The sequence below is a fragment of the Nocardioides daejeonensis genome, assembly GCF_003194585.1.
Classification (GTDB): domain Bacteria; phylum Actinomycetota; class Actinomycetes; order Propionibacteriales; family Nocardioidaceae; genus Nocardioides; species Nocardioides daejeonensis.
In genome coordinates, this window is the sequence record NZ_QHKZ01000002.1 from 1 (window position 1) to 55988 (window position 55988).

Annotated in this window: 57 protein-coding genes (1 of these 57 running past the window's edge); 16 read left to right on the forward strand and 41 right to left on the reverse strand. The window is 69.8% G+C overall.

All coding sequences use genetic code 11. The annotated features are described in order from the left end of the window. Positions 1-343: 343 nt before the first annotated feature. Genes tyrS through argC form a run of 10 tightly spaced genes read right to left on the reverse strand, consistent with a single transcriptional unit; the run spans position 344 to position 9915 of the window. Positions 344-1615 carry a tyrosine--tRNA ligase gene (tyrS, locus tag DNK54_RS04710; protein ID WP_110205826.1) on the reverse strand — a complete coding sequence of 424 codons (1272 nt, stop codon included), beginning with the start codon at positions 1613-1615 and terminating at the stop codon, positions 344-346. A gap of 51 nt (positions 1616-1666) precedes the next feature. Further along, positions 1667-2287: a DNA-3-methyladenine glycosylase gene (locus tag DNK54_RS04715; RefSeq protein ID WP_110205827.1), complete on the reverse strand. Its 621-nt coding sequence runs from the start codon at positions 2285-2287 to the stop codon at positions 1667-1669. Continuing rightward, on the reverse strand, positions 2271-3695 hold the full coding sequence (gene argH / locus DNK54_RS04720) for an argininosuccinate lyase (RefSeq protein WP_110205828.1): 1425 nt from the start codon (positions 3693-3695) through the stop codon (positions 2271-2273). Before argH ends, DNK54_RS04715 begins: the two co-directional genes overlap by 17 nt. A gap of 34 nt (positions 3696-3729) precedes the next feature. Beyond that, positions 3730-4257 carry an arginine repressor gene (locus DNK54_RS04725; protein ID WP_110205829.1) on the reverse strand — a complete coding sequence of 176 codons (528 nt, stop codon included), beginning with the start codon at positions 4255-4257 and terminating at the stop codon, positions 3730-3732. Continuing rightward, the gene (gene argF / locus DNK54_RS04730; protein WP_110205830.1) at positions 4254-5177 is read right to left on the reverse strand and encodes an ornithine carbamoyltransferase; all 924 of its coding nucleotides are present in this window, start codon (positions 5175-5177) and stop codon (positions 4254-4256) included. Before argF ends, DNK54_RS04725 begins: the two co-directional genes overlap by 4 nt. Beyond that, positions 5174-6364 (reverse strand): acetylornithine transaminase, encoded by a 1191-nt coding sequence (locus tag DNK54_RS04735; RefSeq protein ID WP_110205831.1) that lies wholly within the window; start codon positions 6362-6364, stop codon positions 5174-5176. The genes argF and DNK54_RS04735 overlap by 4 nt, the downstream gene beginning before the upstream one ends. Next, a complete protein-coding gene (gene argB / locus DNK54_RS04740) occupies positions 6361-7284 on the reverse strand; it encodes an acetylglutamate kinase (protein WP_110206425.1) in 924 nt (307 codons plus the stop codon). The genes DNK54_RS04735 and argB overlap by 4 nt, the downstream gene beginning before the upstream one ends. 14 nt (positions 7285-7298) lie before the next feature. Continuing rightward, positions 7299-8450 (reverse strand): bifunctional glutamate N-acetyltransferase/amino-acid acetyltransferase ArgJ, encoded by a 1152-nt coding sequence (argJ, locus tag DNK54_RS04745; RefSeq protein WP_110205832.1) that lies wholly within the window; start codon positions 8448-8450, stop codon positions 7299-7301. Next, positions 8447-8884 carry an ACT domain-containing protein gene (locus DNK54_RS04750; protein WP_110205833.1) on the reverse strand — a complete coding sequence of 146 codons (438 nt, stop codon included), beginning with the start codon at positions 8882-8884 and terminating at the stop codon, positions 8447-8449. Before DNK54_RS04750 ends, argJ begins: the two co-directional genes overlap by 4 nt. Next, positions 8881-9915, reverse strand: a complete 1035-nt coding sequence (gene argC / locus DNK54_RS04755; protein WP_420846358.1) for an N-acetyl-gamma-glutamyl-phosphate reductase — start codon at positions 9913-9915, stop codon at positions 8881-8883. Before argC ends, DNK54_RS04750 begins: the two co-directional genes overlap by 4 nt. A 56-nt stretch (positions 9916-9971) precedes the next feature. Here argC and DNK54_RS04760 point away from each other — a divergent pair, with 56 nt between their 5' ends. Beyond that, positions 9972-10775, forward strand: a complete 804-nt coding sequence (locus tag DNK54_RS04760) for a maleylpyruvate isomerase family mycothiol-dependent enzyme (RefSeq protein ID WP_110205835.1) — start codon at positions 9972-9974, stop codon at positions 10773-10775. A gap of 48 nt (positions 10776-10823) precedes the next feature. Here the strand turns inward: DNK54_RS04760 and pheT are convergent, their stop codons facing one another. From pheT to DNK54_RS04800, 8 genes are all read right to left on the reverse strand, one after another. After that, positions 10824-13304 carry a phenylalanine--tRNA ligase subunit beta gene (pheT, locus tag DNK54_RS04765; protein ID WP_110205836.1) on the reverse strand — a complete coding sequence of 827 codons (2481 nt, stop codon included), beginning with the start codon at positions 13302-13304 and terminating at the stop codon, positions 10824-10826. A gap of 13 nt (positions 13305-13317) precedes the next feature. Further along, entirely contained in the window at positions 13318-14415 is a 1098-nt protein-coding gene (gene pheS / locus DNK54_RS04770) for a phenylalanine--tRNA ligase subunit alpha (RefSeq protein WP_110205837.1), read from the reverse strand. A gap of 170 nt (positions 14416-14585) precedes the next feature. After that, positions 14586-15629, reverse strand: a complete 1044-nt coding sequence (locus DNK54_RS04775) for a sensor histidine kinase (RefSeq protein WP_110205838.1) — start codon at positions 15627-15629, stop codon at positions 14586-14588. A gap of 9 nt (positions 15630-15638) precedes the next feature. After that, positions 15639-16463 (reverse strand): TrmH family RNA methyltransferase, encoded by an 825-nt coding sequence (locus DNK54_RS04780; protein ID WP_110205839.1) that lies wholly within the window; start codon positions 16461-16463, stop codon positions 15639-15641. 25 nt (positions 16464-16488) lie between these two features. Beyond that, a complete protein-coding gene (gene rplT, locus DNK54_RS04785) occupies positions 16489-16881 on the reverse strand; it encodes a 50S ribosomal protein L20 (RefSeq protein WP_110205840.1) in 393 nt (130 codons plus the stop codon). Positions 16882-16935: 54 nt separating this feature from the next. Continuing rightward, positions 16936-17130: a 50S ribosomal protein L35 gene (gene rpmI / locus DNK54_RS04790; protein WP_110205841.1), complete on the reverse strand. Its 195-nt coding sequence runs from the start codon at positions 17128-17130 to the stop codon at positions 16936-16938. A 49-nt stretch (positions 17131-17179) separates the two neighbouring features. Next, positions 17180-17905 carry a translation initiation factor IF-3 gene (infC, locus tag DNK54_RS04795; RefSeq protein WP_239459925.1) on the reverse strand — a complete coding sequence of 242 codons (726 nt, stop codon included), beginning with the start codon at positions 17903-17905 and terminating at the stop codon, positions 17180-17182. Between the two features lie 279 nt (positions 17906-18184). Continuing rightward, positions 18185-18703, reverse strand: a complete 519-nt coding sequence (locus DNK54_RS04800; RefSeq protein ID WP_110205843.1) for an SseB family protein — start codon at positions 18701-18703, stop codon at positions 18185-18187. 81 nt (positions 18704-18784) lie between these two features. Between DNK54_RS04800 and DNK54_RS04805 the strand changes: the two genes are divergently transcribed. The 5 genes from DNK54_RS04805 to DNK54_RS04825 are packed head-to-tail and all read left to right on the forward strand — an operon-like array spanning position 18785 to position 22104. After that, complete coding sequence (locus DNK54_RS04805; protein ID WP_110205844.1) at positions 18785-19192, forward strand: cellulose synthase; 408 nt, start codon at positions 18785-18787, stop codon at positions 19190-19192. After that, on the forward strand, positions 19192-20406 hold the full coding sequence (locus DNK54_RS04810; protein WP_110205845.1) for an amino acid deaminase/aldolase: 1215 nt from the start codon (positions 19192-19194) through the stop codon (positions 20404-20406). The genes DNK54_RS04805 and DNK54_RS04810 overlap by 1 nt, the downstream gene beginning before the upstream one ends. Beyond that, positions 20388-20963: a nucleoside/nucleotide kinase family protein gene (locus DNK54_RS04815; protein WP_204164433.1), complete on the forward strand. Its 576-nt coding sequence runs from the start codon at positions 20388-20390 to the stop codon at positions 20961-20963. Before DNK54_RS04810 ends, DNK54_RS04815 begins: the two co-directional genes overlap by 19 nt. After that, complete coding sequence (locus DNK54_RS04820; RefSeq protein ID WP_110205846.1) at positions 20960-21469, forward strand: DUF1648 domain-containing protein; 510 nt, start codon at positions 20960-20962, stop codon at positions 21467-21469. The genes DNK54_RS04815 and DNK54_RS04820 overlap by 4 nt, the downstream gene beginning before the upstream one ends. Continuing rightward, complete coding sequence (locus DNK54_RS04825) at positions 21466-22104, forward strand: acVLRF1 family peptidyl-tRNA hydrolase (protein ID WP_110205847.1); 639 nt, start codon at positions 21466-21468, stop codon at positions 22102-22104. The genes DNK54_RS04820 and DNK54_RS04825 overlap by 4 nt, the downstream gene beginning before the upstream one ends. 101 nt (positions 22105-22205) lie before the next feature. On the opposite strand, the gene DNK54_RS04830 is transcribed toward DNK54_RS04825, so the two are convergent. The 10 genes from DNK54_RS04830 to DNK54_RS04875 form a co-directional block, all read right to left on the reverse strand. Continuing rightward, a complete protein-coding gene (locus DNK54_RS04830; RefSeq protein WP_110205848.1) occupies positions 22206-22571 on the reverse strand; it encodes a metal-sulfur cluster assembly factor in 366 nt (121 codons plus the stop codon). Beyond that, a complete protein-coding gene (sufU, locus tag DNK54_RS04835) occupies positions 22568-23050 on the reverse strand; it encodes a Fe-S cluster assembly sulfur transfer protein SufU (RefSeq protein ID WP_110205849.1) in 483 nt (160 codons plus the stop codon). The genes DNK54_RS04830 and sufU overlap by 4 nt, the downstream gene beginning before the upstream one ends. Before the next feature lie 3 nt (positions 23051-23053). Next, positions 23054-24319 (reverse strand): cysteine desulfurase, encoded by a 1266-nt coding sequence (locus DNK54_RS04840; protein ID WP_110205850.1) that lies wholly within the window; start codon positions 24317-24319, stop codon positions 23054-23056. A 49-nt stretch (positions 24320-24368) separates the two neighbouring features. Then, positions 24369-25124, reverse strand: a complete 756-nt coding sequence (sufC, locus tag DNK54_RS04845; RefSeq protein WP_110205851.1) for a Fe-S cluster assembly ATPase SufC — start codon at positions 25122-25124, stop codon at positions 24369-24371. A gap of 29 nt (positions 25125-25153) precedes the next feature. Next, positions 25154-25489, reverse strand: coding sequence for a non-heme iron oxygenase ferredoxin subunit (locus tag DNK54_RS04850; RefSeq protein ID WP_110205852.1), 336 nt, complete (start codon positions 25487-25489; stop codon positions 25154-25156). After that, positions 25489-26658, reverse strand: coding sequence for a Fe-S cluster assembly protein SufD (gene sufD / locus DNK54_RS04855; RefSeq protein ID WP_420846366.1), 1170 nt, complete (start codon positions 26656-26658; stop codon positions 25489-25491). The genes DNK54_RS04850 and sufD overlap by 1 nt, the downstream gene beginning before the upstream one ends. 58 nt (positions 26659-26716) lie before the next feature. After that, complete coding sequence (sufB, locus tag DNK54_RS04860; RefSeq protein ID WP_110205854.1) at positions 26717-28144, reverse strand: Fe-S cluster assembly protein SufB; 1428 nt, start codon at positions 28142-28144, stop codon at positions 26717-26719. Beyond that, entirely contained in the window at positions 28141-28821 is a 681-nt protein-coding gene (locus tag DNK54_RS04865) for a helix-turn-helix transcriptional regulator (RefSeq protein WP_204164434.1), read from the reverse strand. Before DNK54_RS04865 ends, sufB begins: the two co-directional genes overlap by 4 nt. Before the next feature lie 122 nt (positions 28822-28943). Continuing rightward, entirely contained in the window at positions 28944-29768 is an 825-nt protein-coding gene (locus DNK54_RS04870) for an ABC transporter permease (RefSeq protein WP_110205856.1), read from the reverse strand. After that, positions 29765-30739, reverse strand: a complete 975-nt coding sequence (locus tag DNK54_RS04875) for an ATP-binding cassette domain-containing protein (RefSeq protein ID WP_110205857.1) — start codon at positions 30737-30739, stop codon at positions 29765-29767. Before DNK54_RS04875 ends, DNK54_RS04870 begins: the two co-directional genes overlap by 4 nt. 170 nt (positions 30740-30909) lie before the next feature. Between DNK54_RS04875 and DNK54_RS04880 the strand changes: the two genes are divergently transcribed. The 3 genes from DNK54_RS04880 to DNK54_RS04890 are packed head-to-tail and all read left to right on the forward strand — an operon-like array spanning position 30910 to position 33550. Next, positions 30910-31863, forward strand: a complete 954-nt coding sequence (locus DNK54_RS04880) for an ABC transporter ATP-binding protein (protein WP_239459926.1) — start codon at positions 30910-30912, stop codon at positions 31861-31863. Continuing rightward, on the forward strand, positions 31860-32636 hold the full coding sequence (locus DNK54_RS04885) for an ABC transporter permease (protein ID WP_110205858.1): 777 nt from the start codon (positions 31860-31862) through the stop codon (positions 32634-32636). Before DNK54_RS04880 ends, DNK54_RS04885 begins: the two co-directional genes overlap by 4 nt. Before the next feature lie 2 nt (positions 32637-32638). Then, positions 32639-33550 carry a COX15/CtaA family protein gene (locus DNK54_RS04890; RefSeq protein ID WP_110205859.1) on the forward strand — a complete coding sequence of 304 codons (912 nt, stop codon included), beginning with the start codon at positions 32639-32641 and terminating at the stop codon, positions 33548-33550. A 257-nt stretch (positions 33551-33807) separates the two neighbouring features. Here DNK54_RS04890 and DNK54_RS04895 read toward each other — a convergent pair whose 3' ends face one another. Then, entirely contained in the window at positions 33808-34725 is a 918-nt protein-coding gene (locus tag DNK54_RS04895) for a heme o synthase (protein WP_239459980.1), read from the reverse strand. 176 nt (positions 34726-34901) lie between these two features. Here DNK54_RS04895 and tkt point away from each other — a divergent pair, with 176 nt between their 5' ends. The 4 genes from tkt to pgl are packed head-to-tail and all read left to right on the forward strand — an operon-like array spanning position 34902 to position 40455. After that, positions 34902-37004 carry a transketolase gene (tkt, locus tag DNK54_RS04900; RefSeq protein WP_110205861.1) on the forward strand — a complete coding sequence of 701 codons (2103 nt, stop codon included), beginning with the start codon at positions 34902-34904 and terminating at the stop codon, positions 37002-37004. 27 nt (positions 37005-37031) lie between these two features. Continuing rightward, on the forward strand, positions 37032-38132 hold the full coding sequence (gene tal, locus DNK54_RS04905) for a transaldolase (protein ID WP_110205862.1): 1101 nt from the start codon (positions 37032-37034) through the stop codon (positions 38130-38132). Next, on the forward strand, positions 38129-39748 hold the full coding sequence (locus tag DNK54_RS04910) for a glucose-6-phosphate isomerase (RefSeq protein WP_239459927.1): 1620 nt from the start codon (positions 38129-38131) through the stop codon (positions 39746-39748). The genes tal and DNK54_RS04910 overlap by 4 nt, the downstream gene beginning before the upstream one ends. Next, complete coding sequence (pgl, locus tag DNK54_RS04915; protein ID WP_110205863.1) at positions 39727-40455, forward strand: 6-phosphogluconolactonase; 729 nt, start codon at positions 39727-39729, stop codon at positions 40453-40455. Before DNK54_RS04910 ends, pgl begins: the two co-directional genes overlap by 22 nt. 34 nt (positions 40456-40489) lie before the next feature. Here the strand turns inward: pgl and DNK54_RS04920 are convergent, their stop codons facing one another. Both DNK54_RS04920 and secG read right to left on the reverse strand, forming a co-directional pair. Beyond that, positions 40490-40849 carry an RNA polymerase-binding protein RbpA gene (locus DNK54_RS04920; protein WP_110205864.1) on the reverse strand — a complete coding sequence of 120 codons (360 nt, stop codon included), beginning with the start codon at positions 40847-40849 and terminating at the stop codon, positions 40490-40492. Between the two features lie 48 nt (positions 40850-40897). Further along, entirely contained in the window at positions 40898-41137 is a 240-nt protein-coding gene (gene secG / locus DNK54_RS04925; RefSeq protein WP_110205865.1) for a preprotein translocase subunit SecG, read from the reverse strand. A gap of 102 nt (positions 41138-41239) precedes the next feature. Between secG and DNK54_RS04930 the strand changes: the two genes are divergently transcribed. Further along, positions 41240-41848, forward strand: a complete 609-nt coding sequence (locus DNK54_RS04930) for a LysE/ArgO family amino acid transporter (RefSeq protein WP_110205866.1) — start codon at positions 41240-41242, stop codon at positions 41846-41848. 18 nt (positions 41849-41866) lie between these two features. Here DNK54_RS04930 and tpiA read toward each other — a convergent pair whose 3' ends face one another. From tpiA to uvrA, 9 genes are all read right to left on the reverse strand, one after another. Next, positions 41867-42667, reverse strand: coding sequence for a triose-phosphate isomerase (gene tpiA, locus DNK54_RS04935; protein WP_110205867.1), 801 nt, complete (start codon positions 42665-42667; stop codon positions 41867-41869). Then, complete coding sequence (locus DNK54_RS04940) at positions 42667-43887, reverse strand: phosphoglycerate kinase (RefSeq protein ID WP_110205868.1); 1221 nt, start codon at positions 43885-43887, stop codon at positions 42667-42669. Before DNK54_RS04940 ends, tpiA begins: the two co-directional genes overlap by 1 nt. Positions 43888-43943: 56 nt before the next feature. Then, positions 43944-44954 (reverse strand): type I glyceraldehyde-3-phosphate dehydrogenase, encoded by a 1011-nt coding sequence (gap, locus tag DNK54_RS04945; protein ID WP_110205869.1) that lies wholly within the window; start codon positions 44952-44954, stop codon positions 43944-43946. Between the two features lie 137 nt (positions 44955-45091). Then, positions 45092-46078 carry a DNA-binding protein WhiA gene (whiA, locus tag DNK54_RS04950; protein ID WP_110205870.1) on the reverse strand — a complete coding sequence of 329 codons (987 nt, stop codon included), beginning with the start codon at positions 46076-46078 and terminating at the stop codon, positions 45092-45094. A gap of 11 nt (positions 46079-46089) precedes the next feature. Further along, complete coding sequence (locus DNK54_RS04955) at positions 46090-47079, reverse strand: gluconeogenesis factor YvcK family protein (protein WP_110205871.1); 990 nt, start codon at positions 47077-47079, stop codon at positions 46090-46092. After that, positions 47076-47954: an RNase adapter RapZ gene (gene rapZ, locus DNK54_RS04960; RefSeq protein WP_110205872.1), complete on the reverse strand. Its 879-nt coding sequence runs from the start codon at positions 47952-47954 to the stop codon at positions 47076-47078. Before rapZ ends, DNK54_RS04955 begins: the two co-directional genes overlap by 4 nt. Beyond that, entirely contained in the window at positions 47951-49918 is a 1968-nt protein-coding gene (uvrC, locus tag DNK54_RS04965; protein ID WP_110205873.1) for an excinuclease ABC subunit UvrC, read from the reverse strand. Before uvrC ends, rapZ begins: the two co-directional genes overlap by 4 nt. Then, on the reverse strand, positions 49908-50318 hold the full coding sequence (locus DNK54_RS04970; protein ID WP_110205874.1) for a Rieske (2Fe-2S) protein: 411 nt from the start codon (positions 50316-50318) through the stop codon (positions 49908-49910). The genes uvrC and DNK54_RS04970 overlap by 11 nt, the downstream gene beginning before the upstream one ends. Next, the gene (gene uvrA, locus DNK54_RS04975; protein WP_110205875.1) at positions 50318-53335 is read right to left on the reverse strand and encodes an excinuclease ABC subunit UvrA; all 3018 of its coding nucleotides are present in this window, start codon (positions 53333-53335) and stop codon (positions 50318-50320) included. The genes DNK54_RS04970 and uvrA overlap by 1 nt, the downstream gene beginning before the upstream one ends. A gap of 121 nt (positions 53336-53456) precedes the next feature. Here uvrA and DNK54_RS04980 point away from each other — a divergent pair, with 121 nt between their 5' ends. After that, positions 53457-54152 carry a maleylpyruvate isomerase family mycothiol-dependent enzyme gene (locus DNK54_RS04980; RefSeq protein ID WP_162602305.1) on the forward strand — a complete coding sequence of 232 codons (696 nt, stop codon included), beginning with the start codon at positions 53457-53459 and terminating at the stop codon, positions 54150-54152. 220 nt (positions 54153-54372) lie between these two features. Beyond that, on the forward strand, positions 54373-55041 hold the full coding sequence (locus tag DNK54_RS04985; protein WP_110205877.1) for an MBL fold metallo-hydrolase: 669 nt from the start codon (positions 54373-54375) through the stop codon (positions 55039-55041). 141 nt (positions 55042-55182) lie between these two features. Here the strand turns inward: DNK54_RS04985 and DNK54_RS04990 are convergent, their stop codons facing one another. Then, on the reverse strand, positions 55183-55988 hold the 3' portion of the coding sequence (locus DNK54_RS04990; protein WP_110205878.1) for a ferredoxin--NADP reductase. Its footprint extends 280 nt past the window's final position; only the last 806 of its 1086 coding nucleotides appear in the window; the start codon falls outside the window, past its right edge; the stop codon is at positions 55183-55185.

Consider the following 55988-nt stretch of genomic DNA (forward strand, 5'->3'; position numbering starts at 1 on the left):
AAACAAACTAATTCGTCGACTATATATTGACACACTGTTGAGTTCTCAAGAATCACACACACCCACACCAACCAACCGCAAACCCGCGACCAGCGGCCCGTGAGGCAACCCGACCAAACTTACCCGACCACCCGCTGCCAGTCAAACCGGCGAACCCCGCAGGATCCAAGCGATCAACGTTCAATCAGAGATTGTCTACCAGAGCCGGGCGACCCGCCCTTCTGGGCGTTCCTCCCCGCCGCTCTCGGCGACAGGTGAAACATTAGACGAACGGCTGGCGACCTTGCAAATCGGGGGTCGTCAGCCGTTCGTCGTAGCCGCCCTGGAAGAGCGTTTTCGCAGGTCAGACGGCCTGCACGCCCGCGAAGTTCTTCTTGCCCTTGCGCAGTACGAGCCAGTCACCGGCCACGAAGTCGGCGTCCGTGGGCACGTACTCGGGGTCTTCCACGCGCTGGTTGTTCAAGTAGGCGCCACCCTCCTTGATGGTCCGCCGCGCGTCGCCGTTGCTCTTGGCCAGACCGGCCAGCACCAGCAGTGCCACGATGTCGGGCGTACCCTCCGAGCGCGAGAAGGAGCTTCCGCCGGCCTCGCTGAGCGCACTGGCCAGGGTGCTGCCGCTGAGCTCGTGCAGGTCACCGCTGCCGAAGAGCGCCGCGGAGGCGGCCTTGATCCGCTCGGTCTCCGCAGCGCCGTGCACCAGGGTGGTGACCTCCTCGGCCAGTCGCTTCTGCGCCGCACGCAGCCAGGGCTTCTCGGAAGTCTCCGCCTCGAGGCCCTCGATCTCGTCGCGGCTCAGGAAGGTGAAGACTCGCAGGAGCTCCCCCACCTTCTCGTCCTCGACGTTGAGCCAGAACTGGAAGAAGGCGTAAGGCGACATCATCTCCGGGTCGAGCCAGAGGGCGCCGCCCTCGGTCTTGCCGTACTTGGTGCCATCGGGCTTCGTGATCAGCGGCGTCGCGAAGGCGTGCGCCGTCCCGCCGTCCGCGCGACGGATCAGGTCCACTCCGCCGGTGAGGTTCCCCCACTGGTCGGAGCCGCCGAACTGAAGCGTCACCCCGTGCGTGCGGTAGAGGTTGAGGAAGTCCATCGACTGGAGCAGGACGTAGCTGAACTCGGTGTAGCTGATACCGGACTCCAGCCGTCGCTTCACCGTCTCGCGGGCCAGCATCCGGTTGACCGGGAAGTGCTTGCCGATGTCGCGCAGGAAGTCGATCACCGACAGCGACTCGGTCCACTCGTAGTTGTTGACCATCGTCGCCGCGTTCTCGCCCTCGAAGCTGAGGAACGGTTCGATCTGGCGGCGTACCCGTTCGACCCACTCCTGCACCGTGTCGAGCGAGTTCAGGGTCCGCTCCCCCGAGTCCCGGGGGTCGCCGATCATGCCGGTCGCGCCGCCGACCAGGGCGTAGGGCGTCAAACCCGCTTCCTGCAGTCGCTTGGCCGTGAGGATCTGGACCAGGTTGCCCATGTGCAGGCTCGGCGCTGTCGGGTCGAAGCCCACATAGAACTTGACACTCCCGGCGGCCAGCGCGCTGCGCAGCGCGTCGAGGTCGGTCGAGTGGGCGATCAGGCCGCGCCACTCGAGGTCGTCGAGCAGGTCAGGGTGGGTGGACAACGTGGTGCCTTTCCATGATGGGCTTTCGTGACCGGACGGTCAGGACCCAGCCTAGGGGGCTGCCTCCCGGCGGCGCGGGGACGCCCGGTAGGCGGAGACGCTCGGCTCACCATCGATCCAGAAGCGCCAAGGCCGGTCGGCGGCACGGGAGACGCCGACCCGCGGCCCGGTCCGGATCCGGGACGGCGCCACCGGTGCAGCGAGCTCCAAGCGGACCGGGCCTCCCGCGAGCAGATCGGTGCCGGCAACCTCCGCGGTGATCCCGAGCGCCTGGCACAGCCGGCCCGGCCCACGCGTGAGGTCCCTCTCGGGGATGCGGGGACCGCGACGTACCCGGACCAGGTCGTGCCCGTCTTCGACGGCACCCGCCCGGAGCAGGAGCGCGGACGCCTCGCCGTCCGGACCGGTGACCACGTTCGCGCACCAGTGCAGGCCGTGCGAGCGGTACACGTAGAGGTGACCGGCAGGGCCGAACATGACCTCGGTGCGGGGGGTGGGGCCCCGGAAGGCGTGGGAGGCCGGGTCCTGCGGGCCGGCGTACGCCTCGAGCTCGGTGATCCGGAGGGTCACCGCACCCTCCGGAGTCACATGCGTGAGACGGGCACCCAGGAGGCTGGCAGCGGCGTCGAGCACCGGCGCTGCCAGGACAGCGCGGTCAGCCGAGGCGGCCACGCGCTGCAGCTGCCCGCTCCCGCAGCTCGGCGAGCTGCTCAGCGACGCGAGCCGGCGCCGTACCTCCACGGCCCGTGCGCGCCGCGACCGAGCCCGCGACGGTCAGCACGCTGCGGACCTCCGGAGTCAGGTGCGGCGAGATGGTCGCGAACTCCGCATCGGAGAGCTCGTGCAGCTCGATGCCCCGCTGCTCGCAGGCCCGGACGCAGGCACCGGCGACCTCATGGGCGATCCGGAACGGCACGCCTTCACGGACCAGCCACTCAGCGATGTCGGTGGCGAGGCTGAACCCCTGCGGTGCCAGCTCGGCCATCCGCTCGGTGTTGAAGGTGAGCGTGGCCATCATGCCGGTGAAGGCGGGCAGCAGGACCTCAAGCGTGTCGACGCTGTCGAAGACCGGCTCCTTGTCCTCCTGCAGGTCGCGGTTGTAGGCCAGTGGCAGCGCCTTGAGGGTGGCCATCAGGCCGGACAGGTTGCCGATCAGACGGCCCGCCTTGCCCCGCGCAAGCTCGGCGATGTCGGGGTTCTTCTTCTGCGGCATGATGCTCGACCCCGTCGACCAGGAGTCGTGGAGGGTCGCGAAGTCGAACTCGCGCGTCACCCACATGATGACCTCCTCGGCGAGGCGGCTCACGTCGACGCCCACCATGGCGGAGACGAAGCCGAACTCGGCGACGAAGTCGCGGGCCGCCGTACCGTCGATGGAGTTCGCGGTCGAGCCAGTGAAGCCGAGGTCGAGTGCGACCTGCACCGGGTCCAGCCCGAGCGTGGAGCCGGCCAGCGCACCGGATCCGTACGGCGAGTCCCCGGCGACCCGGAGATCCCAGTCGGCGAGCCGGTCGACGTCGCGGAGCAGCGGCCAGGCGTGCGCCATGAGGTGGTGGGCCAGCAGCACCGGCTGTGCGTGTTGCAGGTGGGTGCGCCCCGGCATCATGGCGTCGCCGGCAGCCTCGGCCTGAGCGGCGAGCACCTCGACCAGATCGAGGACGAGCCCACCGATCACCCGGCCGTGGTCGCGCAGGAACGCCTTGAAGAGCGTGGCTACCTGGTCGTTGCGCGAGCGTCCGGCACGGAGTCGGCCGCCCACCTCGTCGCCCACTTCCTCCAGCAGCAGCCGCTCGAGTGCGCCGTGGACGTCCTCGTCCGTGGGATCCGGCCGGAGCTCGCCGGCGGCGTACCGCTCACCGAGGACACGAAGACCACGCTGCAGCTCCTCGTGGTCCGCGTCGGCCAGCAGGCCAGCGCGGTGCAGCGCGCGGGCGTGTGCCGCCGATCCGGCGAGGTCGTACGGCGTCAGGCGCCAGTCGAAGTGGGTGGACACCGAGAGCGCGTCGAGCTCGGGGCTCGGGCCTCCGGCGAAGCGGCCGCCCCAGAGCTTGCCGGTGTTGGTCGTTCCTGCGTCAGTCACGGGGAGAGTCTTCCAGTCAGTCGGGTCCGGCAGTTCAGGAGATGGGAGGTTCCAGGCCGTTGGCCAGGGCGGTGAAGCGCTGCGCGAGCGCCTCGCCGCCGTAGGGATCGCGGCCGATCAACAGCACCGTGTCGTCGCCGGCGATGGTGCCGAGGACATCGGACAGCTCGGCCTTGTCGAAGGCGCTGGCGAGGAACTGCGCAGCGCCCGGCGGGGTGCGGAGCACCACCAGGTTGGCACTCGACTCGGCGCTGACCAGCAGCTCGGTGCACAGCCGCGCCAACCGTGCCTGGGCGCCTGCCGTCTCCCGGCCGGTGGCCGGTGTGCGATCGCCCCCCTCCCCCGGCACCGCGTAGACGAGAGCGCCCGAGGCACCTCGCACCTTCACCGCGTCGAGCTCGACCAGGTCCCGCGAGAGCGTCGCCTGGGTGACGTGCACTCCGCGCGCTGCCAGCAGCTCGGAGAGCTCGACCTGGCTGCGCACCTCGCCGTGCTGGACCAGCTCGATCACCAGTTGCTGGCGTGCGCTCTTGGTCAGCGGGGTCAGCGCGGAGTCGTTCACCGCCGCGCCTCGAGCCAGGCCAGCACCGCCTTCTGGGCATGCCGTCGGTTCTCCGCCTCGTCCCACACCACGCTGCGTGGCCCGTCGAGCACCTCCGCGGCGATCTCCTTCCCGCGGTAGGCGGGCAGGCAGTGCATGGCGATCGCCTCGGGTGCGGCGAGTGCGAAGAGCTCCTCGGTCAGCGAGTACGGCGCCAGATCGGCCAGCCGCCCGGCGGCCTCGGCCTCCTTGCCCATCGAGACCCAGGTGTCGGTGATGACGACGTCGGCGCCCTCGACCGCCGCACGGGCATCGGTGGTGATGGTGGCCGATCCGCCGGTGCCTGCACCGATCTCCGCGGCACGGGTGACGAACTCCTCGGAGGGCTGGTAGCCCTCCGGCGCAGCGACCCGGATGTGCATCCCTGCGGTCGCTCCCGCCAGCATCCACGAGTTGCCCATGTTGCAGGCACCGTCGCCGAGGAAGACCGCGGTGAGACCCGCCGTACGGCCGAAGCGCTCGCGCACGGTGAGCAGGTCGGCCAGCAGCTGGCAGGGGTGGAAGTCATCGGTGAGGGCATTGACCACCGGCACCCCGGCGTGCTCGGCCATGGTGTCGATCCGGTGCTGCCCGGACGTACGCCAGACGATCTGGGCGAACTGCCGGCCCAGCACCCGGGCGACGTCGTCGATCGACTCCCGCACACCGATCCCGGCAAGCTCTCCCTGCACCAGCATCGGGAAGCCACCGAGCTCCGCGATCCCCGCAGCGAACGACGCCTGGGTGCGCAGGGTGGGCTTGTCGAAGATCATGGCGACGCTCCGGGGGCCCTCGAGGGGGCGCAGGGAGAACGGCTCCGCCTTGACGGCGACAGCGAGGTCGAGCACCTCTGCCTGCTCCGCAGGGGTGAGGTCGTCGTCGCGCAGGAAGTGACGCATCATGCCTCCAGTCCAGCCTGGTCGAGGATTCCCGGCCAGGCGGCGAGGAACCGGTCGGCCTGGGCGTCGGTCAGCACCAGCGGCGGCGCCAGCCGGATCCGGTGCGGGGTGGGGTTGTTGATGATGAAGCCCGCACCGAGCGCGGCCGCGGCAACCTCCGCGGACCTCTCCTGGGCGAGGTCGAGGCCGATCAGCAGCCCCAGTCCCCGGACCTCGCTCACCCGGGGGTCGGCAAGGCCTGCACGCAGCCGCTCACCGAGCGCCTCGGCGCGCGCCAGGAGGCTCTCCTCCTCGGCGACGCGCAGGACCGCGAGAGCAGCAGCCGTCGCCACCGGGTTGCCGCCGAAGGTGGTGCCGTGCTGCCCCGGCTGGAGGAGGTCTCCTGCGGCTCCGAGCGCGATGGTGGCACCGATCGGCAACCCGCCGCCGAGCCCCTTGGCCAGCGTGATCAGGTCGGGTGTCACCGGCTCGGGCGCCAGGCCCGGGTGCTGGTGCGCGAACCACCGTCCGGTGCGGCCGACGCCGGTCTGGATCTCGTCGAGCCACATGAGCGCGCCATGCCGGCTGGTGATCTCCCGCACCCGTGCCAGGTAGTCGGACGGCGGCACGTTGACGCCGGCCTCCCCCTGGATCGGCTCCAGCACGACGGCAGCCGTCTGGTCGGTGACCGCCGCCTCCAAGGCAGCCGCGTCGCCGTACGGCACGAACGTGACGTCGCCGGGCAGTGGCGCGAAGGGGTCGCGGTAGGCGGCCTTCGAGGTCAGTGCCAAGGCGCCCATCGTCCGGCCGTGGAAACCGCCCTCGGTGGCCACGACGTGCGTGCGTCCGGTGCGCCGGGTGATCTTGAACGCGGCCTCGTTTGCCTCGGTGCCGGAGTTGGAGAGGAAGACCCGGCCGTCCTGGCCGAGCAGCGCGAGCAGCCGCTCCGCGAGCTCGACCTGCGGCCCGGAGGTGAAGAAGTTGGAGACGTGGCCGAGAGTGCCGAGCTGCTGCGTCACCGCCTCGATCAGCGCCGGATGTGCGTGTCCGAGCAGGTTGACCGCGATCCCGCCGAGCAGGTCGAGATACTCGTTGCCGTCGGCGTCCCAGACCGTGGCACCCTCACCCTTGGCCAGCACCAGTCGAGGTGTGCCGAAGGTGTTCATCACGGCAGCGCCGTAGCGCACGGTCAGCTCGTTCTGCGTGGTCATGCCGTCGCCACCTTTCCGGCCTTGCGGAGCTTGGTCTCGACGCCGGGCAGCACCTGGGTGCCGACGCCCTCGGCGGTGAAGATCTCGAGCAGCACGGCGTGCTCCTGCCGCCCGTCGACGACGGTCGCTCGGGGTACGCCGCCCGTGACCGCCTTCAGGCAGGCGCCCATCTTCGGCACCATCCCGGAGGCGAGCGACGGCATCAGCTGCGCCAACGCCTCGGGACTGATCTCCTGGATCAGGTCGTCCGAGTTGCCGTAGTCGCGGTAGAGGCCCTCGACGTCGGTGAGCACGAGCAGCTTCTCCGCCCCCAGGGCGACGGCGAGGGCGGCGGCCGCGGTGTCGGCGTTGACGTTGTGCACGACGCCGTTCTCGTCGGGCGCGACGCTGGAGATGACCGGGATGCGTCCCGCCTCCACCAGGTCGAGCACCGCCTCCGGCCGCACCTTGGCGACTTCACCGACCAGTCCGAGGTCGACCTCCTCGCCGTCGACGATGGTGTTGGCAGGCTCCGCGGTGAACAAGCCCGCGTCCTCTCCGGAGAGGCCGACGGCGATGTGGCCGTGCTGGTTGATCAGGCCGACGAGCTCCCGCTGCACCTGCCCCACGAGGACCATCCGGACGACGTCCATCGCCTCCGGGGTGGTCACCCGCAAACCACCGCGGAACTCGGACTCGATACCGAGCTTGTCGAGCATCTGCGAGATCTGCGGGCCGCCACCGTGGACGACCACCGGCTTGAATCCGGCGTAGCGGAGGAAGGCGATGTCTTCGGCGAACGCCTGCTTCAAGGAGTCGTCGGTCATGGCGTTGCCGCCGTACTTCACCACGATCGTCTTGCCGTGGTACTTCATCAGCCACGGCAGCGCCTCGGCCAGTACTGCCGCTTTGGCCGGGTCGTGGCCGATGCCTGTGGTCATGGGATTCACGGTGTTCATGAGGAGTACGCGCTGTTCTCGTGGACGTAAGCGTGGGTCAGGTCGTTGGTCCAGACGGTCGCGAGGGCGTCTCCGGCCTTGAGGTCGATCGTCACGGTCACCTGGCGCGGCTCGAGGTCGACGAGCGAGGGATCCTCGGCCGGGGTGGAGTTGCGGCACACCCAGACGCCGTTCATGGCGACGTCCAGGTCCGCGGGGTCGAAGGAGGCCGAGGTGGTGCCGATGCTGGCCAGCACCCGCCCCCAGTTCGGGTCCTTGCCGAAGATCGCGGCCTTGAAGAGGTTGCTGCGGGCCACACTGCGGCCGACCTCGACGGCCTCGTCCTCGGTCGCCGCACCCAGCACCGTGATGGCGATCTCGTGATCGGCACCCTCGGCGTCCGCCAGGAGCTGCATCGCCAGATCGCTGCAGACCCGGGTGAGCGCGTCGGTGAACTCCGCTACGTCGGGAGTGACGCCCGAGGCGCCACTGGCCATCACGGTGACGGTGTCGTTGGTGGACATGCAGCCGTCCGAGTCGAGCCGGTCGAAGCTCACCCGGGTCGCCGCCCGCAGCGCTCCGTCGAGCTCTGCCGCCGGCACCCGAGCGTCTGTGGTGATGACGACCAGCATGGTGGCCAGCTGCGGCGCGAGCATGCCTGCCCCCTTGGCCATGCCACCGATCGACCAGCCGTCACCCTCGACCACGAACTGCTTGCTGACCGTGTCGGTGGTCATGATCGCGGCTGCCGCATCGGCTCCCCCGTCGCTGGACAGCTGCCCGGCGGCGGCGTCGACCCCGTCGAGCAGCCGTTGCCGTGGATTGGTGAGACCGATGAGACCGGTGGAGCAGACGACGACGTCGCCGGCACCGATGCGGAGGTGACCAGCGACCCGCTCCGCCACCGCGTGCGTGGTCTGGAAGCCCTCGGGGCCGGTGTAGCAGTTGGCACCGCCGGAGTTGAGCACGACGGCACGGACGATGCCGTCCTTGACGACCTGCTCGCTCCAGAGCACCGGGTTGGCCTTGCAGCGGTTGCTCGTGAAGACGGTCGCCGAGTCGTAGTGAGGGCCTTGGTTGACGACGAGGGCGAGATCCTTCGCGCCGGTGCTCTTCAGGCCGGCGGGCACGCCGGCAGCCTGGAAGCCGGCGGGGTGGGTGACGCTCATTTCCTGCTCTTTCCTGGACGGGTGGTGACGGGGATGGCGGGGCCGACCTTGTGCCCTCGTCGTCGCCACTCCTCACTCGCCTCGTCAGCGCGGCTGACCGGCACCAGCAGCCAGATGGTCTCGTGGGTGCCGTGCACGAACACCGGGATCTCCGCCTCCACCAGGGGCGTCAGCAGCTCAACGAGCGTCCCGGCGTCGGCCGGGTCGATCTCGGAGGCGACCGCGAAGCCGGTGAAGGGCCGCCGGTGGACCGACTTGGTCGGCACGCTGCGCGAGGCACAGATGACCGACGTCTCGATCGCCGTCGCGGTCACCGAGAAGATGCTGGAGGACTCCGCCCAGGCCGGCACCTCCGAGCCCGGACCGAGATGCACGACCGCGAGCTTCTCCGGGAACTGGGCCAGGGTCAGGCCCCGGCTGCTCTCGGCGCTCACGGGGCCAGCCCCACACTGGTGAGCCCAGCGCCCTCGTCGATGCCGAGGGCCAGGTTCATGCACTGGACGGCGGCACCGCCGGTGCCCTTGGCCAGGTTGTCGACCGCGCCGACCGCCACCAGGCGCTGCGCGGTCTCGTCGACCGTGACCTGCACGTGCACCGCATTCGAGCCGACCACCGACTTCGTCTGCGGCCAGAGCCCGGCGGGGAGCACGTGGACGAACGGCTCGTCGGCGTACGCCGCGAGGTAGGTGTCCCGGACCGCGTCGGCGCTCACCGACGCGGCGAGCGGGGCTGAGACGGTCGCCAGGATGCCGCGCGGCATCGGTACCAGCAGCGGCGTGAAGCTCACCTTGGCATCGACGGCCCCCAGGCCGGCGAGGGACTGGATGATCTCCGGGGTGTGCCGGTGCACTCCCCCGACGCCGTAGGCGCTCGTGCTGCCCATGACCTCGCTGCCGAGCAGGTTGGTCTTGGCAGCCTTGCCGGCACCGCTGGTGCCGGAGGCGGCCACGACGACGATGTCGGGGAGCACCAGACCGGCGGCGACCGCCGGCGCGATGGTGAGGCTGGAGACGGTCGGGTAGCAGCCCGGCACGGCGATCCGGCGCGCGCCCGCCAACCGGTCACGCTGACCGGGCAGCTCCGGCAGGCCATAGGGCCACGAGCCGGCGTGGGTGCCGCCGTAGAACCGTTCCCAGGCACCCGCGTCGGTCAGCCGGAAGTCGGCGCCGCAGTCGATGACGACGGTGTCGTCGCCCAGCTGCTCGGCGATCTCGGCCGACTGCCCGTGCGGCAACGCCAGGAAGACCACATCATGGCCGCGGAGCGTGGCGACCTCCGTCGCCTCCAGCACCCGGTCGGCCAGCGGCACGAGGTGGGGCTGGAGCTGGGCGAGCGGGGTACCCGCGTTGGAACCGCCGGTGAGCGCACCGATGGTGACCTGCGGATGACCGAGCAGCAGCCGCAGGATCTCACCCCCGGCGTACCCACTGGCGCCGGCGACGGCGACGGAGAACGTCTGACTCATATGCATGACTATACATATCTATGCATGATCTCGCATCAGCCCAGTAAGGTCGCACCATGACGCGACTGGAGCCCTCACGCTATCGCGACCACCTCCATCAGGAGTCCGCCCGCTTCCGGGCCGTCCTGACCGACGCACGTCCGGAGGCTCGGGTGCCGAGCTGCCCGGACTGGTCGGTGGCCGACCTGCTCTGGCACCTCACGCGGGTGCAGTACTTCTGGGCGCGCACGATGAACCATCGGCCGGCAGCCCCTGATCCCGAGCGGGGCTGGGGCGAGCCGCCGCGACCCGAGCGGTACGCCGATCTGCTCACCTTCTTCGACGAGTGCTCCGGCAATCTGCAGACCTCGCTCGCCAACGCGGATCCGGCCGAGGCCGCGTGGTCGTGGGCTCAGGACCAGACGGTCGGCTTCACGCTGCGCCGTCAGGCGCACGAGGCGCTGATCCACCGGCTCGACGCGGAGCTCGTCACCGGACAGGTGACACCCCTCGACCCCGCGCTCGCCACCGACGGGGTCCACGAGGCCCTCGACGTGATGTTCGGCGGCTGCCCGCCGTGGGGCACCTTCACGCCGGGCGAGCTGCAGGTGCGGGTCGACCTCCGTGACACCGACACGCAGCTGTGGGTGGTGCTCGGCCGCTTCACCGGGACCGACCCGGAGAGCGGCGTCGTCCACGACGAGGACGACCTGCAGGTGGTCGACGACCCGGGCACCGAGCCGGACCTCGTGGTCGAGGGCCGGGCCGAGGATCTGGACGCATGGCTCTGGCACCGCCGCGACGACAGCGCCCTCGACTGGGCCGGGGATGCGACGGCGAAGGAGATCCTCCGTCGCATCCTCGACCAGCCGATCGACTGAGCCAGGGCGCGTCTAGGGACGTGCTGATCGAGATGGATCAGCGGTGCCCTAGCGCTGGACGGCGCCGGTTCGCTCGGCGGCCAGGCTCACTGCGGCCTCCCGGGCCGCGCTCGCCTCGCCCTCCTTCAGCGTGCGGTCGGCGGCGCGGAACCGGAGCGCGAAGGCAAGCGACTTGCGGCCCTGGCCGATCTGCTCGCCGGTGAACACGTCGAAGAGACGGATCGACTCGAGCAGCGGGCCGGCGCCCTCACGCAGCGCCGCCTCGACCTCGGCCGCCGGCACCGCAGCGTCGACGACGAGCGCCACGTCCTCCTTCGCCACCGGATGCGTCGAGAACGTCGGAGCGGGACGCAGGTGCACGCCGCGCTCGATCAGCACGTCGAGGTCGACCTCGGCTGCGACGCTGCCTCGCGGTAGACCGTAGGCCTCGCAGACCTTGGGGTGCAGCTCGCCTGCATGACCGATGACGGTGTCGTCCACGGAGAGCTCCGCACACCGCCCCGGGTGCCACGGCGCGTGGTCGACTCCACGGGCCGCCAGGTCGATGCCGACGGAGTCGGCCACCACGCGCACGGCATCGACGGCGTCGGCCCAGTCGGCAGTCCGCCCCTCGCCCCACCAGCCGGCCTCCTCAGCCGCACCGACCCCGACCAGCGCGAGGTGGAACGGCTGAGCCGGCAGGCCGGCCTGGAGCGCGGCGAACTCATCGGCGCTCGGGCCATGGTCGACCGACAGGATCCTGGTCGCCCCGCCCCGGGGCACCGTCACCGTGGCGGTCTCGTAGATCCCGAACGAGGAGAGGCCGTGCCCAACATTGCGCCCGGCCGTCCGCAGCAGCCCGGCCAGCACCGTCGTGGTCATGAGGGGCGCTTCGCTGCTGAGCGGGTTCTCCAGCCGCAGCGCCTTGCGGCGTACGTCGTCGGCCGGCACCCGCATCTGGTCGAAGTCGGCGTCGCCCACGAAGGGGAAGGTGACGACCTCGGTGAAGCCCTCGGCGGCGACGACCCGGGAGAACCGGCGACGCAGCTGCTGGGCACGCGTCAGACCTCGGCCCGCCGGCGGGACCGGCAGCACCGACGGCACCTTGTCGTAGCCGACGAGGCGGATCACCTCCTCTGTGGTGTCCTGCGGGTCGGTCAGGTCCGGACGCCACGGCGGCGGTACGACGCTGAGCGTGCCGGTGCCGGTGACTTCGCAGCCCACCGCCCGCAGCGCCTCGACGGCGGTCTGCTCGCTGATCTCCATGCCGGAGACGCGAGCAGCCTTGTCGCCGGCGACCGTGATCGTCGGCTGCGCAGGCGGCGTGCCCACGACGGTGACACCCGGGTCGGCGGTGGCACCGCCATGGGCCACCAGCAGCTCCACGACCCGGTCGGCAGCCGCCTCGCAGATGGTCGGGTCGACGCCGCGCTCGTTGCGCTTGCCGGCCTCGGAGGAGATCTTGTGGCGCTTGCCGGTGCGGAACATCGAGACCGCGTCCCAGTGCGCCGACTCGACGACGATCGAGGTGGTCGTCTCCGACATCTCGGTGGTCTCGCCGCCCATCACCCCGCCCAGACCGATGATCCCGGAGTCGTCGGTGACGACGAGGTCTTCGGCCGACAGCTCGCGCACAACGCCGTCGAGCGTGGTGAGCTTCTCCCCCGCGACCGCACGGCGTACGACGATCGGGCCGGTGAGCTTGTCGGCGTCGTACCCGTGGATCGGCCGACCGGTCTCGAGCATCACGTAGTTGGTGACGTCGACCGCGAGCGAGATCGAGCGCATGCCGGCGGCGGCGATCCGGTCGGCGATGAACGCGGGCGTCGGAGCAGCCGGGTCGAAGCCGGTGACCTTGCGGGCGACGAAGACCGGGCAGCCCGCAGTGTCGGCGAGGACGACCGGATAGCCCGCGTCGTTGGCGGCCGGCGTCTGGCGCAGCGCGGGGTCGCGGAAGTTGCTCGCACCTTCGACCGAGACCGCGACGTCGCGGGCGATCCCACGCAGACTCAACCCGTAGGCCCGGTCGGGATTGACCTCGAACTCGATGATCTCCTCGTCCAGTCCCAGCACCTCACGGGCGTCCTGGCCGGGCACGCCGGCGTCGGCGGGCAGCACGATGATGCCGTCGTGGTCGTCACCAATCCCGAGCTCGCGGGCCGAGCAGATCATCCCCGCGGACAGGTGGCCGTAGGTCTTGCGCGCAGAGATCGCGAAGTCACCGGGGAGCACCGCTCCCGGAAGCACGACGACGACCAGGTCGCCGACCTCGAAGTTGTGGGCGCCGCACACGATGCCCTGGGGTTCACCGGTGTCGTTGGCGTCGGCGACGTCTACGGTGCACCAGTTGATGACCTTGCCGTTCTTCTGCGGCTCGGGCTCCTTGGTGAGCACCCGGCCGATCACCAGCGGGCCGGTGATCGCCGCACCGGGGCTGTGCACGGCCTCGAGCTTGAGACCGGTCATGGTGAGGCGGCGGGTGATGTCGTCGGTCGTCGTGCCCTCGGGCACGTCGACGTACTCCTTGATCCAGGAGACGGGGGCCTTCATCGTCGTTCTCTCCTCAGATCTCGGTGCCGAACGCGGAGCTGAACCGTACGTCGCCCTCGAAGAGCGGACGCAGGTCCTCCAGACCGTGGCGGAACATGAAGGTGCGGTCGATGCCGAACCCGAAGGCGAAGCCGGAGTAGACCTCGGGGTCGATCCCACAGGCGATCAGCACTCGCGGGTTGACCACGCCGCAGCCCCCCCACTCGATCCAGCCCTCGCCACGACAGGTGCGGCAGGCGTCGGAGTCGACGCCCCGGCACACGAAGCAGCGCAGGTCGACCTCGGCGCTGGGCTCGGTGAACGGGAAGTACGACGGCCGGAAGCGCGTCGTGATCCCGTCGCCGTAGAGCGCCGAGGCGAGGTGGTCGAGCGAGCCCTTGAGGTGGGCCATGGTGATGCCCTCGTCGACGACGAGACCCTCGACCTGGTGGAACATCGGGCTGTGCGTGGCGTCGTACTCGTCGGTGCGGAAGACCCGACCGGGGCAGGCGACATAGATCGGCGGCTTGCGGGTGAGCATCGTGCGCGCCTGTACCGGGGAGGTGTGTGTGCGCAGCACGACGTGGTTCTCGGCAGGGACCGTCCAGAAGGTGTCCTGCATGGTGCGTGCCGGGTGGTCGGGCCCGAGGTTCAGCGCATCGAAGTTGAGCCACTCCGCCTCGACCATCGGCCCCTCGGCGATCTCCCAGCCCATGCCGACGAAGATGTCGGCGATCAGCTCGGACTGCATCGTCAGCGGATGCCGCGATCCCCGACGTCGCCGGCCCGTCGGCAGCGTGACGTCCACCGTCTCCTCGGCCAGCATCCGCTCCGCCTGCTCGGCCTCGAGCACCGCGGTCCGCTCCGCGATCGCCTTGTTGACGGCACCGCGGGCCTGCCCGACACGGGCACCCGCCTCCTTGCGCGCCTGCGGCGGCAGCGCACCGATCTCCCGGTTGGCGAGGGCCAGCGGGGAGCGGTCGCCGGCGTGGTCGAGCCGCACCTGCTTGAGTGCGCCGAGGTCGTGCGCACCGGCGATGGCGTCGAGCGCGGCGTCGCGCATGGCCTCGACCTCATCAGCACGCAGTGGCGTGACCTCGACGGGGTCGTAATCGGAGTTGGGTCCCGACATGTCTGCCTTCACGGATCGGAGAAAGGCGGCACGTCGAAGCGGCGCCGCCACCGGGCAAGTCTAGGAAGTACGCCGCGGCGACCGCCAACCGGTTCCTGACCCGACCGCCAAGTAGCGCACGGGAGAACTGCTGACCAAGGCCGCGTGCAGCAGGCGAGGTTGATCAGCGGCTAACCAGGCTGCGGCTCGGAAGGGAGCTCGACGACGATCCGCGCCCCGCCCCCGGGCGCATCGGTCACGACAACCAGTCCGCCGTTGACCCGGACCAGACGGTAGACCAGGTACAGCCCCAGCCCGGAGCCGCCGCGGACCCCGTGTTTCCAGAACTTCGTGAAGACCCGACGCCGCACCTCCGGATCGATCCCCTGCCCCTCGTCGTCCACGTGCACACGCACGCCGGGGAACGGTGCGTTGCCGACCATGGGCTCGAGGGTCACTCGAACGGTGCCGTCGCCGTGCCGCAGGGCGTTCTCGACCAGGTTGGTGAACACCTGCGTGATCTTGTCGGGATCGACGACCACCTCGGGAAGCGCCCCGGTCTCCTCGACCAGCAGCTGTCGCGTGGTGGAGGTGGCGAGCGAGTCGACCACGCGGCGTACCAACGCGCCGAGGTCGACCGGGCGCGGGTAGATCGAGAGCCGACCGGTGTCGAGACGCGCGACGTCGAGGAGCTCGGTGATGAGCCGGCTCAGCCGGTCGGAGTCTGCGTTGACCGTGGTCAGCATGAGCTTCTTCTGCTCGTCGCTCAGCTTCTCCCAACGGTTGAGCATCGCCTGCACGAAGCCCTTCACCCCGGTCAGCGGCGAGCGCAGCTCATGCGCCACCGTGGCGACCAGATCCGAGCGCTCTCGGTCCAACCGTTCCCGGCCCCGGCCGCTGCGCAGCGAGACGGCCACCCAGCGGACCGGCGCGGCGGTGGAGTCGCGCACGATGCGCGCCGCAACCAGTGCCTCGGAGCCGTCAGGGAGAAACCAGGTCTGCTCGGGCACGCCCGAGCGGGTGCCGAGCCCGGCCAGTGGCTGGTTGACCTCCACCCAGCCGTGCCCGTCGCGGTCCCGGAGGGTCAATACCTCCCGCAGGGGGCGCCCGGCGACCTCGGCGTCGAAGGGCAGGCCGAGCATGCGCCGCCCGACCTCGTTGACGGCGCGGACCAGGCCTCGGCCGTCGGCGACGACGGCGCCGTCAGGCAGCAGGTCCAGGTAGTCGTCGCTCACACGTGCAATCTACGCAGGTCGGCGGCGTTGCGCCCGGGCACTGGCGTAGATGCAGAGTGCCGCGGCGGTGGCCAGGTTGAGACTCTCCGCCCGGCCATGGATGGGGATGCTGACCCGGTGGTCGGCCAGCGCGGCGATCTCCTCGGGCAGTCCCCACGCCTCGTTGCCGAAGAGCCAGGCGGTCGGACCGTCCAAGAGGCCCTCCTCCTCGGCCCGGAAGAGGTCGACCTCGCCGGCGCCGTCGGCAGCCAGCACGACCAGCCCTGCCGCCTGGACGCGGCGTACCGTCTCGGCGACCTCCGGCTCGCGGGAGACCGGCAGGTGGAAGATGCTGCCCACGCTGGCCCGCACCGTGCGCGGGTGGTGGGCGTCGACCGAATGGCCCGCCAGCACCACGCCGTCGGCGCCCGCGGCGTCCGAGGTCCGAACGACGGTACCGGCGTTGCCGGGGTCCCGTACGTCGGCACAGAGAGTGAGCAGCCGAGGCTCAGCCGTCAACTGCTCAGCCAGCGGCACGTCGAGGTGCCTGCAGACGGCAACGACGCCGGCGGGAGTGACGGAGTCGCTGAGCGAGGCCAGCGCTCGCTCCTCCACGGTCCGCCAGAGCGGACCGGCCAGAGCGCGCAGGCCTGCGAACTCCGTCGTGGCCCGCTCGGTGGCGAAGATCTCGACGACGCAGCCGGTGCGCGAGAGCGCACCCTCGACCGCCTTGGGGCCGTCGGCCAGGAAGAGGCCGGTCCGGTCCCGAAATGCACGACGGGCGAGCTTCCTGGCGTCCTTCACCCGCGGATTGCTCGAAGAGAGCGGTGCGGGGTCGGTGGGGAAGCTCGCCACGTCGGTGTCGACTCGTCGTCGAGGATCAGGCGGTGGCGTCCTCGCGAGGCGCGTTCACGTCCTCGGGGAGGGCAGCCTTGGCGACCTCGACCAGCGCGGCGAAGGCCGGCGCGTCGTTGACGGCCAGGTCCGCGAGGATCTTGCGGTCCACCTCGACCTCAGCGGCCTTCAGACCCTGGATGAAGCGGTTGTAGGTGATGCCGTTGGCGCGAGCGGCGGCGTTGATCCGCTGGATCCACAGCTTGCGGAACTCGCCCTTCCTGGCCTTGCGGTCACGGTAGCTGTAGACCAGCGAGTGGGTGACCTGCTCCTTGGCCTTGCGGTAGAGACGCGAGCGCTGGCCGCGGTAGCCGCTGGCGCGCTCGAGGGTCGTCCGGCGCTTCTTTTGGGCGTTCACTGCCCGCTTGACGCGTGCCACTTCATTACTCCTTGGTGCTCAAAAACTCGTCGGTGTTCGGGTCGGCCGGTTGGCTCAGAGACCCAGCAACTTCTTCGCGGCGGGGACATCGGCCTTGGCGACCTCGGTGGTGCCGGTCATCCGGCGAGTGACCTTGGATGCCTTCTTCTCGAGGTTGTGGCGCTTGCCGGCCTTCTCGCGCAGGATCTTGCCCGAGCCGGTGACCCGGAACCGCTTCTTGGCACCGGAGTGCGTCTTGTTCTTCGGCATGGTTCTGCTGCTCTCTACTTGCGTTTTGTGCGAGTCAGTGGTTGGTGACTCAGAGGTCGATGTCGGCGTCGAGGTTCTCCGAGCGACGCCGCTCCTTCTTCTGAGCGACCGGCCCGGTCTGGGCGGCCTTGCGCTCCGCGGCCTCCTCGGCCTGGTCGGCGGCCTTGTCCGCGGCGGCGGACTCCTTGGCTGCCTTGACCTCGGCCTTGGCGTCCGCCTTCTTCTTGTGCGGGCCGAGCACCATGATCATGTTGCGGCCATCCTGCTTCGGGCTGGACTCGATGAAGCCCAGCTCCTCCACGTCTGCCGCCAGGCGCTGCAGCAGCCGGAACCCGAGCTCGGGACGGTGCTGCTCGCGGCCGCGGAACATGATGGTGATCTTGACCTTGTCGCCGGCCTTGAGGAACCGGACGACGTGGCCCTTCTTGGTCTCGTAGTCGTGGGCGTCGATCTTCGGACGAAGCTTCATCTCCTTGATGATCACGTTCGTCTGGTTACGACGGGCTTCACGGGCCTTCTGGGCGTTCTCGTACTTGAACTTCCCGTAGTCCATGAGCTTGCAGACGGGCGGCTTGCCCTGCGGAGCGATCTCGACCAGGTCGAGGTCAGCCTCCTGGGCCAGTCGCAGCGCGTCGTTCGTGGGAACGATGCCGACCGTCTCACCGTTGGGTCCAACGAGGCGGACCTCGGGAACCCGGATCCGGTCGTTGATGCGCAGCTCAGTGCTGATGTGTCCTCCTGAAGACGTACAAACAAAAAGGCTTCCGCTCGGCAAGCGGAAGCCAGTCTCCAAGGGACCAGCAGGCTGCTGGACGCCCCACCCGCGACCCCGAGACTCCCGAAGGAGCATCGCGCCACGTGACCGGACCCGACGACCTGTTCGGCCGGTGCGGGTGGGAAGTCCGTCCGTGCTACCGGGCGGAGCCTCCGCTTGTCGGACCGGCTTCGGACTGTGGTGCAGCACGAAACCGATCGGTCGTCGTACAGATTAACCGCTCGGGTGCCTCTGTGGCGAATCGACCGCGACACAGACCTAACCGCGGTCGGCCCGACCCTATTCCGTAGGACGCAGCCAACCGGAGCGACCGTCGACCTCGACGAGCTCCCACCCGGCTGCCAGGCCGACCAGGTCGTCGCCCTCCACGACGAAGGTGACCGGACCCGCGACGTCGAGGACCAGCGCGGCAGCATCGTCCTGCAGCGCTGACTGAGCGGCAACCGCAGCGGGCACGGCGACCGGCCGCGACTCGGGGTTCCAGGCGGTCAGACGCTCGGTGCCGGTGAAGGCGAGCAGAGCCAGCCGTCCGTCGCGACCCCGCATCAGCACCGCCGCCATGTCGCTGGACTTGTCGTGCGCGAGTCCCTGCTCGTCGTACTCGACCTCGCCAAGGAGCGCGACGACCGGCACCAGCAGCCGGGCGGAGGCCAAGGCACGCAGCACGTCGGCCGAGCGGGAGCGGTCCTGCCTCCAGGCACTCAGGGCGGCGTCCAGAGAGGCGTCCGCAGCGCCATCGTCGTCGGGGAAGGCGCTGGCCTGCAGGCGGGCACCTTCGAAGCGGTCCGGGTTCACCATGATGGGCTCAGGGTATCCGTCGGGACGCCTTGATACCGCGGTCTCCTACCGGCGCTGTGACGCATGTGAAACGCTGGCGCCATGAACGACGCAGCGTGGTTGGCACTCGCCGCCGCTCTGACCATGGTCGGCGGCGCTGGCACGTGGTGGGCGTTTCGCCACCGCGCGGCGAGCGCCGGACTCAAGGGGCTGGCTCTGACCCTGTTGGCGCCGGCTGCCTATCTCACCGGCACCTTGGAGCTGCTCGGCGAGGTGAGCGCCTCGGTCGCGGACTGGGCGAGCGGGTTCGTCTTCGGGCTCGGCGCATGGATCGGGCTGGGCCTCGCCGGCCTGGCGGTGCTGCTCTTCGGAGTCTCGACCCGGGTCGGCGACCGGCCCGCCGCGCCCGAGGCTCCTGCACCGCGCGCGGTGCAGCGAGGCCGGAGTGCACCGGTCGACGACGACATGGCCGACATCGAGGCCCTGCTGAGGAAGAGAGGCATCACCTGATGCAGGACCTGATCGCACGCAATCGCCTCCATGCCCGGCTTCAGCGGGCGGTGTCGGCACGCCACACCCCGCTGCCGACGCCGGCGATGGTCGTGGATCTCGATGCCTTCGACGCCAATGCTGCCGACCTCGCCCGTCGCGCCGGCAGTACGCCGCTGCGTGTCGCCTCGAAGTCGCTGCGCGTCCCGGCGCTCATCGAACGCGCGCTCGCTCACCCGGGGTTCGCGGGCGTGCTCACCTACTCGCTGCGTGAGGCGCTCTGGCTGCATCGCGAGCGCGGCCTCACCGATCTGGTGATGGGCTACCCGACGGTCGACCGGGCCGCGCTGGCCGACCTGGTCTCCTCGCCGTCCGCTGCGGCGGCCATCACGTTGATGATCGACTCGGTCGATCACCTCGACTTCGTGGACTCCGTCCGCTCCTCGAAGGCGGTGCCTGTCCGGATCGCTCTCGACGTCGACGCCGGCCTGCACCTCCGCGGTCAGCACGTCGGGCCGAAGCGCTCCCCGCTGCTGGACGCCGCGGCGGTCATCGACCTGGCGCGCGCGGTCGTCGCCCGCAGCGGGTTCACCCTGGTCGGGGTGATGACCTATGAGGGTCAGGTTGCCGGTGTGCCCGACGATGTGCCGGGCCAGCGAGCGAAGTCACTGGTCGTACGCAAGCTGAAGTCCGCCTCCATCGAGCAGCTCCGAGCGCGGCGCCGGGAGATCTCGGTGGCACTCGCCCAGTTCGTCGAGCTGGAGTTCTGGAACGCCGGCGGCTCGGGCTCCGTCGAGAGCTCCTCGGCCGACCCCGTCGTCACCGAGGTCGCCGCAGGCTCCGGCCTGCTGGTGCCGGGGCTCTTCGACCACTACCAGTCCTTCACTCCCCTGCCTGCTGCCTTCTACGGCATCCCGGTGCTGCGTCGACCCGGCCCGGAGATGGTGACCGTTGCCGGCGGCGGGTTCATCGCCTCCGGGGCACCCGGCAAGGATCGCCTGCCCCAGCCCTGGCTGCCGCCGGGGCTCAGCCCGACCGGCCTCGAGGGCGTCGGTGAGGTGCAGACACCCCTGACCGGCTCCCCCGCGTCGATCCTCCAGATCGGAGACCTCGTCTGGTTCCGTCACGCCAAGTCGGGGGAGCTCTTCGAGCACACGAACGTGGTGCACCTGCTCAGCGGCGACGCCTTCGGCGACGAGGTGCCGAGCTATCGCGGTTGCGGGCAGGCGTTCTGACCTCGCTCGCCGACCGGGTCGCCGATCTCACCGCTCGCCTCCTTGCCCGACCCGCTCGGCTCGGTTCGACCCGCCTGCTCTGCATCGACGGCCGCGCCGGCGCCGGGAAGACCCGCCTGGCGACGGCGGTGGCGCGGCGGCTGGACGCGCCGATCGTCCACCTCGACCATCTCTATCCGGGCTGGTACGGGTTGTCGGCAGCGTTGCCGACCGTGCGGACCACGTTGCTGGAGCCGATCGCGGCCGGCCGGGCCGGCGGGTACCGGCGTTGGGACTGGCACCTCTCTCAGCCAGCGGAGTGGTGCACGGTCCCGGTCACCTCGACGCTCGTCCTCGAGGGGGTCGGAGCCTGCACCGCACCGCTGGCCCAGCTCGCCACGTTCACGGTGTGGGTCGAGGCCAGCACTACCCGCCGGCGCGAGCGCGCCCTGGCCCGCGACGGCGCGACCTTCGCACCGCACTGGGACGCTTGGGCCGCACAGGAGGAGGCCCTGCTCGCCCGCGAGCAGATCCCGGCCCAGGTGGACCTGATCATCGACAACGAGGAGCCCACATGAGGAAGCCCGCCGTCCCTGCGCTGATCGCGGCCGGCCTGCTGCACGCTCTCGTCCTCGCGACCGTCGCGCCTGGACTACCGGAGCGGGTGCCGATGCACTTCGGCGGCAACGGCGCCGTCGACGACTGGGGCAGCCGGCGTGAGGCGCTGTGGACGTTCGGCCTGATCGGTGCCGGCCTCCTTGCCCTCTTCCTCCTCCTGGCCCTGTGCGCGCCACGGATACCGGTCCAGTTCATCAACCTCCCGGCAGCGAGCAAGGAGTGGTGGACGGCGACCCCCGAACGGGAGGCGGAGCTGCGGCGTCGCATCGGGGCCGACCTCGGATGGATCGGTGCCGCCACGATCCTGTTGATCAGCGCGACCACTCTCGACACGGCGCACGCCGCTCAACAGGAGGACCCGGGCCTGGGCTGGCTGTTCTTCACCTCGTTGGCGGTCTACCTGGTCTTCGTCGCCGGCTGGTGCATCTACACCCTGACCGCGCGCTACCGTCCGGACGACGCGTGAGCGAGCTCCTGCTCCCGCCCGCTCGGCTGCCGCGGTGGCTCGACAACTTCGCGACACGTCACGGTGCGACGGGGCTGGCCGTCGTCGATGGGGCGCTGACCGCCACCGCAGCGGACGGCTCTCGTGCCGTCGTACGGCTGCCGTGGGGGCGGGAGTACGACGGCGCCCCGGAGACCGCTGCCTTCGCCGACCGGGCGTCGCCTCCCGAAGACTGGGGCGTCCTCCTGGTCCGCAAGGGCGGGTACGCCGTCGCGCGGCTGCATGGCGGTGACTGGCAGGCCAGCAAGACGGGGCAACGACACGTGCAGGGCCGGACCAAGGCGGGGGGCCAGAGCCAACAGCGGTTCGCCAGGCGCCGGGAGAACCAGGCCCGTGTCGCCTACCAGGCCGCAGCCGGCCACGCGGAGCGACTGCTGCTCAACCCACCCTGCCCGGTGCTGGTGGTCGGCGGCGACCGGCAGGCGGTCGAGGCCGTCTTGGAGACGGCACCGCTCGCCGCCCTCCGCGACGCCGTGACGGACCCCTGGCTGGCCGTCCCAGACCCGCGCCGCCAGGTCCTGGAGCGCGCCGTCGAGGACGCTCAGGCGCTACCCATCACGGTCCACAACGCTCTCCCGCCGAGTGAGCGCAAATAGCACGTTGAGTGCGCGCGAATAGCACGTTGAGTGCGCGCGAATGACGCGTTGAGTGCGCCATTTGCGCGCACTCAACGCGTCACTTGCGCGAACTCGGCCCGTCAGACGTTGAAGCCGAGGGCGCGGAGCTGGTCACGGCCGTCGTCGGTGATCTTGTCGGGGCCCCAGGGCGGCATCCAGACCCAGTTGACGACGACGTCGTTGGCCAGGCCTTCGAGGGCGGTGTTGGTCTGGTCCTGGATGACGTCGGTCAGCGGGCAGGCTGCGGAGGTCAGCGTCATGTCGAGCACCACGTTGGAGTGCTCGTCGACGTGCACCCCGTAGACCAGGCCCAGGTCGACGACGTTGATCCCGAGCTCGGGGTCGACGACGTCCTTCATCGCCTCGGTGATGTCGTCCACCGTGGCGACGGCAGTCGCCCCTCCGGTGGCTTCCGGGACCTCGGGCAGGTCGCTGTTGTCCGTCATGACTTCTCCTCCAGAGCCTGGGCGGTCGCGTCCTTCCACGCCATCCACGACAGTAGCGCGCACTTGACACGCGCAGGGAACTTGGCGACGCCGGCGAAGGCGATGCCATCCTCCAGCACCTCTTCATCGGGATCCACCTGGCCGCGTCCCTGCATGAGGGTCTGGAACTCCTGGTGGATCGTCATCGCCTCGGCGATCGACTTCCCGATGAGGAGGTCGGTCAGTACCGACGCCGACGCCTGCGAGATCGAGCAGCCGAGCGAGTCGTAGGAGACGTCGGCGACGACACGGCTGTCGCCCTCGCCCTCGCCCAGATGCACCCGCAGGGTGATCTCGTCGCCGCAGGTCGGGTTGACGTGGTGGACCTCGGCCTCGAAGTCGTCACGCAGCCCCGCGTTGTGCGGGTGCTTGTAGTGGTCAAGGATGATCTCCTGATAGAGGGCATCCAGGCCGTTCTGATCAGTGCCGTGGGCGGTCATCACTCATCCCAACTTGAAGTAACGACGGGTGTATTCCAGGGCCTCGATGAGCGCATCGATCTCGTCGGGCCTCGTGTAGAGGTACGACGACATCCGGGTCGACGCCTGTACGCCGAACCGGGCGTGCGCAGGCTTCGCGCAGTGATGGCCGGCGCGTACGGCGACACCGCGGCTGTCGAGCACCTGCGCGATGTCGTGCGGGTGCACGCCGTCGAGCTCGAAGGAGATAGCCCCGCCGCGCGAGGCGGCGTCGAGCGGCCCGAGGACCGTCAGTCCGGGAACCGTGGCCAGCCCCTCGAGTGCATAGCCGGTGATGGCCTGCTCGTGCGCATGGATCGCCTCCATGCCCACGTGCCCCAGGTACTCGACGGCAGCGCCGAGGCCGATGGCCTCGACGATCGGCGGAGTGCCGGCCTCGAACTTGTGCGGAATGCCCGCATAGGTCGAGCCCTCCATGCGCACGGTCTCGATCATCTCCCCGCCGCCCAGGAAGGGAGGCAGGGCGTCGAGCACCGCGCGCGCGCCCCACAGCACACCGATGCCGGTCGGACCGACCACCTTGTGGCCGGTGAAGGCGAGCAGGTCGGGGCGTTCCTCAACCGGCATCGCGGCGAGGTCGATCGGCAACTGGGGCGCCGCCTGTGAGGCGTCGACAACGACCAGCGCGCCCACCGTGTGCGCCTTGCGGGCGATCTCGGCGATCGGGTTGATCGTGCCCAGCATGTTGGAGACCCACGTCAGCGAGACCACCTTGGTGCGCTCGGTGATGAGGTCGTCGATCCCCGACAGGTCGAGGCGGCCGTCGTCGGTCAGACCGAACCAGCGCAGCGTGGCGCCGGTCCGCTCGGCGAGGAGCTGCCAGGGGACGATGTTGGAGTGGTGCTCCATCTCCGTGGTGACGATCTCGTCACCGGCACCGACCTGGTGCTCACCCGCCCAGGCCAACGTGTTGGCCACCAGGTTGAGCGCCTCGGAAGCGTTCTTGGTGAAGATCACCTCGTCGCGCTCGGGCGCACCGATGAACGCGGCCACCTTGTCGCGCCCCGTCTCGAAGGCCTCCGTCGACTCCGCGCCGAGCTGATGCATGGCGCGCGCGATGTTGGCGTTGTGCCGCTCCAGGTGGTCGACCATCGTGTCGATGACCACCTGCGGCTTCTGCGAGGTGTTCGCGCTGTCCAGGTAGACCAGCGGCAGCCCGCCCGCGAGCGTGCGCTCGAGGATCGGGAAGTCCGCACGGATCACCTCGAGCTCAGGAAGCAGACCTTCCATCGGCGTTCCTTTCCTTGGCCGAGCTACCCCGGTCGATCGAACGAGGGGATCAGACAGCCGCGAGGAAGCGCTCGTAGCCGTTGGCTTCGAGCTCGTCGGCGAGCTCGGGGCCGCCCGACTCGGCAACCTTCCCGTCGACGAAGACGTGCACCTGGTCGGGCTTGATGTAGCGCAGGATCCGGGTGTAGTGCGTGATCAGCAGAACGCCCTTGCCGTCGCGCTCACGGAAGCGGTTGACGCCCTCGGAGACGACCTTGAGCGCGTCGATGTCGAGACCCGAGTCGGTCTCGTCGAGGATCGCGACCTTCGGGTCGAGCAGGTCGAGCTGGGCGATCTCGTGGCGCTTCTTCTCGCCGCCGGAGAAGCCCTCGTTGACCGAGCGCTGGGCGAAGGTCGGGTCGAGGTTCATCTGGCCGAGGGCGCCGTTGACGTCCTTGACCCAGGTGCGCAGCTTGGGCGCCTCGCCGTCGATGGCGGTCTTCGCGGTGCGGAGGAAGTTCGAGACCGAGACGCCCGGCACCTCGACCGGGTACTGCATCGCCAGGAACAAGCCGGCGCGGGCCCGCTCGTCGACGCTCATCTCGAGGACGTCCTCACCGTCGAGGGTGACCGAGCCCGAGGTGATCTCGTAGCGCGGGTGACCGGCGACGGAGTAGGCCAGCGTGGACTTGCCGGAGCCGTTGGGGCCCATGATCGCGTGGGTCTCGCCGTCCTTGATGGTCAGCGTCACGCCCTTGAGGATCTCCTTCGCCCCGTCGTCGGTGTTGACCGAGACGTGCAGGTCCTTGATCTCCAGGGTTGCCATGTCGGGTGTCTCTCTCTCGTTCTCGATGTTCAGGAGGCGCTGACGCCGTTGAGGGTGGTGGTCACGTCGACGTACACGTCGTCGTCGCGGAGCTCCACGGGGAAGGTGGCCACCGGCTCGGTGGCCGGCAGGCAGGTCGGCTTGCCGGTGGCGAGGTCGAAGGTGGACCCGTGCAGCCAGCACTCCACCGTCCGGTCGGCGACCTCCCCTTCCGACAGGGGTACGGCGGCGTGGGAGCACTCGTCGCGAAGCGCGAAGAACTCCTCGCCGTCACGCGCGATCGCGACGTCCATGCCCTCGACCGTGACCCCGAGAGCCTCGTCGACCGGCACCTCGGTGCGTGCGCAGGCGCGGACGAACGCCATCAGGCGTCCGCCGTCACGTTCTTGGCGAGCTCGGCCTCGACCGTGGCCAGGAGCTCCTTCTCGATCGACGGCACGTCGACCTTGCGGATCAGGTCGTTGAAGAAGCCGTGCACGACGAGTCGCTGCGCCTCCTTCTCGGAGATCCCGCGGGAACGCAGGTAGAAGAGCTGCTCGTCGTCGAACCGGGCGGTCGCAGAGGCGTGACCCGCGCCCTCGATCTCTCCGGTCTCGATCTCGAGGTTGGGCACCGAGTCGGCCTGGCAGCCGTCGGTGAGCACCAGGTTGCGGTTCTCCTCGTAGGTCTCGATCCCCTCGGCCACCTTGCGGATCAGCACGTTGCCGATCCAGACCGTGTGCGCACCCTTGCCCTGCAACGCGCCCTTGTAGATGACGTTGCTCTTGGTCTTCGGCGCGTTGTGGTCGGCGAAGAGCCGGTGCTCGAGGTGCTGGCCCTCGTCCGCGAAGTAGAGGCCGAGCAGCTCCGCGGAGCCGCCGGGACCGGCGTACTCGACGTTCGCGTGCATCCGGACCAGGTCGCCGCCGAAGGAGATGGCGGTGTGCTTCACGGTCGCGTCGCGACCGACCAGGATGGAGTCACGACCGAGGTGGACGGCGTCGTCGGCCCAGTCCTGCAAGCTGAGCACGTTGACCTGCGCACCGTCGCCGACCAGGAAGCTCTGGATCGCCGAGTAGCGCGCGGAGCCGGTGTGCACCAGCACGATCGTCACCTTCGCGTGGGCGCCGATCCGGAAGAGGGTACGGCCCCAGACCAGGTCGTCGATCGAGGCGCCGGTGAGCCGGATCACGACGGGCTCCTCAACGACGGCCTCGGCCGGTACGTCGAGCAGCAGCGCGCCGCCGGAGAGCTCGGCGGCCAGGGCTGCCGGTCGCTCGTTGGGGGCGAGCTCGCCGAGTTCGACCGCCTCGGCCGCGGTGATCGAGGTGAGGGTGACGCCGTCCGGGAGGGTCGTCTCGCGGTTCAGCTCCGCCGCGGAGGCCGCGCCGTCGAGGAGACCGCGGAGACGGCTGAGCGGGGTGAACCGCCAGACCTCCTCCCGCCCGGTCGGCACCGGGTGATCGGCCAGGTCGTAGGAGGCCGGCGGGTTGAGGTGGCTCTCGACGCGGTCGGTCTCCAGCGCTGAGGCGACCGAGTCGCGGCTCGTGTCAATGACAGTCAAGGTTCGGTTCTCTCCGTTGTGCAGGTGCGGGTCGTGGAGGCGGGGCCGGTCAGCCGACCGCGCCCTCCATCTGCAGCTCGATCAGGCGGTTCAGCTCGAGGGCGTACTCCATCGGCAGCTCCTTGGCGATCGGCTCGACGAAGCCGCGCACGATCATCGCCATCGCCTCGTCCTCGGCCATGCCGCGGCTCATCAGGTAGAAGAGCTGGTCGTCGGAGACCTTGGAGACGGACGCCTCGTGGCCCATCGACACGTCGTCCTCGCGGATGTCGACGTAGGGATAGGTGTCGGAGCGGCTGATCTGGTCGACCAGCAGCGCGTCGCACAGCACGTTGGACTTCGAGCCGTGCGCGCCCTCGTTGACCTGGATCAGGCCGCGGTAGGACGTACGGCCGCCGCCGCGCGCCACCGACTTGCTCAGGATCGAGCTCGAGGTGTGCGGGGCCGCGTGGACCATCTTCGCACCGGCGTCCTGGTGCTGCCCCTCGCCGGCGAAGGCGATCGAGAGCGTCTCGCCCTTGGCGTGCTCACCCATCAGGTAGACGGCCGGGTACTTCATGGTCACCTTGGAGCCGATGTTGCCGTCGACCCACTCCATCGTGGCGCCCGCCTCACACACGGCGCGCTTGGTCACGAGGTTGTAGACGTTGTTGGACCAGTTCTGGATGGTCGTGTAGCGGCAGCGGCCGCCCTTCTTCACGATGATCTCGACGACCGCGGAGTGCAGCGAGTCCGAAGAGTAGATCGGCGCGGTGCAGCCCTCGACGTAGTGGACGTAGGCGTCCTCGTCGACGATGATCAGCGTCCGCTCGAACTGGCCCATGTTCTCGGTGTTGATCCGGAAGTAGGCCTGGAGCGGAATATCGACCTGGACACCCTTGGGCACGTAGATGAACGAGCCACCCGACCACACCGAGGTGTTGAGCGCGGAGAACTTGTTGTCGCCCACCGGGATGACCGTGGCGAAGTACTCCTTGAAGAGCTCCTCGTGCTCCTTCAGCGCAGTGTCGGTGTCGACGAAGATGACGCCCTGCTCCTCCAGGTCCTCGCGGATCTGGTGGTAGACGACCTCGGACTCGTACTGCGCGGCGACACCGGCGACCAGCCGCTGCTTCTCCGCCTCGGGGATGCCGAGCTTGTCGTAGGTGTTCTTGATGTCCTCGGGCAGGTCCTCCCAGCTCTGGGCCTGCTTCTCCGTGGACCGCACGAAGTACTTGATGTTGTCGAAGTCGATCGTCGACAGGTCCGAGCCCCAGGTGGGCATCGGCTTGCGATCGAAGAGCTTGAGCCCCTTCAGCCGGAGGTCGAGCATCCACTGCGGCTCGTTCTTCTTCGACGAGATGTCGCGCACCACGTCGTCGTTGAGGCCACGCCGGGCCGAGGCGCCGGCGTCGTCGCTGTCGGCCCAGCCGAACTCGTAGCGGCCGATGCCCTTCAGCTCCGGGTTGAGCTCTTCGATGCTCGGGTTGGCAGTCATGAATGCGACTCTCTGTTCTGCTCGTGGATGGGCTTAGGGGGGTTCGGGATCGTGGTGGTGCATACGCCGTCGCCATGGGCGATCGTTGCCAGCCGTTGGACGTGCCGTCCGAGCACCTGCCCGATCGCCTCGGTCTCCGCCTCGCACAGCTGCGGGAACTCGGCCGCGACATGCGCGACCGGACAGTGCTGCTGGCACAGCTGGTCGACCATCGGCAACTCGCGCACGGCCGCAGCAAACCCACGGCGGCTGAGCACCTCGGCCAGGACCTGGGCGGGTGAGTGCTCCGGCCGCTCCTGCGCCACCTGCTCGAACTCGACGGCGAGCGAGGCCATCCGGTGGCGCGCGAAGGCGATGACGGCCTCCTCTCCCCCGGTCTCGGCAAGGAAGCGGAGCGCCTCGACCGCCAGCTCGTCGTACTTGTGCTCCAAGCTGTCGCGCCCACTGTCGGTAAGCGCGAAGACCCGTGCCGGACGACCCCGGCGCCGAGAGCCGTAGACCCGCTCCTCGTGGGAGGAGACGACGCCTTCCTCGAGCAGCTGGTCGAGGTGACGGCGTACGGCGGCGGGAGTGAGCTCGAGTCGATCGGCGAGAACCGCGGCGGTCGACGGCCCGTTCTCGAGGATCGAGTGCACCACGCGAGCGCGCGTCGGAGCGTCCCCTTCGGGGGCGCTCACGGCGGCACGATCGATTTGCACAACAACAGTGTGACGTTAATACGGGAGGCGCTTCAAGCAAGGGTCACCTAAGACACTGCCGAAGCGCCTCCCGTGTTGCGGGGCGATCGCGGGGCGATCTCCTAGTCGCGCGTCCTCCGCTGGAAGCTGCGCAGCGCCAGCGGGGCGATCACCGCGGTGATGCCGAGCGTCCAGATCACGGTGCTGAGCACCGGGTGCTGCAGCGGCAGCGCCGCGTCGGAGGAGACGGGCGTGGTGTTGCCCCACAGCTCGCGCACCGCCTGGACCAGGGAGGAGATCGGGTTCCACTCGGCGATGTGGCGCAACCAGCCCGGCATGTTCTCTGCCGGCGCGAAGGTGTTGGCCAGGAAGGTGATCGGGAACATCGTGGTGAACATCACACCGTTGACGGCCTCGACCGAGCGCATCGCGGACCCGACCAGGATGCCGAGCCAGATCATCGCGAAGCCCCAGAGCAGGATCAGCAGGTAGGCGAGGACGGCGTCCAGCACGCTCCCCCGGATCCGCCAGCCCACGATCAGGCCGGTGAGGGACATGACGACGATGCCGATCATCGAGTGCAGCAGGCTCGACATGCTGCGGCCCACCAGCACCGAGGCGGGATGGATGGGCAGCGAGCGCATCCGGTCGACGATGCCCTTGTCGATGTCGGCCGTCAGCCCCACCGCCACGATGAACGAGGCGAAGGCGATGGTCTGGCCCATGATCCCGGGCAACAGCCACTCCCGGTAGCCAGCCGGCGCGTTGGCGGCGATCGAGCCACCGAAGACGTAGGCGAAGAGCAGCACGAACATCACCGGCTGCACGGTGACGTCCATCAGCATCTCGGGCATCCGCTTGATGTGGATCAGGTTGCGTCGTGCGATGACCAACGACTGCCGGAGCAGGCCGATGTCGCGGATCTCGGGTCGCGCCAGCGTCGTCATGAGACTGCCTCCTCGATCTCCGCCTCCGGCTCCTCGGCACGGTGGCCGGTGAGGCGGAGGAAGACGTCGTCCAGGGTGGGCCGCTTCAGGCCCAGGTCGTCGAGCTCGATGCCGGTGCCCTCGAAGGCCACCGCGATCCTCGTCATGTCGGCGAGCCCGTCAGCGGGTGCGGTGAGCTGACGCGCGTTCGGCTCCACGTGCACCTCTGGTACGACGGAGCGGATCACCGCCTCCGCGCTGCCCAGGTCGGCGGCGTGGGAGACGGTCACCACCACGGCAGCCGCGCCTGAGGAGTCCTTGAGCTGGAGCGGCGTGCCTTCGGCGATCACGTTGCCTTGATCGATCACGACGATCCGGTCGGCCAGCTGATCGGCCTCCTCCAGGTACTGCGTGGTCAGCAACAGGGTGGTGCCCCCGTCGACCAGCTCCCGCAGCACGTCCCACAGCTCGACGCGGCTGCGCGGGTCGAGGCCTGTGGTCGGCTCGTCGAGGAAGAGCACCGGCGGCGTGGCGACCAGGCTGACCGCGAGGTCGAGTCGTCGCCGCATCCCCCCGGAGTACTCCTTGACCACCTTGTTGCCGGCCTCGACCAGGGAGAAGCGCTCCAGCAGGTCTTCGGTGGCTCGGCGCATGTAGGTCGCGGAGAGGCCGTAGAGCGCACCGATCAGGCGCAGGTTCTCCCGGCCGGTGAGCAGCTCGTCGACGGTCGCCGCCTGGCCGGTCAGGCCCATGCTGCGGCGTACGGCGGCAGGCTCGCGGACCACATCGTGGCCCGCCACCCGCGCGGTCCCCGACGTCGGCACCGTCAGGGTCGTCATCATGCGTACCGTCGTCGTCTTGCCGGCACCGTTGGGGCCAAGCAGGCCGAGCACCGTGCCCTGCGGCACCGAGAAGCTGACGCCGTCGACGGCGCGCTGCTCCCCGAACTCCTTGACGAGGTCGATCGCCTCGATCGCGGGTGGATCACCCATGCGCTTCCTCCTGTGATTGTCGTGGCCGTGCGCAGAAGGATGGACTCGCCGGGGCCAGCGAACTCATCGCACACTCGTGCCCTGTCACGCTACTGACCGGGGCAGGCACGCTGCCAGCGGTTTTGCGGCCTGCCTGCGACCGGCACCGGGCGCCTTCCTAGACTGTCCGCGTGTCGACTCCCCCAGCCTCCGCAGCCGAGGCCGCCGTCGAGATCGACGGCCTCGTGATGCGCTACGGCGACAAGGTCGCGGTCGACGGGCTCTCCCTGCGGGTCGAGCGCGGCACCATCACCGCGGTCCTCGGACCCAACGGCGCCGGCAAGACGACGACGCTGGAGACCTGCGAGGGCTTCCGCAAGGCACAGGCGGGCACCGTCCGCGTGCTGGGCCTCGACCCACACCGTCAGCGCCAGCAGCTGCTCCCCCGGATCGGCGTGATGCTGCAGGCGGGTGGCGCCTGGTCCGGCGTGCGCGCCGAGGAGATGCTGCGGCACATCGCGGCGTTGCACGCCCACCCGCTGCCGATCGAGCCGCTGGTCGAACGCCTCGGGCTCGGCGAGTGCGGCCGCACTCCCTATCGGCGACTCTCAGGCGGCCAGCAGCAGCGCCTGGGCCTGGCGATGGCCGTCGTCGGCCGACCGGAGCTCTGCTTCGTCGACGAGCCGACGGCGGGGATGGATCCTGCTGCGCGGCGTACGACCTGGGAGCTCTTGGAGGAGCTGCGCGCCGATGGCGTGACGATCGTGCTCACCACGCACTACATGGACGAGGCAGAGCGCCTGGCCGACCTCGTCCACGTCATCGACCACGGCCGGCTGATCGCCTCCGGAAGCCCCTTCGAGCTGACCCGGAGCCGCGGCAGCGCCACGATCCGCCTGGTGGTCACCGACCCGTTCCCGCCCGAGGCGCCCGCCTCCCTGCAGCGGACCCTCGGACCGACGGCGGAGGTACGCCCGCTCAACGAGCAGAGCCTGCTGATCAGCGGCGACGCCGACGCCACCACGCTGGCGAAGGTGTCGGCGTGGTGCGAGGAGCACAACGTCCTCCCGGAGTCGCTGACCCTGGGCCAGAACACCCTGGAGGACGTCTTCCTCCAGCTGACCGGACGGGGGCTGGGCGCGTGAGCCAAGGGACCTTCACACCGGCCCCGGGCGCGGCGCCGCTGCACCGCCAGGTGCGTGCGCAGGCCGCCATGGAGACGAAGCTGCTGCTTCGCAACGGCGAGCAGCTGCTGCTTGCCGTGGTCATCCCGGTGCTGGCACTCGTCGGCGGCACCCTCGCTGCCCGACGTCTCGACCTCGACCTGGCCCACGAACCCGTCGACGTGCTCACTCCGGGCGTCTTGGCGTTGGCCGTCATGTCGACCGCGTTCACCTCGCTCGCGATCGCCACCGGCTTCGAGCGCCGCTACGGACTCCTCAAGCGGCTGGGCGCCTCGCCGCTGCCGCGGATCGGGCTGTTGCTGGGGAAGGTGTTGGCGCTCCTGCTCGTGCAGCTGCTGCAGGCCGTGGTGATCTGTGCGGTGGCGCTCGGCCTCGGCTGGCGCCCCGGCGGCGGCGTACTCGGTGCGGTGGTCGCCGTCCTGGCGGCTCTGCTGGGCACCTGCACCTTCGCGGGACTCGGGCTCGCCCTGGCCGGCGCGCTCCGCGCGGAGGCGACGTTGGCCGCCGCCAACCTCATCTACCTGCTCCTCATGATGGGCGGCGGCATCGTCCTGCCCCGTGACACGTACGGCGCCGCGGAGGGTCCGCTGCAGCTGCTGCCGTCGGCAGCACTCGGCGATGCGCTGCGGACGGCCCTCTGGGACGGCCGCGCCGACGCGGTGGCCTTCCTCGTCCTGCTGGTGTGGGCGGTGCTCGGCGCCGGCCTGGCCAGTCGTCTCTTCAAGTGGGAGTAAGCATGCGCACCCGGCTCGCCTCGTGGCTCTGGCCCCTGGCGGTGGCCAACATCCTGGCCAACATCGGCATCGTGGTGACCGGTGCGGCCGTCCGGCTGACCGGCTCCGGCCTGGGCTGCTCGACCTGGCCTCGCTGCACCGACGAGTCGTACGCCGCGCACCCGGAGCTGGGGATCCACGGCGCGATCGAGTTCGGCAACCGGCTGTTGACCTTCGTGCTCGCGGCGGTGGCGATCCTGTGCTTCCTCTCCGCGCTGTGGAGCGGCGACCGCAGGGCCACCCGGCTCTCCTTCGTGATCGGTCTCTACATCCCGCTCCAAGCGGTCATCGGCGGCATCACGGTGCTCACCGACCTCAACCCATGGGTCGTAGCGCTGCACTTCATCTCGTCGATGGTGATCATCGGCTTCTGCCTGGCCCTGCTGGACCACCTGCGCAGCCCCACCCGGCCCGCGGCCCCGTCCCTGCCCCGTCGGCTCGCCGACGCCATCCTCGGCGTCGGCGCCGCCACGCTCTACCTGGGCACGGTCGTCACCGGCGCCGGGCCGCACGCCGGAGATCAGGACGCCAAGCGCAACGGCCTCGACCCGGCCGTCGCCTCCTACGTCCACGCCGCTGCGGTCGCCGTGCTGATCGTGCTCACCGTGGCCCTGCTGGTCGTCGCGCTGCGCTCCGGGGACCGCTGGCTGAGCGTCGTCACCGGAGCGTTGCTCGGCATCGAGCTCGCTCAGGGACTGGTCGGCTGGGTGCAGTACCTGACCGACCTTCCGGTCCTGCTCGTCGCCTTGCACATGCTGGGAGCCTCACTCCTCGCGGCGGGCCTCGCCCGCATCTGGCTAGCGGTGCGCCCGCACACCTCCGCAGCCGACCACACCGGCCGCCTCTACTCCTGGGCGACCGGCTCCCCCCGCTGACGCCCCAAGCACCACAAGTTTCCCCGCCCGGGCGGGGAACTTGTCACCTGTCGGCCGTAGCTACACACACCAGGCAATCAATTTGGTGACACAGTGCGGTGCGCAACTTGATGACACAGTGCGGTGCGGCTGCCGCCGCAGGCCTCGACGTACACCCGTCACACTTCGTCACGAAAACCTGCGCTCTGTCACTGTTGCTACAGCCGACAGGAGAGCAATTCCCCGCTCGGGCGGGGAATTGGCAAGACCTGAACAGCTCAGAAGTGCAGAAGCGGATCGATGGCGACCGCGACGAAGAGCAGGCTCAGGTAGAGGTTGGAGTGGTGGAAGAGGCGCATCGGGCGGATGACTGCCAGGTCCTCACTGCTCCGGGCACGCTTCCAGAGCTTGTGCGCCTCGACGAGGAAGATCGCGCCGAGAACGGCGGCCACGACGGGGTAGAACCATCCGGTCTCCGCGACCGGCCACAGCACCAACGAGGTCGCGACCATGACCCAGCTGTAGAGCACGATCTGCTTGCCGACCTCGGCCGCGGGCTTGACCACCGGCAGCATCGGGACGTCGACGTTGCGATAGTCCTCCCGGTAGCGCAGGGCCAGCGCCCAGGTGTGTGGCGGCGTCCAGAAGAAGACCACGAGGAAGAGCACCACCGGCGTCCAGGCGAGTTCGCCGGTGACGGCGGTCCAGCCGATGAGAGCCGGGAAGCAGCCAGCCAAGCCGCCCCAGACGATGTTCTGCGTGGTCCGACGCTTGAGCAGCATCGTGTAGACGAAGACGTAGAACGCGTTGGCGCCCAGCGACAGCGTCGCGGAGAGCGGGTTGACCCAAGCCAGCAGGACGATCGTCGAGAGCACCGCGAGCACGGTCGCGAAGATCAGCGCCGACCACGGCGAGACGATGTGGCGGGGCAGCGCGCGGCGTCGGGTGCGGCGCATCTGCTCGTCGATGTCGCGGTCGTAGACGCAGTTGTACGTCGACGCCGAGCCGGCCGACAGCGTGCCGCCGATCACCGTGGCCACGACGAGCTTGAGCTCCGGGATGCCGCGCTCGGCGAAGAACATCACCGGCACGGTGGTGAGCAACAGCAGCTCGATCACCCGCGGCTTGGTGAGGCCGATGTAGGCGGCGACGACGTCCTTCCAGGTCGCGCGTTCCGGATCGCTCGACCCGGGCACAGCGCCGGTAGGACCGGTCTGCTGAGCGCCTGCAGCCGACTGGCCGACGTACGTCACATGAACCTCGGGATGCTGAGCGGTGGGGCAATGGCTCACGACGAGCCGAAGGTGAGTCTATCGCTCCCCTTGAGTAGGCTCGGACGCAGCCCACGACGCTGATTTGGAGAGGAACCCCCTTGAGCACCGATTCCCCCCGCCTGGAGTGGACCGAACTCGACCGGCGGGCGGTCGACACGGTGCGCGTGCTTGCCATGGACGCCGTGCAGAAGGTGGGCAACGGCCACCCCGGCACCGCCATGAGTCTGGCCCCCGCGGCGTACCTGCTCTTCCAGAAGGTGATGCGGCACGACCCCGCCGACCCGAGCTGGATCGCCCGGGACCGATTCGTCCTCTCCTGCGGCCACAGCAGCCTCACGCTCTACATCCAGCTCTACCTGGCCGGCTTCGGTCTGGAGCTCGACGACCTCAAGGCGTTCCGGACCTGGGGTTCCAAGACGCCCGGTCACCCCGAGTACGGCCACACCGCGGGCGTGGAGACCACCACCGGCCCGCTGGGCCAGGGGATCGCCAACGCCGTGGGCATGGCCATGGCGGCCCGCCGCGAGCGCGGCCTGCTCGACCCGGACGCAGCCCCGGGCGCCTCCCCCTTCGACCGGCACATCTACGTGATCGCCTCGGACGGCGACCTGCAGGAGGGCGTCTCCGCGGAGGCGTCCGCGATCGCGGGCCACCAGCAGCTCGGCAACCTGACGGTGATCTGGGACGACAACAAGATCTCCATCGAGGGCGACACCGACATCGCCTTCACCGAAGACGTCGCGAAGCGCTACGAGGCCTACGGCTGGCACGTGCAGCACGTCGACTGGACCCGCGGCGGCACCGAGTACGTCGAGGACGTGCAGGCGCTGTACGACGCCATCGGCGCAGCGCGCGAGGTGACCGACAAGCCCTCGATGATCGTCCTCAACACGATTATCGCCTGGCCTGCACCCAACGCGCAGAACACCGAGGCCTCGCACGGCTCCGCGCTCGGCGACGCAGAGGTGGCGCTCACCAAGCAGGTTCTCGGGTTCGACCCGGAGCAGTCCTTCGAGGTCAGCGCCGAGGTCCTCGCGCACACCCGGCAGGCCACGAAGCGCGGTGCAGCCGCTGGCGCCGCCTGGGACGAGGCGTACCAGGCCTGGGCGACGGCCCACCCCGAGCGGGCCACCCTGCTGCACCGGCTGCGTGCCCGCGAACTCCCCGACGGCTGGGACGCCGATCTCCCCACCTATCCGGCCGACCCGAAGGGGCTGGCCACCCGGTCCGCGTCGGGCAAGGCGATCAACGCCCTGGCAGGCCACCTGCCCGAGCTGTGGGGTGGCTCGGCCGACCTCGCCGGCTCCAACAACACCACCATCACCGGCGTCCCCTCCTTCGGCCCCGCCGCACATGCGACCGAGCAGTGGCAGACCGATCCGCAGGCCGGTCGCGTGCTCCACTTCGGGATCCGTGAGCACGCCATGGGCGCGATCCTCAACGGCATCACGCTCGGCGGGCTGACCCGGGTCTTCGGCGGCACGTTCCTCCAGTTCGCCGACTACATGCGCCCGCCGGTGCGGCTGGCCGCACTGATGGGCATCCCCAGCATCTTCGTCTGGACCCACGACTCCGTGGGCCTCGGCGAAGACGGACCCACCCACCAGCCGATCGAGCACCTCGCCGCCCTGCGCGCGATCCCGGGCCTCGACGTGGTCCGGCCCGCCGACGCCAACGAGACCACCGCCGTCTGGCGCGCGGTGATGCAGCAGACCGACCGCCCGGTCGGCTTGGCCCTGAGCCGGCAGAACGTGCCGACCTTCCCGCGCGGGGAGGAGGGCTTCGCCGGCGTCGACGACGTGGCGAAGGGCGGCTACGTGCTGCTCGACACCGACGGCACCCCCGACGTGATCCTGATCGGCACGGGCTCCGAGGTGCAGCTGGCCGTGCAGGCGCGCGCGCAGCTGGCAGCCGACGGGATCGCCGCACGCGTCGTCTCGATGCCGTGTCGCGAGTGGTTCGACGCGCAGCCGCAGGAGTGGCGCGACGCGGTCCTGCCGCCGTCCGTGCGGGCGCGGGTCTCCGTCGAGGCCGGCATCGGCCTGGGCTGGCGCGAGATCGTGGGCGATGCAGGCCGGATCGTCTCGATCGAGCAGTACGGCGCGTCGGCCGACTACCAGCGCATCCTGGAGGAGTACGGCGTCACTGCCGGGGCCGTCGCCGCGGCGGCTCGCGACAGCATCGCCGCTGCTGGCAACTGACCAACCCCGACCATCACGGAGGCGACCATGAACGACCGCTTGAAGGCACTGTCCGACTCCGGTGTCTCGGTCTGGCTCGATGACCTGTCCCGGGAGCGGATCGAGTCCGGCAACCTGGCCGATCTCGTCCGCGAGCGCTCGGTGGTCGGCGTGACCACCAACCCGACCATCTTCGCGGGTGCGCTCGCCGACGGCGAGCGCTACACCGAGCAGATCCGCACGCTGGTGGCCGCCGGGGCGAACGTCGACGAGGTGATCCACGCCCTCACCACCGACGACGTCCGCAACGCCTGCGACGTGCTCGCGCCGGTCTACGCGGCCACGCCGGCCGACGGCCGGGTCTCTATCGAGGTCTCCCCCGACCTGGCCATGGACACCGATGCCACGGTGGCCGAGGCACGCGACCTGTGGGCCACCGTGGACCGCCCCAACCTGATGGTGAAGATCCCGGCGACCGAGCCGGGCCTGCCGGCGATCACCGCTGCGATCGCCGAGGGAATCAGTGTCAACGTCACCCTGATCTTCAGCCTGGAGCGCTACCGCGCGGTCATGGACGCCTACCTCGCCGGCCTCGAGCAGGCCCAGGCCCGGGGCATCGACATCGCCGGCATCCACTCGGTCGCCTCCTTCTTCGTCTCGCGGGTCGACTCGGAGGTCGACAAGCGGCTGGATGCGCTCGGGACCGAGGCAGCGGCGGCACTGCGCGGCAAGGCGGCCCTCGCCAACGCCTACCTCGCCTACGAGGCGCACGCCGAGGTCTTCGACTCAGCGCGCTTCCAGGCCCTGCCTGGAGCCAACGTGCAGCGTCCCCTCTGGGCGTCCACGGGGGTCAAGGACCCGGCGTACCCCGACACCCTCTATGTCACCGATCTGGTGGTGGCCGACTGCGTCAACACCATGCCGGAGAAGACCCTCGAGGCGTTCGCCGATCACGGCGAGCTCACCGGCGACACCGTCACTGGGCGCGGCCCGGAGTCGGCAGCGCTCTTCACCGCCCTGGCGGAGGCCGGCGTCGACTTCGATGACGTGCTGGAGCTGCTCGAGCGCGAGGGTGTGGAGAAGTTCGTCGTCTCCTGGGGCGAGCTCGTCGCCACCGTCACCGACCAGATGGCGGTGGTCGGCGCGTGACCGGCGCCGGCTGGGCCCTGGAGCTCGAACTCCCCGGCGGGATCGACCTGGCCGAGACTCTGCAGCGCCTGGTCGACGACCGGGTCGCCTCCCGGATCGCCGCGCACGACGCCTCACTCTGGGGCGAGGAGGCGAAGGAGGAGGCCGCCAAGCGCCTGGGCTGGACCGATCTCCACGAGCGCTCCCGACCCCTGGTGGCGCCGATCTCCGCGCTGCGGCGAGATTTCGCCGACGCCGGCATCACCCGCATCGTGCTCTGCGGCATGGGGGGCTCCTCCCTTGCGCCCGAGGTGATCTGCACCGCCGCCGACCGCGACCTGGAGATGCTGGACTCCTCCTCCCCCGACGTCGTACGCCGCGCGCTCGCCGGTGACCTCCACCGCACCGTGGTCGTGGTCAGCAGCAAGTCCGGCGGCACGGTCGAGACCGACAGCCACCGGCGCTCCTTTGAGGCCGCCTTCCGGGCCGCCGGGATCGACCCCGCTCAGCGGATCGTGGTCGTGACCGACCCCGGCTCCCCGCTCGACGAGCAGGCGATGGCCTCGGGGTTCCGGGTGTTCCATGCCGACCCCATGGTCGGCGGCCGCTATTCGGCGCTGAGCGCCTTCGGCCTGGTCCCCTCCGGCTTGGCCGGCGTCGACATCGAGCGCCTGCTCGACGAGGCCGCGTCGGTGGCCCCAGCCACGGCCGATGACGATCCCGACAACCCGATCCTCCGCCTGGGGGCCCTGCTCGCACTCGCCGTCCGGGCAGGGGTCGACAAGGCGGTCCTCGCCGACACCGACGCCGACCGGGCCGGGCTGGGCAGCTGGATCGAGCAGCTCGTCGCCGAGTCGACGGGCAAGGAGGGCACCGGTGTGCTGCCGATCAGCGTGCCTTCCACCCATGCTCCCAACTTCGACCCCAGCACCCCCGACTGCGTGCTGTGCACGTGGGGCGAGGTGTCGGTCTTCGACCGGATCCGGCCGGCCTCGGGCTTCGGTGCGCACCTGTGCGCGCCGCTGGGTGCCCAGTTCCTGATCTGGGAGGGCGCGGTCGCTGTGGCGAGCCGCCTGCTGGAGATCAACCCGTTCGACCAGCCCGACGTCGAGAGCGCGAAAGCCGCTGCCCGGGAGATGCTCTCCGGTGACGCGCCCCAGGACTCCCCCACCTTCGTCGACGGTCCCGTGCAGGTCTTCGCCGGCGATTGGCTACCCCCTGAGGTTGCCGACGCCCGGAGCGCGCTGCGTGCTCTGCTCACGCAGATCGATCCGGTCCGTGGCTACCTCAGCATCCAGGCCTACCTCGACGACGAGCGCGACGGCGCCGTGGCCGGCCTACGGGAGTCGCTCGCGACTCGCACCGGTAGGCCGGTCACGTTCGGTTGGGCTCCCCGCTTCCTGCACTCCACCGGCCAGTACCACAAGGGCGGACCGCAGACCGGAGTCTTCCTGCAGCTCTCCTGCGACCCGGAAGCTGATCTCGAGATCCCGGGCCGCGAGTTCACGTTCGCCGAGTTCCAGGCCTCCCAGGCGGTCGGCGACGCCCACGTGCTGAGCCGGCGCGGGCGTCCGGTGCTTCGCTTCCACGCCTCCTCTCCCGCAGGATTCGCCGAATGGCTGAACAGCCTCCTCTGACCTTGCGGGTGTTTCCCGCCGCCGAGCCGCTGGCGGCGGCCGTCGCGGCCGCCCTGATCGACAGGATCGGGGCGGCTCAGCGGGCCGGTCGGGTGCCGGCGATCTGCCTCACCGGCGGGACTATCGCCGCCGCGATCCATGCCCACCTCGGCGAGCTCGGTCGCTCCGCCCACGTGGACTGGAGCAGGGTCGACTTCTGGTGGGGCGACGAGCGCTACGTCCCGCAGGGGGCACCGGAGCGCAACGACACCGAGGTGCTCGCGACCCTCCAGGCACTCGGCGTACCCGCGACGCGCCTCCACGCCATGCCTGCCTCCACGCCCGAGGGGCTGGACGCCGCTGCCATGCGGTACGACGAGGAGCTGCGCGCTGCTGACACCGACGAGTTCGAGGTGCTGATGCTGGGCATCGGCCCGGACGGACACATCGCCTCGCTCTTCCCGGGGCGGCCGGAGCTCGTCGACAACGGCCGGATCGCGGTCGCGGTGCGCGACTCCCCGAAGCCACCGCCCGAACGGATCTCACTCACGCTGACAGCGCTGAACCAGGCTCGCGAGGTCTGGTTCGTGGCCAGCGGCGAAGGCAAGGCCGACGCCGTCGCCGCCGCTCAGCGTCACGGAGCCGTCGCGGAGCTCCCCGCCCGCGGCGTGCGCGGACGCGAGACGACGCTCTGGTGGATCGACGAAGCAGCCGCCGCCCGGCTCTGACCGCCTGCCCCGAGGCGGAGCCTGGTACGTCGACTCAGAAGATGATGTCGCCGGCCTTGCGACGCGAGCGCAGGAGCTGCAGCGCCTCGGCAAGAATGTCTTCGGCCTCCTGGTCGGAGCGCCGCTCCTTCACGTAGGCCAGGTGCGTCTTGTAGGGCTCGATCTTCGGAGCCGGAGGCGGGTTGTCGGAGTCGACGCTGGCCGGGAGGCCGCAACGAGGGCAGTCCCACGTCTCGGGGACGGTGGCCTCGATCGCGAAGGTGATCGCCGAGCGATGGTCGTTGGCGCAGAAGTAGGTCACCTGCTGGCGCGGCGCGGCCTCGCCGCGCTCCGCCTCGCCCATCGGGCCCGATCCGATCCGGGACCCCCGGATCGCGCTGCCTGCACCAGCCACCTGTTGCTCCTCTCAGCCCAGTCGCACCGCTCGGTCGAGGGACGATCCTCAGACGCCGCCGAAGGCGACCAGCAGCGAGAGCGCGAGGATGCATGCGGCCCAGATCAGGCCGACCCCTACCGTGAGTCGGTCGAGGTTGCGCTCAGCCACCGAGGAACCGCCCAGACCACTGGACACGCCGCCGCCGAACATATCGGACAGACCGCCCCCGCGTCCCTTGTGAAGGAGCACGAGCAGGATCAGCAGCAGGCTGCTGATCACGAGGATGATGGTGAAGACGAGTTCCACGTGACCAACCCTAACCGACAGGTGCGTGACCCACCGCACCCGGCTGCCCTTCGACACGGATCCGCTGTTGCTCCGGCCGCGAACCATCTCTAGCGTCGCCCTGTGCTTCATGCTGCCGCGACCGGGCTTCTCACCGGGCTGACCCTCATCATCGCCATCGGCGCCCAGAACGCCTACGTGCTCCGGCAGGGTCTACGCCGCTCGCACGTGGTGGCGGTGGTCACGGTCTGCGCGGTCTCCGACGTCGCCCTGATCGTGGCCGGCGTTGCGGGGATCGGGACCATCGTCGACCGCGCCGGGTGGTTGATCGACGTGGTGCGCTGGCTGGGCGTCGCCTTCCTGCTCTGGTACGCCGCCGCCTCGCTGCGCCGCGCCCGGCACCCTGAGTCCCTGGGCGACTCGGAGGGCGCCGCCGTCGAGACCAGGTCGGCTGCGGTGGGCCGCGCGGTGGCACTGACCTGGCTGAATCCGCACGTCTATCTCGACACGGTCTTGCTACTGGGCTCGATCGCAGCCACCCAGGACGGCCCGACTGGTCGCTGGTGGTTCGCAGTAGGCGCGTGCCTGGGCAGCATGCTGTGGTTCACCGCCCTGGGGTTCGGCGCTCGAGGCGCTGCGCCGCTCCTGCGCAGCCCGCGTGCCTGGCAGGTGCTGGAGGTGATCATCGCGGCGACGATGCTGGTCGTCGCCGCCATGCTCGCCCTCGGATGACCCACCGCGACAGAGCTGTCAGAGCACCGGCATGTCCCGATAGCGGCAGATGCCGCCGAACTCGTCGACGTCGAGGCTCGCGCCGCCCACCAGGGCACCGTCCACGTCGCCCTGCTGCATGATCGCGGCAACGTTGCCGGGCTTCACAGAGCCGCCGTAGAGGATCCGGACCGCGGTTGCCGCGCCATCGCCGTGCACCTCGGCGACCCGGGCGCGCAGTGCCGCGCACACCTCCTGTGCGTCCTCGGGGGTCGCCACCTCGCCGGTGCCGATCGCCCAGACCGGCTCGTAGGCGATCACCAGGCCGGCGACCTGCTCGGCGCTCAGGCCGGCCAGGGAGCCGTCGAGCTGGCCGACGGTGTGGGCCACGTGCTCGCCAGCCTGTCGAACCTCCAGGCCCTCACCGACGCAGACGATCGGCACCATGCCGGCGGCGATCGCCTTGCGCGCCTTCACGTTGACCAGCGCGTCGTCCTCACCGTGGTCCTGGCGCCGCTCGGAGTGGCCGACGACCACGTAGCTGCAGCCCAGCTTCGCGAGCATCGCCGCCGAGACCTCGCCGGTGTGCGCACCGGAGTCGTGAGCGGAGACGTCCTGGGCGCCGTACCGGATCCGCAGGCGGTCGCCGTCGACCAGCGTCTGCACCGAGCGCAGGTCGGTGAACGGCGGCAGCACGGCCACCTCGGTGCGCTCGTGGTCGTGCTTCTTGTCCGACAGGCTCCAGGCCAGCTTCTGCACGAACACCACCGCCTCCTGGTGGTTCTTGTGCATCTTCCAGTTGCCCGCCATCAGCGGGACGCGTGCGGTCTTCGCGGCCATCAGTCCTCCAGGATCGCGATGCCGGGCAGTTCCTTGCCCTCGAGGTACTCCAGGCTCGCTCCACCGCCGGTGGAGATGTGCCCGAAGGCGTCGTCGGCGAAGCCGAGACGGCGTACGGCGGCAGCGGAGTCGCCACCGCCGACAACGGAGAGGCCGTCGACCTTGGTCAGCGCCTCGGCGACGGCACGGGTGCCGCCGGCGAAGGCATCGACCTCGAAGACGCCCATGGGGCCGTTCCAGAAGACGGTCCGAGCCTGCTCGATCTCGGCGGCGAAGGCCCGCGCCGAATCGGGACCGATATCGAGCCCGAGGGCGTCGGTCGGGATCGCGTCAGCCGAGACCACCCGCGGCTCCGGCTCCCGATCACCGCCGGGGAAGGCGGTGTCGACGACGATGTCGGTCGGCAGCACGAGGCGTACGCCGGTCTGCTCGGCTCGGGCCAGGTACTCGCGGCACGTGTCGAGCTGGTCCACCTCCAGCAGGCTCTTCCCGACCTCGCGTCCCTGCGCCGCCAGGAAGGTGAAGACCATCCCACCGCCGATGAGCAGCGTGTCGGCCTTGCCCAGCAGGTTGTCGATCACGCCGAGCTTGTCGGAGACCTTGGATCCGCCCAACACGACGGCGTACGGTCGCTCCGGCGCGTCGGTGAGCCGCCGGAGTACGTCGACCTCGGCGGCGACCAGCGGCCCCATGGCGTGCGGGAGCCGAGCAGCCACGTCGTACACCGACGCTTGCTTGCGGTGCACCACGCCGAATCCGTCACTCACGAATCCGTCGGCCAGTGCTGCGAGCTCGTCGGCGAAGCCTCCACGCTCGGTGTCGTCCTTACTGGTCTCTCCCGCGTTGAAGCGCACGTTCTCGAGCACCAGGATCGAGCCCTCCGGCATCCGCTCCACCATCGCCCGGGCGCTCTCGCCGACCGTGTCGGTCGCGAGGAGGCAGTCGAACTCACCGTCGACCAGCTCTGCCACCCGGGTCGCAACCGGCGTGATCCGGTAGCGATCGTCCGGCTGCCCGCCGGGACGACCGAGGTGGGCGGCGACGATGACCTTCGCACCGGCACGGGCGAGCTGGAGGATCGTCGGCAGCGAGGCACGGATCCGGCCGTCGTCGGTGATGGTGTCGCCGTCGAGGGGCACGTTGAGATCGGAGCGGACCAGGATGCGCTTGCCGCGCAGGCTGCCGCCGAGTTCAGCGGTCAGGGCGTCGATGCCGGACATGTCTTCCTTGCTGTGCTCTGGGTCGGATGCTCGGGCCCGGTGCTCCGGAGCCGGGCTCAGCCTAGATCAGCGCCGATGTAGGTGATCAGGTCGACCAGACGATTCGAGTAGCCCCACTCGTTGTCGTACCAGCCGACCACCTTGACCTGATCGCCGATCACCTTCGTCAACGGCGCATCGAAGATGCACGAGGCCGGATTGGTGACGATGTCGGAGGAGACGATCGGTGCGGTGGAGTAGGTGAGGTAGCCGGCGAGCGCGCCCTCGGCCGCCGTGGCGAAGAGTGCGTTCACCTCCTCGACGGTGGTCTGTCGGCCCACGTCGACGGTCAGGTCGGTGACCGATCCCGTGGGCACGGGCACCCGCAGCGCGTAGCCGTCCAGCTTGCCCCGCAGCTCCGGAAGGACGAGCCCGATGGCCTTCGCAGCACCCGTCGAGGTCGGCACCACGTTGACAGCGGCGGCACGTGCCCGGCGCAGGTCACGGTGGATGTTGTCCTGGAGGTTCTGGTCGGAGGTGTAGGCGTGCACGGTGGTCATCAGACCGTGCTCGATGCCCAGGCCGTCCAGCAGCACCTTGGCCATCGGCGCGAGGCAGTTCGTGGTGCAGGAGGCGTTGGAGATGACCGTGTGGGCAGCTCCGTCGTACGCCTCGTGGTTCACCCCCATGACCAGCGTGACGTCCTCGTTCTTGGCGGGCGCCGAGATGATCACCTTGCGGGCGCCGCCGGCGTCGACGTGGGCGCGTGCGGCGTGGGCGTCTGTGAAGAAGCCGGTCGACTCGACGACGACGTCGACACCCGACTCCGCCCAGGGGATCTGGGCGGGATCCCGCTGGTCGTGGGCGACGAAGCTGGTGTCGCCCACCACGATGCGGTGGTCCTCCGCATGCACGTCGACGTCGAGCACCCCCAGCGTCGTGTCGTACTTCAGCAGGTGGGCCAGCGTGGGCAGGTCGCCCAGGTCGTTGACCGCGACAACCTCGATATCGGCGTCGGAGGCCAACACTGCCCGATAGAAGTTGCGTCCGATCCGACCGAACCCGTTGATTCCGACACGCACCGTCACAGCAGACCCCCTCGCAGGTCGATTGGGTGAATGTCCTCGACCTTAATACGTGGTCACGAAGGTTCGACCGTCGCGAGCGGCGCATCCAGTGCGCAGTTGGCAAGGCTGAGGGAGGGAGACGTGGCGGAGCCGCGTACCTACTCGGCGTCGGCCAGCATCTCCGGCGTCAACGACGCTTCGGTGTCCGGGATGCCCAGCTCCTCAGCGCGCTTGTCGGCCATGGCCAGGAGTCGGCGGATCCGTCCGGCGATGGCGTCCTTGGTGAGCACCGGATCGTGGAGCTGGCCGAGCTCCTCCAGGGATGCCTGCTTGTGCTCGAGCCGGAGTCGTCCGGCGAGCCGGAGGTGGTCGGGAGTCTCCTCGCCGAGAATCTCCAGAGCGCGCTCGACGCGCGCTCCGGCCGCCACCGCAGCGCGGGCGGAGCGACGCAGGTTGGCGTCGTCGAAGTTGGCGAGCCGGTTGGCGGTGGCGCGCACCTCACGCCGCATCCGCCGCTCCTCCCAGGCCATCAGCGCCTCGTGGGCGCCGAGGCGGGTGAGCAGCGCCCCGATCGCGTCGCCGTCACGGATCACCACGCGGTCGACGCCGCGTACCTCGCGGGCCTTCGCCTGGATGCTGAGCCGGCGCGCTACCCCCACCAGGGCAAGAGCCGCCTCGGGGCCCGGGCAGGTCACCTCCAGCGACGAGGAGCGCCCCGGCTCGGTCAACGACCCGTGCGCGAGGAACGCGCCGCGCCAGGCGGCAACGGCATCGCAGGCCGCCCCGGAGACGACCTGCGGCGGCAGACCACGGACCGGGCGGCCACGCTGGTCGAGCAGGCCGGTCTGGCGGGCCAGAGACTCCCCGTCACGGACCACGCGCAACACGTAGCGACTGCCACGGCGCAGGCCGTTGCCCTGCACCACGGCCACCTCTGCGGCATGCCCGAAGACCTCGGAGATGTCGGTGCGCAGGCGACGGGCGGCAGCGCCGGTGTCGAGCTCCGCCTCCACGACGATCCGGCCGCTGACGATGTGCAGCCCACCGGCGAAGCGCAGCGTCGTCGAGACCTCAGCCTTGCGACAGCACGTCTTCGTGGTCTGGGTGCTGGCCAGCTCCGACTTCACCTGTGCCGTCATCGCCATGCCGATGATCCTTACACACGCCCGATGATCCGCGCACAGGCGGCAGCCAGCTTGATCGGGTCGTGCCGGGGCGTGCCGTCACCCATGGACAGATCGTCGAGCACCAACTCGCCACCGGCGCTCGCCACGGCACCCGCCAGGGCTTCAGCCTCCTCCGGAGCACGTTGCACCGTCTCCCGATCGGCGAGCACCGTGTGCACCCGCAACTCAGGGGCGCGTTCGACCAGCGCACCCAGCAGGTCGGCGGAGGTGTAGCCGGAGGTCTCCCCCTCCTGACCGGGCAGGTTCAGCACCACCACGACGCCGGCATTGGTGCAGGTGAGTGCATCGCGCAGCTCGTCCACCATCAGATGCGGCAGCACGGAGGTGTACCAGCTCCCCGGGCCGAGGAAGATCCAGTCGGCGGAGCCCACCGCCGCGACCGCCTCAGGGTTGGCCGGGCTGTGCTCGGGCACCAGGCGGATCGAGGTGATCGTGCCAGGTGTCACCGCCACTTGCGCCTGCCCCCGGACCGTGGAGAGGACATCCGGCGCGTCGGGGTCGAGCCCGCGGACCGTCGCCTCGATATCTAGGGGGACGTCGGCCATCGGCAGCACCCGGCCCTCGGCGGCCAGGAGTCGTCCGATCCACTCCAGGCCGAGGACGTTCTCGCCCAGGAGCTCCCACAGTGCGGTGATGAGGACGTTGCCGACGACATGGCCGCCGAGCTCACCGTCACTGCTGAACCGGTGCTGGAGCACCCTGGCCCAGGTCTGGCCCCAGTCGTCGTCGCTGCAGAGCGCCGCCAACGCCATCCGCAGATCGCCGGGCGGAAGGACACCGAACTCCTGACGCAGTCGGCCCGATGAGCCTCCGTTGTCGGCGACCGTGACGATCCCGGTCAGGTCGTCGACGACCCGCCGGAGAGCGGAGAGGGTGACGTGGAGCCCATGTCCGCCGCCGAGCGCCACGACGCGGGCGGAGAGACGCTCGGGCTTCTTGGGCGTGACGCTGCCGCTCATTCGCGACCGAGGTCTCGGTGCGCGGTGAGCACGTCGTACCCCAGTCGGCGCAGCCGGTCGGCGAGCGCCTCGGTCATCGCCACGCTGCGGTGCTTGCCACCGGTGCAGCCGATCGCCACGGTCAGATAGCGCTTGCCCTCGCGCAGGTAGCCCGATGAGATCGTCTGCAGCACCGGCACGTACGCGTCGATGAATGCCTGTGCGTCGGGCAGCCCGATGACGAACTCGGCGACCGCCGGGTCCTGCCCGGTGAACTCGCGCAACTCCGGCACCCAGTGCGGGTTGGGCAGGAAGCGCATGTCGGCCATGAAGTCGGCGTCGACCGGGATGCCGTACTTGAAGCCGAAGCTCACGACCGTCACCTTGAGGCTGAGCACCTGAGGGGTGCCGAACCGCTCCGAGACCCGAGCGGTGAGCTGGTGCACGTTGAGGTTGCTGGTGTCGATGATGACGTCGGCCTGGCCGCGCAGGGGCCGAAGCACCTCCCGCTCACGCAGCAGGCCGTCCAACAGGCGCCCTGAACCCTGCAGCGGGTGCGGTCGGCGGGCCGCATCCTGGCGGCGTACCAGGACGTTGTCGTCGGCCTCCAGGAAGAGCAGAGTCGAGCGCCTGCCCGTGGCCTGGTGCGCGAGATTGGCGCGCAGCTCGTCGAAGAAGCCACCGGACCGGACGTCGATCACCACCGCGATCGGCTGCTTGGGGCCACGGGTCCGATCGACCAGGCGAACCACGTCGGGCAGGAGCGACGGTGGCAGGTTGTCGACCACGAAGTAGCCGAGATCCTCCAGCTCCTTCGCCGCTGTACTGCGGCCCGCACCGGTCATGCCGGTGACCACGACGACCTCGCCGGACTCCGGCGCCGTTTCCTCACTCATGACTCTTCCTCGATCTCGCCTGTGGCGGTGTTGATCGACAGTCTCGGTGATCCCTCGTCCTTGCGGGAAACCGCGGTCTTGATGGCGGCCGCGGTGGTCGGCCCGATCCCGGGGACCGCCGCTAGCTCGTCGATCGTGGCGGCGCGCAGCTTCTTCAGCGAACCGAAGTGCTTGAGGAGCGTCTTGCGGCGCACCTCGCCGAGCCCCGGCACGTCGTCGAGCAGCGACTCGACCATCGTCTTCGAGCGGCGGGAGCGGTGATGGGTGATCGCGAAGCGGTGCGCCTCGTCGCGGATCCGTTGCAGGAGGTAGAGACCCTCGCTGGTGCGCGGCATGATCACCGGGTCCTCCTCCGCCGGCAGCCAGACCTCTTCCAGGCGCTTGGCCAGACCGCAGACCGGAATGTCGGTGATGCCCAGCTCGGCCAGGGCGGCCGTCGCGGCAGCCACCTGAGGCGGGCCGCCGTCGACGACGACCAGGCCAGGCGTGTAGGCGAACTTCCGCGCCCGGCCGGTCTCGGGGTCGACGAGCATCGGACCGTCTGCCCCCTCCACCGCGTCGCCGCGCTCGTCGAGAAGTCGCCGGAAGCGTCGGGTGATCACCTCGTGCATCGAGGCAACATCGTTCTGGCCCTCGACGCCCTTGATCACGAAGCGCCGGTACTCGCTCTTACGAGCCAGGCCGTCCTCGAAGACGACCATGCTGGCAACGACCTCGGTGCCCTGCAGGTTGGAGACGTCGTAGCACTCGATGCGCAGCGGCACCTCGTCGAGCTCAAGCGCCTCCTGGATCTCCTCCAGCGCCTGGTTGCGGGTGGTGAGGTCGCTGGCCCGCTTCGTCTTGTGCAGTGCGAGTCCCTGGGAGGCGTTGCGGGCGACCGTCTCCTGCAGGGCCTTCTTGTCACCGCGTTGCGGCACCCGGATCTTGACCTTGCTGCCCTTCAGCTCGGCGAGCAGCTCCTCCAACGTCGCGGCGTCCGGTGGGAGTGCCGGCACCAGGATCTCGCGCGGGATGCCGTCGGGCGTCTCGCCGGCGTACAGCTGAAGCAGGAAGCGCTCGACCAGCGTGCCGGTGTCGCCCTCGTCCACTCGATCAGCGACCCAGCCGCGCTGGCCGCGGATCCGCCCGCCCCGGACGTAGAAGATCTGGACCGCGACCTCGAGCGGGTCTTCGGCAAGCGCGACCACGTCGGCATCCGTGCCGTCGCCGAAGACCACAGCCTGCTTCTCCAGAGCCTTCTCCAGAGCGCCGAGGTCGTCGCGCAGCCGAGCGGCACGCTCGTACTCCATGGCCTCGGAGGCAGCGAACATCTCCTTCTCGATGCGCTTGGTGAAGGCAGCGGTGCGACCGCCCATGAAGTCGCAGAAGTCCTCGACGATCCGCCGGTGCTCCTCGGCGCTCACCTTGCCGACGCAGGGGGCGGAGCACTTGTCGATGTAGCCCAGCAGGCAGGGACGTCCGATCTGTGCGGACCTCTTGAAGACGCCGGCAGAGCAGGAGCGCATCGGGAAGACGCGTAGAAGCAGATCCACCGTCTCGCGAATGGCCCAGGCGTGACCGTACGGCCCGAAGTAGCGGGTGCCCTTCTTCTTCGCGCCGCGCCCCACCATCACCCGGGGGAACTCCTCCCCCACCGTGACCGCAAGCCAGGGGTAGGACTTGTCGTCGCGGTACTTCACGTTGAACCGCGGGTCGAACTCCTTGATCCAGGAGTACTCGAGCTGCAGCGCCTCGACCTCCGTGGCCACCACTGTCCACTCGACGCTTGCCGCGGTGGTGACCATCGTGCGAGTGCGCGGATGCAGGTTCGCCAGATCCTGGAAGTACGACGACAGGCGCGCCCGCAGGCTCTTCGCCTTGCCGACGTAGATCACCCGTCGATGCGCGTCCCGGAACTTGTAGACGCCCGGCTGGGTCGGGATGCTGCCCGGCTCCGGGCGGTACGTCGACGGGTCAGGCGGCACGGATCTCCTGGCCCTTGACTTCGATGGCTACCTCCGGCAGCGGTGTCGTGGCCGGCCCGAGCTCGACCGCACCGTCGGCGAGCGCGAAGACGGAGCCGTGGCGTGGACAGTGGATACCAGCGCCGTCGACCTGGGTGAGCTGGGCGCCCTCGTGGGTGCACCGCGAGGAGAAGGCTCGGTACTCGCCCTCGGTCGGCTGGGTGAGGACGAGCCCCTTGTCGCTCAGCACGATCCCGCCCTCGACCGGGACCTCATCGACCGTGGCCAGCACCTCGCCCGCCTTCGTCTCCGGCTTGCCGGAGGAGTCGTCACCGCCGCAGCCGGCCAGGGCCAGCGCGGCCCCGAGCGCAGCCATGCCCTGGAAGGTGGTGCGGCGGGAGATCTGCGGACGCTGCCCCATCAGGTGCCTGCCTTCGTGGTCTTCTTGGTGGTGGTCTTCTTGGCGGCAGGCTTCTTTGCCGCCGTCTTCTTGGTGGTCGTCTTCTTGGTCGCGCTCTTGCGCGCCGGAGCGGCAGCGGCCACGGCCTTCGCCGGGGCCATCGGGCGCGGCTCCACCCCCACCAGCGGAGCAAGGAACGTGCCGGTGTGGCTCGCTGCGCAGCCGGCGACCTCCTCCGGTGTGCCGGTGACCACGACCGTGCCGCCGCGGTTGCCGCCCTCCGGCCCCATGTCGACGAGCCAGTCAGCGGTCTTGATGACGTCGAGGTTGTGCTCGATCACCAAGACCGTGTTGCCCTTGTCGACCAGGCTGGAGAGCACGTCGAGGAGCTTGCGGATGTCTTCGAAGTGCAACCCGGTCGTGGGCTCGTCGAGCACATAGACGGTGCGGCCGGTCGAGCGCTTCTGGAGCTCACTGGAGAGCTTGACCCGCTGCGCCTCACCGCCGGAGAGGGTCGTGGCAGGCTGCCCGAGCCGCACATAGCCGAGCCCCACCTCGCACAGCGTCTTCATGTGCCGCGCGATCGCAGGCACGGCCGCGAAGAACTCCGCGGCCTCCTCGATGGGCATGTCGAGCACCTCGGCGATGCTCTTGCCCTTGTAATGCACCTCCAACGTCTCGCGGTTGTAGCGGGCGCCGTGGCAGACCTCGCACGGCACGTAGACGTCGGGCAGGAAGTTCATCTCGATCTTGATCGTGCCGTCACCCGTGCACGCCTCGCAGCGCCCGCCCTTGACGTTGAACGAGAAGCGGCCCTGCAGGTAGCCGCGCATCTTCGCCTCGGGCGTGGAGGCGAAGAGCTTGCGGATGTGGTCGAAGACCCCCGTGTAGGTAGCCGGGTTGCTGCGCGGCGTACGCCCGATCGGCGACTGGTCGACGTGGATCACCTTGTCGACCAGGTCGACCCCGGTGATCTTGCGGTGCCGCCCCGGCACCGAGCGCGCGTGGTGGAGCTCCTTGGCCAGCGAGGTGTAGAGGATGTCGTTGACCAACGTGGACTTGCCGGAGCCCGAGACTCCCGTGACGGCCGTGAAGACGCCCAGTGGGAAGTCGACGGTCACGTCCTTGAGGTTGTTCTCCTTCGCCCCGTGAACCGTCAGGTGGCGACCCTTCGTGCGCGGGCGGCGTACCGCCGGGACGGGGATCTCCTTGCGCCCGGAGAGGTAGTTGCCGGTCGGCGAGTCGGGGTGCGCGAGCAGATCCTCGACGGTGCCGGAGACGACGACCTGGCCCCCGTGCTCACCAGCACCCGGACCGATGTCGACGACCCAGTCAGCGGTGCGGATCGTGTCTTCGTCGTGCTCCACCACGATGAGCGTGTTGCCGAGATCCTTGAGCCGGACCAGGGTCTCGATCAGACGCTGGTTGTCGCGCTGATGCAGGCCGATCGAGGGCTCGTCGAGCACGTAGAGCACGCCGACGAGTCCCGCGCCGATCTGGGTGGCGAGCCGGATCCGCTGCGCCTCGCCCCCGGAGAGCGATCCGGAGGGGCGGTCGAGGGAGAGATAGTCGAGTCCGACGTCGAGCAGGAACTCGAGCCGCTCCAGGATCTCCTTGAGCACCCGGGCACCGATCTGGCGCTCACGCTCACTGAGCTCCAAGGTGCGCAGACGCTCGGCCGTCTCGTTGATCGGCAGGGCGCAGAGATCGGCGATGTTGAGGCCGCCCTTGTCCTTGGCTCCCAGCGTCACCGAGACCGATACCGGCTTGAGCCGGCTGCCGCGACAGGCCGGGCACGGCACCTCTCGCATGTAGCCCTCGTAGCGTTCCCGTGCGGTGTCGCTCTCCGCTTCGCGGTGCCGGCGCTCGACGTACGGGCGGACGCCCTCGAAGGCGGCGTAGTAGGAGCGCTCCCGGCCGTAGCGGTTCTTGGTGCGCACGTGGACCTTGGTGCTGTGCCCGTCCAGCACGATGCGCTGGATCTTGCTGGGCAGCTGCTCCCACGGGGTGTTGAGGTCGAAGCCGACCTCGTCGCCGAGGGCCCCGAGGAGACGCAGGAAGTAGTCGGCGACGTGGGCGTGGCTCCAGGGCTGGATCGCGCCCTCACCCAGAGTGGCCCCGGGGTCGGCGATCACGAGCTCCGGATCGACCTCCATCCGGGTGCCGAGGCCGGTGCACTCCGGGCAGGCTCCGAACGGAGAGTTGAAGGAGAAGGAGCGCGGCTCGAGCTCGTCGGTGTCGAGGAGGTGCTCGTTGGGGCACGACATCTTCTCGGAGAAGCGCATCTCCCGGTCGGGCGCGCCTTCGGCTCGATCGACGAAGTCGACGAGCACCAGACCGCCGGCCAGGCTGAGCGCCGTCTCCACCGAGTCGGTCAGTCGGCGCTTGGCGGACTCCTTGACTGCCAGGCGGTCGACGACGACCTCGATCGTGTGCTTCTGCTGCTTGTTCATCACCGGGCCGGCGATGACGGCGTCCAGTGTCTTGGTCTCTCCGTCGACCCGCACCCGCGAGAAGCCTTGGCTCTGCAGGGACCGGAAGAGCTCGACGTACTCACCCTTGCGGCCGCGGATCACCGGCGCCAACACCTGGAACCGGGTGCCCTCCTCAAGGGTGAGCAGCCGGTCGACGATCTGCTGGGGAGTCTGCCGCTCGATCGGAGCGCCGCAGACCGGGCAGTGCGGACGGCCTGCACGCGCGTAGAGCAGGCGCAGGTAGTCGTAGACCTCGGTAATGGTGCCGACGGTCGACCGCGGGTTCTTCGAGGTGGACTTCTGGTCGATGCTGACCGCGGGCGAGAGACCTTCGATGAAGTCCACGTCGGGCTTGTCCATCTGGCCGAGGAACTGACGCGCATAGGCGGAGAGCGACTCCACGTAGCGGCGCTGACCCTCCGCGAAGATCGTGTCGAAGGCGAGACTGGACTTACCCGAGCCGGAGAGGCCGGTGAAGACGATGAGGGCGTCTCGCGGCAGGTCGAGGGAGACGTCCTTCAGGTTGTGCTCGCGGGCACCGCGGATGATGAGTTGGTCGGCCATGTGTCTTCCGGTTCGAGGCGCGGGAATTTCGAACAAGTGTTCGTTACGCGGGCCCCCGACGCAAGACGCCACGCACGCGCTCCACGATCTCACGGGGCGCAAGCCGCGGTTGAATGGGCGCATGGACCCCCTCGCCCAGCTGCCCCTGCTCCGCGCCGCCGACGCGCAGTTCGCCGACTCCCTGCGCGCGCTCGACGAGACAGAGCTGCGTGCTCCCTCACTGCTCCCGGGCTGGTCACGTGCACACGTCGCGGCCCACGTCGCCCTCAACGGCGAGGCGTTCCGCCGCGTCCTCCGTCAGGTGGCGGCAGGTGAGCCGGCGTCGATGTACGACAGCAGCGAGGCCCGCGATGCCGATATCGACCGCCTCGCGTCGGCCTCTGCCGGCGCGCTGCTGGAACGCAACCAGCAGGTGGCCGACGACCTCGTCGCGCTGCTCGACCAGGTCGAGCCGGCACACTGGTCAGCGCGGGTGACCCGACTGCCTGGAGGCGGTGGGATGGAGTTCCCGCTCACCGGCCTGCTGCCGCGCCGGCTCGGCGAGGTCAGCATCCACCACGCTGACCTGGGCCGCGCCTTCACCCAGCACGACTGGCCCGCCGAGTTCTCGGCCGAGGTCGTCGACTCCCGGGCCCCACGGCACCCCTCCTGGGCGTTCGAGGCGACCGACACCGGCGCCTCCTGGGGAGTCGCGGGTACGGCGGAGCTCGTCGTCCGCGGCTCCGTAGCCGACCTGGCCTGGTGGCTCACCGGCCGCGGCACCGGGTCCAGCCTCTCCACGTCAACGGGAGAGCTCCCGGAACCGCCGACGTTCTGAGTTCGCCCGGCGCGACCCCGGCGGCGTCCGCGCGCAACGTCCTGCCACCTGGTCGCCCCAACAACCCACCCGCAGGACATCCCACACAACGTCCTGCCACCCGGTCACCCCAACAACCCACCCGCAGGACGTCCCACACAACGTCCTGCCACCCGGCCACCCCAACAACCCACCCGCAGGACGTACGCCGGATCCTTCCCGCATTCCCTAGGCTGGCGCCATGACCTACACCGGTGACGTGACACCTGGCGGCCCCGCCGACGTACGCGAGCTGCCGCAACTGACCATCCGCAAGCTCGCTGTCGACGAGAAGATGGCCAACAACTGCTACCTGCTGACCTGCCGGGCGACCGGAGCGAACCTGCTCATCGATGCCGCCGACGACGCGCCCGCGCTCCTGGAGCTGAGCGGCGGCAGGCTCGCCGGGATCGTGACCACGCACCAGCACTGGGACCACCATCGCGCGCTCGCCGACGTGGTCGCCGCCACCGGCGCCCCCGTGTACGCCGGCGCGCCCGACGCGGAGGCCATCACTGAGCAGACCGGGGTCGAGGTCGCCACGCGGCTCGCCCACGGCGACACGGTGCGGGTGGGCGAGGCGGAGCTGTCGGTGATCGCCATCGCCGGACACACCCCGGGCTCCATCGCGCTGCTGCATCGTGACCCCGAGGGCACCCCGCACCTCTTCACGGGCGACTCGCTCTTCCCCGGTGGGGTGGGTGCGACCTTCGGTGATGCCGAGGCGTTCCGCACTCTCATCGACGAGGTGGAGGCGAAGGTGTTCGGCACCCTGCCCGACGACACCTGGTTCTACCCCGGCCACGGCTCCGACGGACAACTCGGCAACGAGCGTCCGCACCTGGCGGAGTGGCGCGAGCGCGGCTGGTAGCCGCTCCCCTGGGATCGAGTGCGCCCAGATGACGCCTTGAGTCAGCGCAAATCACGCGAGCGCGCGCGATTTGCGCGCACTCGACGCGTGATTCGCGCGCACTCGACGCGTGATTTGCGCGCACTCGACGCGTAGGCGGAGTCAGCCGTTGTAGGTGATCTTGAGCTTCTCGGTGAGCGGCGTCGACTGGCAGGTGAGCCGGATGCCATCGGCGAGGTCGAGGTCATCGAGCACGTCGTTGTGGGCCATCTCGACCTCGCCCTCGAGGAGCACGCAGGCACAGGCGGAGCAGTTGCCTTCACGGCAGGAGAACGGGGCCGGAACGCCCTTGCTCTCCAGGAACTCGAGGATCGTCTCCTTGCCGCTGTAGTCGTCGAACGTGTAGTTCTCACCGTCGAGCTCGGCCTCGATCGTCACGGGGCCGGCGAGGGCGGGGGTGTCGCTCTCGTCGCGGTCGTCGACCTCGGCGATCTCCTCCTCCGCCTTGCGCAGCTCCTCGACGTCGCCGAACGGGTTGCCGCCCAGGGACACGAACTTCTCCTGGTGGCGGCGCTCCCGCGGGAAGTCCAGCGCCCGCAGCGAGACCGAGACCGCCTTCATGAAGGGCGCCGGGCCGCAGCAGAAGGAGGTGTAGGTCGAGAAGTTGGCCGCGAACGCCTGGAGCTGCTCCTGGCTGGGGAGGCCCTGCACGGACTCCAGCCAGTGCACCACGATCAGCCGTTCGGGGTACTCCGCCGAGAGCTTCCTCCACTCCTCGGCGAAGATCACCGAGTCCTGGTCGCGGTTGGCGTAGAAGACCACGATCTTGCCGGTGCCGCGGGCAAGCGCCGTGCGGGCGATGGAGATGATCGGCGTCACGCCCGATCCCCCGGCGAAGAGCAGCAGGTCGGCGTCCAGGTCGGCCGGGGTGAAGATGCCGCTCGGCGGCATCACCCGCAACGTCGATC

Bases quoted from the DNA above. Each gene is read 5' to 3' on its own strand.
- pheS (WP_110205837.1), bottom strand. From the start codon at position 14,415: ATGTCGGGACCCAACTCCGATTACGACCCCGTCGAGGTCACGCCACTG.
- sufU (WP_110205849.1), bottom strand. From the start codon at position 23,050: ATGACCGCCCACGGCACTGATCAGAACGGCCTGGATGCCCTCTATCAG.
- DNK54_RS04805 (WP_110205844.1), top strand. From the start codon at position 18,785: ATGAACGACGCAGCGTGGTTGGCACTCGCCGCCGCTCTGACCATGGTC.
- DNK54_RS04890 (WP_110205859.1), top strand. From the start codon at position 32,639: ATGCGCACCCGGCTCGCCTCGTGGCTCTGGCCCCTGGCGGTGGCCAAC.
- DNK54_RS04875 (WP_110205857.1), bottom strand. From the start codon at position 30,739: ATGGGTGATCCACCCGCGATCGAGGCGATCGACCTCGTCAAGGAGTTC.
- argB (WP_110206425.1), bottom strand. From the start codon at position 7,284: ATGACCACAGGCATCGGCCACGACCCGGCCAAAGCGGCAGTACTGGCC.
- tpiA (WP_110205867.1), bottom strand. From the start codon at position 42,667: ATGGCCGCGAAGACCGCACGCGTCCCGCTGATGGCGGGCAACTGGAAG.
- pgl (WP_110205863.1), top strand. From the start codon at position 39,727: ATGGCTGAACAGCCTCCTCTGACCTTGCGGGTGTTTCCCGCCGCCGAG.
- argC (WP_420846358.1), bottom strand. From the start codon at position 9,915: ATGAGTCAGACGTTCTCCGTCGCCGTCGCCGGCGCCAGTGGGTACGCC.
- DNK54_RS04970 (WP_110205874.1), bottom strand. From the start codon at position 50,318: ATGGGGCAGCGTCCGCAGATCTCCCGCCGCACCACCTTCCAGGGCATG.
- DNK54_RS04810 (WP_110205845.1), top strand. From the start codon at position 19,192: ATGCAGGACCTGATCGCACGCAATCGCCTCCATGCCCGGCTTCAGCGG.
- DNK54_RS04955 (WP_110205871.1), bottom strand. From the start codon at position 47,079: ATGAGCGGCAGCGTCACGCCCAAGAAGCCCGAGCGTCTCTCCGCCCGC.
- DNK54_RS04840 (WP_110205850.1), bottom strand. From the start codon at position 24,319: ATGGAAGGTCTGCTTCCTGAGCTCGAGGTGATCCGTGCGGACTTCCCG.
- DNK54_RS04870 (WP_110205856.1), bottom strand. From the start codon at position 29,768: ATGACGACGCTGGCGCGACCCGAGATCCGCGACATCGGCCTGCTCCGG.
- DNK54_RS04800 (WP_110205843.1), bottom strand. From the start codon at position 18,703: ATGGTGAACCCGGACCGCTTCGAAGGTGCCCGCCTGCAGGCCAGCGCC.
- pheT (WP_110205836.1), bottom strand. From the start codon at position 13,304: ATGAAGGCCCCCGTCTCCTGGATCAAGGAGTACGTCGACGTGCCCGAG.
- uvrA (WP_110205875.1), bottom strand. From the start codon at position 53,335: ATGGCCGACCAACTCATCATCCGCGGTGCCCGCGAGCACAACCTGAAG.
- sufC (WP_110205851.1), bottom strand. From the start codon at position 25,124: ATGGCAACCCTGGAGATCAAGGACCTGCACGTCTCGGTCAACACCGAC.
- DNK54_RS04830 (WP_110205848.1), bottom strand. From the start codon at position 22,571: ATGACGGACAACAGCGACCTGCCCGAGGTCCCGGAAGCCACCGGAGGG.
- DNK54_RS04985 (WP_110205877.1), top strand. From the start codon at position 54,373: ATGACCTACACCGGTGACGTGACACCTGGCGGCCCCGCCGACGTACGC.
- DNK54_RS04820 (WP_110205846.1), top strand. From the start codon at position 20,960: ATGAGGAAGCCCGCCGTCCCTGCGCTGATCGCGGCCGGCCTGCTGCAC.
- DNK54_RS04940 (WP_110205868.1), bottom strand. From the start codon at position 43,887: ATGTCCGGCATCGACGCCCTGACCGCTGAACTCGGCGGCAGCCTGCGC.
- rpmI (WP_110205841.1), bottom strand. From the start codon at position 17,130: ATGCCGAAGAACAAGACGCACTCCGGTGCCAAGAAGCGGTTCCGGGTC.
- whiA (WP_110205870.1), bottom strand. From the start codon at position 46,078: ATGGCGATGACGGCACAGGTGAAGTCGGAGCTGGCCAGCACCCAGACC.
- DNK54_RS04980 (WP_162602305.1), top strand. From the start codon at position 53,457: ATGGACCCCCTCGCCCAGCTGCCCCTGCTCCGCGCCGCCGACGCGCAG.
- argJ (WP_110205832.1), bottom strand. From the start codon at position 8,450: ATGAGCGTCACCCACCCCGCCGGCTTCCAGGCTGCCGGCGTGCCCGCC.
- tal (WP_110205862.1), top strand. From the start codon at position 37,032: ATGAACGACCGCTTGAAGGCACTGTCCGACTCCGGTGTCTCGGTCTGG.
- rapZ (WP_110205872.1), bottom strand. From the start codon at position 47,954: ATGAGTGAGGAAACGGCGCCGGAGTCCGGCGAGGTCGTCGTGGTCACC.
- DNK54_RS04735 (WP_110205831.1), bottom strand. From the start codon at position 6,364: ATGACCACGCAGAACGAGCTGACCGTGCGCTACGGCGCTGCCGTGATG.
- sufB (WP_110205854.1), bottom strand. From the start codon at position 28,144: ATGACTGCCAACCCGAGCATCGAAGAGCTCAACCCGGAGCTGAAGGGC.
- DNK54_RS04850 (WP_110205852.1), bottom strand. From the start codon at position 25,489: ATGGCGTTCGTCCGCGCCTGCGCACGCACCGAGGTGCCGGTCGACGAG.
- argF (WP_110205830.1), bottom strand. From the start codon at position 5,177: ATGATGCGTCACTTCCTGCGCGACGACGACCTCACCCCTGCGGAGCAG.
- DNK54_RS04760 (WP_110205835.1), top strand. From the start codon at position 9,972: ATGACGCGACTGGAGCCCTCACGCTATCGCGACCACCTCCATCAGGAG.